Genomic DNA, 57,671 nt, shown 5'->3' on the forward strand with positions numbered 1-57,671 from the left:
GGGCAGGATCGTACCTTTGAATATGAGCAGTCAACAACTGCGGACTCTCAGGGCAGGTATGAACTTACAGTGCCTTATTCAACCGACGGGCCTATTGCAGGCGAAACTCAGTTCGATACTGCACCTGCACGCCCCTATGTGTTAAACTACGGAGACACGACAAAAGAAGTAAGAGTAAATGAAGAAGCTGTGTTAAATGGAGAAGAGATAAAGGTCTAAAAAAGTATGGAGCGTGCTATTGCTCACCCTCCTGCACCTTTCTCTTCTTTTTCATATGCCTTCTTTCCGGGTTCTTTGTTGCCAACCTTATTTTTGAGCCAGATTTGCAGAATCTTTACTTCGTTTTCCCGCTATCTAGATATACCATTAAAAAAACCTACTTCGCAGGTGAAGTGTGATGGAAAACCCTATAATAGGCCGAGTCTGGAAATTCGGAGACGATATCGATACCGATGTGATCATTCCCGGAAAATACCTGCGGACCAAGGATATGCAGGTTTTTGCAGCTCACGCAATGGAAGGCATTGATCCAGAGTTTGCAAAGAAGGTAAAACCAGGGGATATTATTGTAGCAGGCAGCAATTTCGGCTGCGGCTCCTCAAGGGAACAGGCTCCCCTCGCTTTAAAACACGCAGGCGTAGCCTGTGTTGTCGCAAAGTCTTTTGCAAGGATCTTTTTCCGAAATGCAATCAATGTAGGGCTGCCTCTTATGGAAGCCTATATCGAGTGCCAGGAAGGCGACGAGATCAGGGTTGACCTGCTAAAAGGCGAGGTTACAGTTCCAGAAAAAGGCACGTTCAGGGGAAATAAATTGCCGGATTTCCTGCTCCATATGCTTGCTGACGGCGGGCTTGTAGCTCACAGGAAGAAAATCCAGAGCGAGCAAAAGTAATAACCTGATCCGATAGCTCCCGAAGATAAATTTAAAATTCGAGATTACCCAAAATAATAGACCATCCAAAACAATCGATACCCATGATTTTTCCTGATGAATATAAACATGTGGGCGTGACAAAGTCCTTCTGCCCGGACATTGAAGAGCCGATCTATTTCCTTACTTACTACCTGATTGCTGAAGCGGAAGATCCTCAGACAGGGGGTTCCGAATATGCAGTCTACTATGTGAAAAAAAACGGAGAGGGATTGCTACGTAAAGTCGAAGCGCTTGAAACAATAGCCTCAGCAGAAGAGGTGGTAAAGTATGATCGGGAACTGAACATAAAAGACCGCGCACTCCTGATCGAGATTGCAGAAAAACTTTGTACTGGTACAGTGAACACGGTAATTTTTACAGGCGTGGACAGGCACGTCACTTTTGTCCATAAGCCTGACCTTTCAGACATTCTTGAGCTCGAGATCCTTGATGTTGCCCCTCCTTATCCTTCCTGGCTTTCCCTGGTTGTGAGAAGGCTTGAAGCCAGCGGAATTTTCGGGGATCTGCAGGTCAGGTTTACTGAGAAAGTGATTGACCTGAGGCGTTTCGAAGGTAAAAACACCGTTTTTCCGTGCAGCGCGTCGGGACTGGAAGGAAAATGCCTGGATTCGGATGTACTCACGGAAAACGGACATTTGCTGGTAGGATGCGAAATTTCAAAGACCCTTTTTGAGATGCGTTTTCCTGAACTTGAGTATTCCTTTGTAAATATCTGTCCTTTCAAATCCGAAATAGTCGTACCCTCAAAATCTTTTATCACTCGCTGCTGCAGGTCTGAGAATTCAGGACTTGTAAAAATCTCGGGTTTTGATGGAGCCGTAGTCCACTGGGGAGCATCGGAGTACCAGGTTGCCGAAGCTATTCGAAAACTTGTGAACAGCCTGAGGCGAAGTTCAGAAAATATCAACAGCCAGCCTTGAGAGTATGCGGTAATTTTTCTAACCGCTTTCAATATACATTAATTATACTGAAATTATGTCTCTCCAAACCGTTTACTCTAAACCCGTTAGAGTGCAAAAACAATAGTTGCAGGTGTCCAATAGAAACCTTCAGTTTAAACCTGTATTTATAGTTTCTCAGGTTTAATCGGTGTTCCACACGCGGCCCCGACAACCTTTTTACATAATTTCATTCATTTGCCATCTCTTCTATTCTTTTTACATCTCATGGGGACCTTTCCGAATTCCCAGGCGAATCTCCTCATTCAGCCAATCAGTTTCGAAGCTTCAGAACTCCGCCATCCTGTCCCTCACTGAATAAAACAGGACTGTGATTAATTCTATTGACCTTAATCCTGGTTATTCTAACCTTACTCTTACTCATTCTAAGCTCACTTCTGCGCATTCGGACCAGCTTCCAATACATGACCCTCAAGGTTCAAGTAACAATCCATTTTAGCATATAATTCCTAACTTAAAACTAAAAAGAAAAGTTTTAAAATAAATTAGAAAACTCTATTATCCATTAGAGCATATTTCTTAAGGATCATTTTCTCAGGGGTCAATTCACTGTGACGCTCACAGATATGGGTTAATGGGGAAGTTAAAGATTTAAGGGAATTCGCGTAATCGCAGACGGGAGACGAATCATAAAAATAAATTGAAGTTTTGGGGGGGTCTGGTAGTATATTTTTGCTCACGCTGGCGTGGCTTGTTGGTTTCATCCTGGTGGTTTTCTTTCTTAAAGTCCTGTTTGTAATGATCGCAGTGCAGGCTTCGCGTGCTTATAACGCAATACTCGGACGTAATGTTCAGGCGAAGTATCAACAGGTGAACACGATACCTGATTGGGTTAAAACTCTCGCGGAGGACAGTATATACCAGCGCTATTCGATTGATCCGCCACGTATTGTAGCATATCCAGCATTTTACCGAAATGGCTTCAAGTTTTTTGATAGAGGTCACGACAAATATGCTGTTTCTTATGATGGCACCGGTAAGTACACCGTCTATAAAATATCGAGGTCAGAAGCATCAGCCAATCAAAAGAAATCAGTTGTTGAAGGAAAATCTAAAACTAAGGTATGAAGGTTTAATCTAAAACTAAGGTATAAGCGGAGTGAAATAAGTATAGATAATTTTGAAACTTCTGGAAAAATATGTGCGAATATAAGTATTTGCATCAGATGTTCTCTGAATTCTATTTTTTCCTTTTTCCGTAGAATTTAAAAACCTGAATTAGATAGTCAATGCAGTAATTAATTCAAATATTCTTACTTCTACTCTTGCTAAACAGACTATTCAGTCCGGGTCTATATGCAGTTTTGAGCAGGTCCGGTTATCCATATCTCTACTCTAGAAGCTGTTTTTGTCAGTGACCTTTTCCTAAGGCATAGTTTTAAATCTGATTGCGGGTTTATTGAGTCATTAAAAAGGCGATAATCACGACACATAAACGTTATGGGGGTTTCAATTCTCAAACATCCTCATTTGCTAAAGATCCCGTGATCTCGAAAAATCTTATCTATAAAACGAAATTGGAGTAATCACTTAATGTCTTTCCTGACTAATTTTTTTTTAGGGCTTGGACTTGCAATGGATGCATTTGCAGTTTCCATGTCAAGCGGCACCACGATAAGGCCTTTCCGGCTCAACTACGCCCTTAAACTGGCTTTCTTTTTTGGAGGGTTTCAGGCTTTGATGCCTATTTTGGGCTGGCTTGGAGGGAGCGCGGTAAGCGGCTTTGTGTCGGACTATGCCCCCTGGATTGCTTTTGGGCTTCTGGCCTTCATCGGAGGCAAAATGATTTATGAAGCTCTTTACGGAGGCTCGGAAGGAAAGGTGAACTCCCTCAATTATTCGGTGCTTCTGGTGCTCGCAATCGCTACAAGTATAGATGCCCTTGCTGTGGGGATTAGTTTTGCATTTCTCAATACGCCTATTCTTGAGCCTGTAATTATAATAGGCTGTGTGACCTTTTTCATGTCCTTCTGCGGAGCGATTCTGGGATACAGGATCGGTCATTTCTTTGAGCACGAAGTCGAGATTATCGGAGGCCTGATCCTTATCGGGATCGGCGGAAAAATCCTTGCCGAACACCTGCTCTTGATCTAAGAAAGCTTCAAAATCTGAAAAACTTACGCCAGATTCATATACCCCAAACTATAGATGCACTTAGCATGAAACTGGCTGTAATCGAGGGTGATGGGATCGGCAGGGAAGTAATCCCTGCGGCTGTCATAGTCCTTGATGCTTTCGGGCTTGAGTTTGAGAAAGTGCCCCTGGAACTCGGCTATACCCGGTGGGAAAGAACAGGGACTGCAATGTCGAGTGCGGATCTGGAAACCATAAAGGGGTGCGATGCAGTCCTTTTTGGGGCAGTTACCACTGTGCCGGACCCAAATTACAAAAGCGTGCTCCTTACCATCCGAAAGAAACTGGACCTCTATGCCAATATCAGGCCTGTAAAACCTCTTCCCGGAATAACCGGGATTACCGGGAGAAACGATTTTGATTTTATTATCGTGAGGGAAAACACTGAGGGGCTGTATTCGGGGATTGAGGAAATAGGGCCCGAACTTTCCTGGACAAAACGCATCATCACCCAGAAAGGTTCCGAGCGAATTGCCGAATATGCCTGTAAGCTTGCAAAGAAAAGGAAGAATAAACTGACCATTGTCCATAAATCCAATGTCCTGAAATCCGACAAGCTTTTCCTCGATGTCTGCAGGCGGACTGCAAGTGTTAATGGCGTAGAGTACGGGGATATGCTGGTTGACTCTATGGCTTACAGCCTTATGATGCATCCTGAAAGATATGACGTTGTGGTTACAACGAATCTTTTCGGAGATATCTTGAGTGATATGTGTGCAGCCCTTGTCGGAAGCCTTGGCCTTGTACCGAGCGCCAATATAGGGGATAAATACGCTTTTTTCGAGCCTGTACACGGGAGCGCACCCGACATTGCCGGAAAAGGCATTGCCAACCCTCTTGCTGCAATTCTCTGCGTAAAGATGCTGCTGGAATGGATGGGGGAGCCCAGGTCCCGGATTATAGACGAGGCAATAGCCCATGTGCTGGAAAGGAAAATTATCACTCCTGACCTCGGAGGTACAGCCAGCACAACAGAAGTCGGAAATGCAGTTGCGGAATACGTGATGAAAAACATATAAAAAGCTCAACCAGGCAGGCTGGATCTGCCTCCTGCCAGAGGAGAGCTTTTAATGTTTTAAACCCTTTTTATAGTAAGCGCAGTTACACTGTATAAAAAATAACTGCACTTAAAGTCTGATTTATCACTGATCAATGAATGGGGGTTTCATTCTGCGTCAATTTTTCGATATTTCGTTGCCTATTACGGAAGAAATGGTTATATATCCGGGAAAGCCGGGACCTTCTGTTCAGAGGTATGCCTCGGTCCCGAAGGATAAGGTAAATGAGTCTATCCTGACTCTGGGAAGCCATACAGGTACTCATGTAGAATCCAGACTGCATCTTCGGGATGGAAGAGAAGGAGCTGCTGATCTGCCTCTTGACCACTTTTACGGAAAATGCAGGGTTTTTGATCTTATCTATATAGAAGACGAGATTCACAGGCAGGATCTTGAAAGGTTTGAAGTACGGCCTGGAGACATAGTACTTCTCAAGACCAGAAACTCGGCCCTTGGCTATGTGAAATTCCTTGAGAACTATGTGCATCTTAAAATGGACGCAGCTGAATACCTCGTCAATGCCGGAATCAAAACTCTGGGCTTTGATTACCTGAGCGTTAAAAAGCCTGATGGGGATGATGAGGTCCGCGAACTGCTTATCAACAATACGACTTTGTTTTTAGGACTCAACCTTGCCGGCGTTCAGGAAGGGGAATACACATTCTTAGGTCTGCCTCTTCGTATAGACACGGACGGAGCACCGGCGAGAGTAATGCTGGTTAGAGAGTGACCTGCTTTATAAGCGGGACAAAGCCATAAATGGTAAATAACAAATTAACTCTGAAATAATTAAAATACACAGCTACAAAATAAATATAAAATACACTTCTATAAAATAAATATAAAATAAAATATTATAATATGAGTAGCTTAGAATAAAGAAGGTTAAAATATTAAAAATTATGAAAACTAGCAAGCTATTTAAATGCGACAGATATCAAAACAAATATCAAAATAAATATCAAAACAGATACTAAAAAAGGATTGGAAGGGCAACTTTCCCGTTTTAAGAAGCCCTTCCGGTTTGTATCTGCCGTCTGGTTCTGTTTTCTTTTATGTTTGATACTCAAGTCGTTTTCTGACTTCCTTATTAATTATATTCACTTCTTCCGGACTTGCTTTTCCCTGTCTGATTCCTCTGGAATGTTTGCTTATATTCCCTAAAAAGTTCGAACTGCTCATAGTAATGGGCTCTTTCGATTATCTCTTCAAAAAACTCGTCCATGTGGATTCCCCCTAACCCACATGATATTTCTCTCTCATACTTATAAATATTTGCCACTGAGGCGGCGGATTTTTTAAAAATCGTTATAAAATATTGACCTCAAAATTCACCATGTGGAAATGAGGCAGAACTTACAGGCTGAAATGGAACCGGTTGAGAAATAAGCTTCTCTCCGCCTTTAATTTCTCCATTATTTCTCTGCTATTCTTTCTTATTTCTCCGTTATTCCTGAGTATTCCTGATTTTTTTCTAACTTTTCTTGAAGTTTGATCCTAAACTACCTGTTCTTGAAACTTACTTCTCAATGTTCCAGTTCTTTAGAGATTTTGCAGCTTTTTAATTCGCAGCTTTTTTATTTGCAGCTTTTTATTATGTGGATCCGGTTACTCTCAGGCTGACAGTCAATAAATCCGGTCTCATATACTCATTGCTGGAGCCTTTAATTTAAGTGCAGGCATATCTCCGAAATTTCCGGAGAGATTCAGGTTCCTGTAGTTTTCAAACTGTTCATAATACTGCGCACGCTCGACCAATCCTTTGAATATTTCCTCCATTGTATTCACCTCTATTCCCAAAAACTACTTCAGTATTTATTAATCTCAGCCTAGCAGGGTGAAAGTATTTTTTGCAGGACTTCCGGCAAAGATTTCAGGCCCTGCTGCTATTAAGGCTGGAAATCTCTCCATAATATTTCCAAGAAATAGCGAATATTAAGAGGAAAGAAATGTTGGAAGGACATATTAGATAAAATAAACATTAAACTAAATATTAAAACAATAAATGAGATAAAATAAATTTAAAAAAAGAGTTGAGATAACTGGTATCATTGCTTTTTTGCGGCAGCTGCAAGCTGCTCTCCCAGCTTTCTGCATCTCACCAGTTCTTTTTCATATGGCCGGTACCTTACCTGCAGTCCGGGCTCAAAAACTTCGATTCCTGCGTTTTTCAGTTCCTGTTCTATGATTTTTACCGCTCCGCCTCCCCAGCCGTAGGACCCGAATGCCATAGCTTTCTTCTTCTGGGGACGCAGGCCTTTAAGGTATACCAGGAAGTCGCCGACTGTTGGAAATAGCCCATTATTAAGGGTCGGTGAACCTACTGCAAAAGCAGCTGCATCAAGCATCTCTTTCATGATATAACTCCTCGGGTTTTTCCGGAGATTAAGCAGTCTTACCTCCACACCGGCGGCCCGGACAGCTTCAGCAATCTCGTTTGCCATTATTTCTGTGCTGCCCCACATGGTATCATATATCACAAGCACTTTTTCTTTTACTTCCCCGCTGGCCCAGGATATGTAAGCCTCAAGGATCTTCGGCAGGTCCTGTTTCCATATAATTCCATGAGAAGGAGCTATTTGCAGGGGTTCTATTTCCAGCTCAGCCAGTACTTTCAGATATCGAAGAAGCGGCATATGGAAAGGCATGAGGATATTTGCATAGTATTCCGCGGCTTCAGAAAGCATATCCCCTGCTTCGAAATCATACCTTTTTGAGCTTGCTATATGCTGCCCGAAACCGTCATTTGAAAAGAGGATCCTGTCTTCTTTCAGGAAAGTCTCCATACTGTCAGGCCAGTGCAGCATTGTGGCTTCCAGGAACACAAGGGTTTTGCCACCCAGATCCAGCTGGTCGCCGGTCTTTACAACTCCAACATCCCAGTTCTCACTGCCCGAGTCCCTGAAGTAACCATTAAGGATATCGATGCCCCTTCTTGTAATGAGAATTTTAGCATCGGTTTGCTTTTTAAGCTCGGTCAGGGATCCGGAGTGGTCAGGCTCCATATGATTCATTATAATGTAGTCGAGTTTTGAAGGATCGATGAGCTGACCGATGCGCCTGAGCATCTCTCCTGCAAAAGGAGCCTTTACCGTATCTATGAGGGCAGTCTTTTCCCCTATAACCAGGTAGGAATTATAGGTCGTCCCTCCTGGAGTGGTAAACCCGTGAAAGTCTCTGCCGTTCCAGTCAATTGCTCCTACCCAGTAAACTCCGCTGGAGAGCTCGACGACTCCACCTGTTTCTTCCGTGTCCATATACTCACAGCTCGCCTGGCTTTTCAGGTTTGCATCCTGAATCTGGTAATCTCTTCAAGGAAGCCGTCAATCAACTCGTAATGGCCTCTTTCATAGCCTGCCAGCATCTCGAAGAATTTTCTCAGGCTTTCGTCTTCAACCTTTTTTGCGACTTCCGAATAGAAATCCTCGCTTTTTCTTTCGTGCCTCAGGGCTGCAACAAGGATACCCGTATCTCCAAGCGTGATCTCACCGCCTTTTGTGTGGCCTGTATCAAACTCAGGGGTGAAAGACTGACCACTCGGAATTTCCGTACTTGTCACGGGCAGCTCCCTCTTATCACGGTATCCTTCAAGATAGCCAAGATGCTTTACCTCTTCATTTGCCAGATGCTCATAGAGTTCCTTAAATTTCGGGTTGTCCATTGAAGCAGCCTTACTAAGGTAGAAGTTCCTTGCTTCTTTCTCCCTTTCGATTGCCAGAGCTACGGCTTCTTCAATTCCTTTAAGATTTTTTACTTCCTCTACTACATCTTGATATGCACTTCTCATACCTCTTACCCCCTGTGATAACTTATCTCTTCAGATTTCCCTATTTTTGAAGTTTTTATTTCCCGGCTTCTTTTTTAACTTTTGTCTTTTTTCGTTCTTTCACTTTAACGGTTATATCTTCAGACGGCCGCTCAATCCCGAAGATGTCATATATCTCATAGGGACTTGCAAGCACTGTGATATTTTCCATCTGTGCAAGTTTTTCCGAGTTTATAACATCTACTTCGCGCATATTAAGTTCAAAGGCTCTGCCGCTGGGTGCAGAGGTTTTTACACTCCCTCTTTTCTGGTCTACAGGCAGGATGAAAATAGGTGTTTCTCCTTTTGCAGTCTGAGAGACTGCGTTTGTAACCAGGGTGTCTGCAATCCCGTATACTATTTTTGCCACAGTATTGGCAGTTGCCGGGGCTATCAGCAGGAAATCATAGTATCCCATTTGCAGCGGGCCTGCAATGAACGGGGAGTTGGGGCCTGCATCGACTTTGAAATTAGGGAAATCATTCTGGATTTTATCCCATAGGTGATACCATTTCATTACGGTCTCGCCCTCTTTGGAGAGAAAAACCATTGTCTCAACGCCTGTTCGGTTCTTAATATCCACCAGAATGCTGTAGGTCTCAATCATCTGGTCTCCCGAACCTGTTATTCCCCATGCTATTCGTTTTACTTTCTTGTTTAACGATTCTACCAAAATAACTCCTCCTTAACTGGTTCTGTCAATTATGGACTTATTTCTCTTCCTGATTAACCTGATTTCTGAAAACCCCGTCCTTCCGGAATTTATGTTATTTGCCTTCCTCTTTTGGCGTTTCAGATGGCTGGGGCTCTAATTCTTTTTCTGAAGAAGCTCTTCTTACAAGCTGGGTTGTCTGGACAAGCTTTTTCAGGGTTCTTCTAAGGCTTCTCATGCCTTCGGAATCTTCGGATACTCCTTCCGCCCCTTTGTCCTTTGACCAGAATGTTCCCCCCAGGTTAGCTCCGAAAGAGCCTCCTCCCACAGGTATCATCTCATTGATCACATAAAAGTTCAGGATAGCCTGGATTGCCGGTTCCTGTCCTCCTACCCTGTCTCCTCCGTCTGCAATGCCCATCCCTACTTTATTCAAAAAAACCTTGGGATTTTTGGCAACTACGGCTCTGCATCTATCCATTATTGTTTTGGTTTGAGCACTCAATGTTCCCTGATAAACCGGAGTTCCGATAATCCAGGCATCTGCCCAGATCATTTTGTCATAGAGCTCGGCTGAGATGTCATCCTTGTGAATGCAGCCTTCCTTTGTTCTTATACAGAAGTCGCAGTGGATGCAAAAGTTCAGCCTTTTTCCTTTGGCGGAAAAGTAATCGGTTTCCGCGCCATATTTCTCCTCTGCAATCTTCAGCGCTTCCCGGACCAGAAAATCGGTCGCCATATTCCTGGGACTTCCGGATATTCCGAGAATCCTTATCGGTTTGGCTTCGGTTTCTTGCATGTCCCCTCCGAATTACATATAAAAATTACGTATATAACTGGATATATCTCTATGCTGGTATGCCTTTCGGACAAATAATTTTATGCCTGAATATCTTTATGCTCTGGTTTTCTAATTTCTGGCTTCTACTTCTTAAGCCCTCTGTAAACGCTATCTGGAGAGAGCAATAAATGTATTGATTCAGTCTGGAGGTATATTTCTTTCCTTTTGAGGATAAATGGCCATTCAATCAAAGATACGTTGAAGTTTCCTTCACCGAAAAGTTAATCTATATGTTCCTAAAAGGCCGACCCGATGTAATTTCCAGAAGCTGAAAAAGTCTGAGATTTCTGAGATTGGTTCTGAAGCCGCAATGAACATCAGAGAATAAGAACCGGTATTATGTGGTTTAAAACAGGATACTTAGTTTACAACAGAACGTTATTTGAAGCAAAAATATGGTTTGGAACAAAAAGGATCATAACAGAAAAGCTGTAATCAATATTTAAAAAAGCCAGTATTCTTTGGTGTAAAAATTGTAGAAACTTAAAACGCAAAGAAGGCAATTTTTAAGTCCTGATCTTATATTTTTTTCAGAAAATAAATTGGATTGAACCTCAGTTAGTGAACTGAGAGTTTTTCCAATTAATAAATTCTTTATCCACAATTTACAATTCTATTATTGTTAATGTTTACATTAGTTTCTTTTGTGTTTAAGTGTACTACTGCAGGGGCATCCAGGTCGTGGAAATAGTTGCCAGAGGCTTCTATGTTTTTAAGAGTTCCCTGTAATTCCAAACCTGCGTATCCACCACCAGATGTAGTACATTCATTGTTTTTCATGACTCCATCGGTAACGGAATCGAGCCGGACGGACGAATTAGTTCGGTTAATAAATTTAGAGTTCTTAACTGTAATGCCATTTACGTGATAGGCATATACACCATCGTGACCACACTTGTTGACAGTTACTGTATCAATCATGACGTTACTGGATTTTGAAATAAGCATGGCATCGTTACATCCGTTCTGGAATGTCATACTCTGAATTGTTAATCCATTAACGCCTATGAGTGTTGCCATATTATAGGAGGAAGTTCCAAGCCTGATGTTAGGATAATAGTCTGACTGACTTCCATCAACAGTAAAGCCTTTAATTGTAACATCACTTGCAGAACTGCCTCTAATCATAAGCATGGCTTTCTTTTCTGCAATGCTGCTCTCGCGACTTCCCCATAGAGGTAATCCTTTGGCGAGCTTAATTACTACACTGGAATCTCCTTCCAGGGTGGTACCACTGCCGATTCTGAGAGAATCGCTTATATCATATGTGAATGGACCTTTAAGGTGGACAGTTGTACCAGGGTTGTTTGCAGCAAATTCAAGTGCTTGATTAATTTCGACGTCATCGGCTTTTCCATCAGCATTATAGTCTCCACTTCCGTCTCCTGCAACAGTTACTACCTTTGAACTCTGTGTACTCGGGGCGCCTAACGCAGCCGGTACGGTTGTTAAAATAAGGCATGTTACCAGGAATAGGGTTCCTAGTTGTCTTTTAAGCATCGTATCACCTTTGGGTTGGATTTTTATAGGGATTTAAGTGAGATTAAAATCTATACAGTAAGCTACTTTTTTCCCAAATATTTCTCAAAATGCCATATTACGTACTCGTAATACTTTCTTTTCCGAACTAATCTAATCAGGTAGGGATTTTCGAATCCTTCATCAGAATTCCCTGATCAGGTCGGCTCTATACGGGTATGATTCCGATTACGTCTGCGTAATATTTTTCGAACCTATCCAATTCGGTTCTCTGCGATTTAGTGAGGCGAACACGTTGCACACAGAGTCTCCACTCTCCAATCACTTATAGGGATTAGTCACTGGAGGTGGCCGGAAACTAGAAGTTTTGGCTTTTACACATCAAAACTTGCTACTGACCACAGGAAGCATCCTTCTGGTCAATACCTTCTGTTTACTTAATCACGGCCTTTAGCCACAGGTCAACTCTACTTTTAAAAAGCTGTCATTCACAATTGTTGAATTCCTGAGTTGACACACTGAGTTGACACACTTGGTTACGTGATCCTATTATAAAATATTTTTGGTATTTTATCAAACAAATTTACACAGTGTGCCGTTATTTCAGGTCTTTACAGGCCTTTTTTTGGGGAGTGAAAGTAGAATTTTGCCAGGAAAACCTAATTGATTGCCTTATTGGATCCATAAATACAATTAAAGGGTAGAAATTAAGTATAAGACGAAAAAAGATATATGTGGCCTACAAATGATCAAAAATGTGAATATGATATAACCTTATAATTGCATTAGACTACCTAAAAACGCATTTGGTGGTAGGTCTACAACTCTTAAAATAATAAAATCTAGATATTTTTCCGTAATTTTTGGCTCTCTCTACTTATGCTGCAACAATACAATTAAATATTTTAAATAAGTGACAACAAAAACTTTTCAAAAGAATTCCTTTAATATGTTGCGTGTTTGAGTGATAAGTTCCAAGTAAATATAAAGAGTTTGTTGAGTCCAAATAATTTGCTAAAATTCGAATGAAAACCGTTAGAAAACAGCGTAAAAAGGCATTTAACGGTTGAGATGATCAGGCTTTGAGGATAAATTTTCCAGCTAAATATTTTTATTGTTTAATTATTAAGAGAGCCTGCTAAGGTTCAGAAAGATATCACTCGATCATAAGGACGTTTATTATTATGTTCAGGGTAAGCTGAAGCTGTACCCTCAGTTCCAGTATACTAACTTTTCTCTGACTCAGTCATTTGACTCTTGCTTTAGTGTTCGTTTTGATGCTGATTTTCTATTGATATGGTTTGCCGGTTTTATTTTTGTACTTCACCTAAGACATGATCGATGTGAGGTGCGGCATGAGGGCCATGGGCACAGGCCGCTTTCTCCGAGTATCTCTGTGATGGCTGTTTTTTTCTGTGCCTTCAAAAGCATAGCCGTGGTAAAGATCATACTTACTCTTATCTTTCCGGCATGGGATCAGGATATTTTACCCCAGTCCAGCTATCAGGGGTAAGGCTATTTTCAGAAGGGTATAGTAGAGTTACGGTAACTAGAGATTAAAAGACAGGTAACCTGGTCCTACTCTTCCTGAAAAACAGATACAGGTGCCAAATTGGTTTTTCAGCCAATGAACATTGATATGCAGCTAAAATTAGAATATATTTTACTTCTATAATTATATATTACGGAGTAGTCCTATTAATATAATAACTAACATTATAAGTCAATAAGTAGATTAAATTCTTACAAATAAATTAAAATTATATGATTTGTGTTGTTATTATAAAGTCAGAAAAGATTCAGACTTTATTAACGGCATATGGTGGGGAAAAAATGAAAGGCAGATTATTTTCGATATCATTAGTTCTTGCATTTTTTATTCTGGTATCGACAGTGGCTTCAGCTGCACAATATACAAAAATTGGCAGTGGGGATGAGCCTGCTATTGATGCTGGTAAAGTAGCGTGGATAAATGATGGTACTGTTCATGTTTATGACCTGGTAACCAAAAAAGAAACTGCAGTTGACTCCTCCGGAGCGTCTCATCCAGCTATTTCAGGCAACAAGCTGGTATGGCATGACGAGAGTAGTGGGGTTCCGAGGCTCACTGTATATGATCTAGATACAGGGGCCAGGACTCATATTACAAAAGATGTGGATAGCGACAGCATTCCTGCTATTTACGGTAGCAGGATAGTATGGAGCGCTGATTCATCTGTTTACATGCGTGACATATCTATATCCAGGCAGACTAAAATAGCAAATGGAAGCAATCCTGACGTTTGTGACGACAGAATCTCATATGAAGCATATGCTGATGATGATACTCCGCAGATTTACGTATATGATGTTACCGCTAAAACAACAGTAGATGTCAGTGAGTATGGAGATAACATATTTTCACACATTGATGGCGATAAGGTCATATGGTCGGATTTCTACACCAGGCTGGGCAATATTCGCATGTGTGATCTTGTTACCCTGGAGCAGATAGAAATCACAACAGGAGATGGTGTGACCGGTTATGATACTGGCGGCTCGTCTGACATAAGCGGCAACAAACTTGTTTATTTAAAGCACAATGATATTTCGAGTATGGACTCCGGCGATCTATACGTATACGATATAGATACCGGAAATAGCAAGCAGTTAACCGTCGGCAACACAGCACAGACACCGGTTATATCCGGCAATATGATAGTGTGGTCCGATTCCGGCAGTATCTATATGTTAAACTACTGACATGAAAGTTACTGATAAGAGTAGGGCGTAAAAGCAGATTCCTGCTACCGGGATTTCGGTGATGGGATTAACTTCTAAAAATGCAGTTGTTTCGAATCACACCTTTCACAAGGTTGGAAACATACGGTTGACTAACTGTAAAAAATGCAGCAGGAATCAGCACTGAAAGGAAGAGTAAATGTATCACAGTGGAGTAGAGTAACGAAATCGTTACTTTATACTTTTAAAAGTTATAAGTGCAAAAACAAAATCATCTCTTCTTCAGCGCCTTTTATGGAAAGCCGTCTCTTCCTCAGGCCTTCCTTTACTTCTTGCGCTAAATTGAACCTGGCAAGTACACTCATGCTGCTCTTTCGTATTTTATTTTCATTTTTATTTGAGCCTATCCCAAAAGCCACTTTTACTCCTATATTGGAGGTACCCATAACTATTTTCCGGATCAGTAGTTCGATTGTTTATCTCAAAACAAAATTCAAAGAAGCAGTTTTTGAGTTTTGGGATCAGCTCTTTCATTTTTATTTTTGTTTTCATTTTTGTTTTATTTCGGTTTTATTTCCGTTTTCATCATATTGTCCCATAATTGCAGGTGATATTAACCGCAAATGTATGGAAATTTCGGCACCTGCCGTTTTCTAATATAAATCTTTTGCCAGCTTTGGAGAATTTTTTTTCAAAAAAAGCTTCTTTTCTCTCTGATGTTCCAGGAAGGTATTGTTTGAAACTGAGGTCGCGAGTGCAGTTTCTGGAAAAGGTTTTTAAGGTTTGATTATCTTTCTTCAGTGGCCCAGGCTTGAGAAGACTCCAGTATTAGGGAAAATGAGAGAGTTCTTTTTATCAGGGAATTTATATACAATTCGTTTAATACAGTTAATTATATATAGATTCTTAAATACTGTTATGTGAATTCAGTTAAGGTTCATAATTAATATCTATTGTAATGGATATTAATTATTATTTAAAAATAATATTTTGGGGACAAAAAACGGACCCATTTAGCTAATAGACAGTAATCAGGAGTAATTTGAGATGAAGTTCGGAATTGAATTTGTGCCGAGCGATCCCGCCTTAAAGATCGCATATTACGCAAAGCTCTCAGAACAGCAGGGATTCGACTATGTCTGGATCACTGACCACTACAACAACCGTGACGTGTATTCCACTCTTACCGTTCTCGCTCTGAATACCAACAGTATCAAGATTGGTTCCGGTGTTACAAACTCCTATACCAGAAACCCTGCAATCACTGCATCCAGCATTGCCTCAATTGCCGAGATTTCAGGCGGCAGGGCAGTTCTCGGTCTCGGGCCCGGAGACAAGGCAACCTTCGATGCCATGGGCATTGCATGGGAAAAGCCTCTTGCAACCACCAAAGAAGCAATCCAGGCAATCAGAGGCTTCATCTCAGGCAAGAAGGTCTCTATGGATGGAGAAATGGTTAAGTTTGCAGGTGCCAAGCTGGCTTTCAATGCTGGAAACGTTCCTATCTACATGGGTGCCCAGGGCCCCAAGATGCTCGAACTTGCCGGTGAGATCGCAGATGGCGTCCTTATCAATGCTTCCCATCCAAAGGACTTCGAAGTTGCTGTCGAACAGATTAAAAAAGGAGCAGAAAAAGCCGGCCGTGACCCGAGCGAAGTCGATGTTACAGCGTACGCCTGCTTCTCAATTGACAAAGACCCGGTAAAGGCAGTCAATGCCGCAAAAGTAGTGGTTGCCTTCATCGTTGCAGGCTCCCCTGACCTTGTTCTCGAGCGTCATGGAATCCCGGTGGAAGCAAAGAGCCAGATCGGTGCATCCATTGCCAAGGGAGACTTCGGAGCTCTCATGGGCGGACTTGTTACCCCTCAGATGATCGAGGCCTTTGCTATTTGCGGAACTCCTGAGGACTGCATGAAGAGAATCAGAGACCTTGAGGCAATCGGAGTTACCCAGATTGTTGCCGGATCTCCGATCGGTCCTGACAAAGAAAAAGCAATAAAGCTTATAGGTAAAGAAATCATTGCAAAGATGTAATTTTATTACATCCTGCATAATATTTTTAATTTTTCTTTATTATAATATTTTTAAAAAACGTCTTGCTGTAGGGCAAGTAAATCAAAGCATTGGAGGTAACTAATTGCCACCAAAGATTGCAGAAGTCATTGAACATGACGTATGCGCAGCCTGCGGGGCATGCGAGGCCGTATGTCCCATAGGGGCTGTAACCGTAAAGAAGGCGGCAGAAATTCGTGATCCGAATGATCTGAGCCTGTATGAGAAAGGAGCGGGATATCTGGTTTGTGAAGGTTGTTTAACCTGCAGCAGAATCTGTCCGGTAGTCGACGGCTTCATCGAGAATGAACTTGCAAATGTACGCAAGTTCTTTGCCGCAAAGTCCAGGGACAGCGCAGGCAGCCAGGATGGAGGAGTGACTAGCGGTATCCTTAAAACCCTTTTCAGACAGGGCAAAATAGATTGTGCCGTCGGAATTACCCGAAACGAGAAATGGGAACCTGAAGTAGTTCTATTAACAAGTGCAGAAGACGTCGAGAGAACAAGAGGAACCAAGTATACCTCTGACCCGGTCGTTGCAGCTCTCAGGGAAGCCTTTGAAAAATATGACCGGATTGCAGTTGTCGGGGTGCCCTGCCAGGCTCATTCTGCAAAACTGATCCGCGATAACGTAAGCGAAAAAATTGTGCTTATTATCGGATTACTCTGTATGGAAAGTTTCCATCATGAAGTAATGCTTGAGAAGATAATCCCGGAGATCATGAAAGTAAAGGTCGAAGATGTCACGAAGATGGAATTCACCAAAGGTAAATTCTGGGTCTACACCAGTGACGGCGAGGTTCACTCCGTGCCTATCAAGGATATAGCCAAATACGCCCGGAACCCCTGCCATCACTGCTGTGACTACACTTCGGTCTTTGCCGACATTTCGGTAGGCTCCGTCGGAGCTCCGGATGGGTGGAACTCAGTCTTTATAAGGACAGAAATCGGAGAGGAATACTTCGATATGGTCCGTGATGAGATGGAAATTATGGAAGATCCCAAGCCGGGCCTCGAACTTGTCGGAAAGCTTATTGATATGAAGCGTAAAAACAATGCTGAACATTTTGCGGAAGTCTGTAAAGAGTTCAGCTTTGAGACAGGGATCCGTAACGAAATAGTCTGAAATCCGAATATATCGAGAAAATAACCAGAGTACGGTTGAAGGTTGGAATCCGGGATGATGCGAGCTTTTTATATTGGACGTTTTCAACCGTATCATTTCGGGCACCATGCCATAATTAAGCAGATTTCGGAAGAAGTTGACGAACTTGTCGTAGGCATAGGAAGTGCCCAGAAAAGCCATGAATCCACTGACCCGTTTACGGCAGGGGAAAGAGTGCTGATGCTGTACAATGCACTTGAAAATCTCCCTATCCGACACTATGTTCTCCCAATTGAAGATGTCAGGTACAACTCTATCTGGGTCCATCACGTCGCGTCCCGAACGCCCAATTTTGAAGTGGTGTACTCAAATAATCCGCTGGTTATTCAGCTCTTCCGGGAAGCGGGGTTTTGCGTAAAAGAATCTCCTCTTTACGTCCGGGAGAGATACTCAGGCACAGAAATCCGAAGACGGATGGTTGCAGGGGAAAAATGGGAGCATCTTGTTCCAAAGCCTATTGTTGAAGTGATCAGGGAAATAGACGGCGTAACCCGCCTCAAAAATGTTTCAGCTAGTGATACTAATTCTTCGCTATAAGCGTAGTTCTTTGTTCTAGCATTTTATTTAACAACTTAATTCTTCAATGTGTTTTTTGATAACTTTGCAGTCTTTTTTTCATCTCAATCTGGCTTTTCTTGACCTTTGGGTTTCTTTACTTTTACTTTCTTTATTTCCTTACTTACTTTATTTTCTTTCTTTTTTTCTACTCTTTGCTTTCCTTTACTCACCTATTCCTTTTACTTTTGATTTCTTATTCCGTTTCCATGCTTCTTCCTGTTCCTCTCTGCTTTTTAGCTTCTCAGTTTTCTGAAGTTAATACTTTAAGTGTCAGGTTTGACATTCTTAGAGGCATCTGTTATTGATAATACTTCTATATCTTCTAATAATCCCCATGTAATTATTTTTCCGGGTATGCGTTACTACAATCACTATATATTTTTTTAAGAAGTCTGATGAATACACACTTTAACATATGTTTAAGAGAAAATTTCTTATAAAAGAAAGTACTATTTCTATTTGTGTACTCTTAAAACTTTTTGATACAAATGCAGGGTCATTTTCTACGTGTCTTGTGATAATGCGTTCCAACTTTTAACCGTAATTTGACATACCAGGTTAACTGCTGCAATCGATATTGTAACTTAGCACGTTGATAAATGTCTGTATTTTCTAGAGGGGTTTAAGGTACATAATACTTCATAACAAGCTGTTAAAAATTTAACTGTTTGTTAAGACATAGCTAAGAAAGATCACTCAATCATATGAAAATATATCTCCCTGATAAATCGGGGGGTTTAATCCGGAAGAGTATATTTTCATTGCCAGTGAGAATCGGATTTAAAAGCCAATAGCTTTGAAATTTTTATGATTGAGTGTATACTATGGAGGACATATTATGAGAAGAACTATGTTCAAGACAATCTGTGTTTTCACGCTGGTTTTCTTTGTCATGTCTATGACAGGAGCAGCCGCGTGCAGTAGTGGTTCGTGCAGTAAAACCGTTGCAAAATGTAAAACCGATGCAAGAGACGATAGATTTAACGCTGACCTTTGTAAAAAATCTAACTGCTTTAGCGTACTGAAGAATGACAAGGGCTGCGGTCTCAAAGTCGTAAGCACCGGATATATTAAAACCTCGCAGGGCGGCAAAGTAAAGATGGAGAAGAACGGCAAATTCTGCTATGTAAAGCCAGTTTCCTGCTCTAAGAACACTGACAGCTTCACATACACTGCAGTAAACAAATATGGTCAGCGTGACACTGCAAAAGTTACCCTGAACTTTAAATGCACTGACTGCTCAAAGTCTTGCAAAAAGTGCACTTCCATCTGTGCAAAGAACCCCACTGGTTCAGCATGCAAAAGTTGCAAGTGCTAAGCACATTTAAGGGAAAAGGAAGTGTTAATCTTCCGGGGTTTTAATCCCCATATCCCTTACTACTTTTCTTTAAAACAAAACTTTTTAGGAAATAGTTTTATCAAAAAGGTAATTTTTTAAATCAAGGGACTGCGTCTATCCAGTTAATTGATCCGGGTTCATACTCCGACAACTCTTGTTCTTTGCCGCTTAAAATATGGTCTATGATGGTTTCTATATCCTTTCCTGTTTCTTCAAGGCTCTTTCCTGTAGTATTGATTTCAAAAACCTTCTCACACCATTCAAAGGCTTCAACCAGAATCACATCGAGAGCTTCGGCCTCGAGATTTTCTCTTATTTTCTCTTCCGAGTAACCGCGTGCTTTCAGCCTTATTTTTAGTTCAGGCGGGTATGCCCTGAGTATAATTACAGTATCCGCAATATAATGGGCAAGATGACTCTCAAGAATTATTATCTCATTTTCCTTTCCACTAACAATCTCTGCAAGGCGCTGCCTGACAAGTTCCATATCCGCGATGACTGCATCCCTCTCCTCATCAATTTCGGTGTAAAGGTGCTCTTCTTTGATGAGGTCGTTAAGGTGGATTACTTTCCAGTGCCTTTTTCTTTCAAGAAACTTACTTACTGAGGTTTTTCCAGTACCCGGTGTACCGGTGAGTCCTATTAACATGGAGAAAAGAATGAATTTATATCAATTATACTTAATGCAGCCCTGAGAGAATTGTTTGAGAAAACTATTACTGATTTTACTCAGGCCTTTTGCCTTTTGATTTCTCAAGCCTGGAAGTCTAACCTTGATTTTCCTACTGGCCTGCCATTTTTCCACTGGCTTTCCTACAGTTTGGTAAATAATAAAAAGGAGCGTTTTTAAAGATGGCCTTTTAAACTTTTTCGGTTTCTCTGTCGTGATCACTTGTCAGAAAGTGAACTCAACTTCCTGAAAATAAGACGATGAGGCAAGAAAAACCTCAGACCGAACTTCGTAACATGCAGTTCTACATAATGTCGGCAAATAATCACGACAACAGGTTTTCATATTCTGATATATTTGTGGCAGTCGAAACCAATTCATTCTTTCAAAGTTCCGATAACAGGGATATCTTTAAATATCTCAGGCCCATGAGGCGCCTCGTCCATTTCTTCAGTAAGGTCCTTTCCTGAATCATGAAGTCCCTGGTGGGCACCACCCTCCCATAGATAACTGTCTGATACATCATAGACCTGTCCTTCATAGGCAATATACATCTTGCCATTTTTGCCATTGTACTCTGCAAGTTCTTCGATTGTGTATTCTTTCATTTTCCATATCTCCATTCCAATTTTATTAATTCACCTGACCGCAGCCTTCATTTGAACTGCAGTCATACATTTAACATTCTTAACATCTCATCGACCTCAGTAGTTGGAAGCTGGCATTCATAATTCTGGCAGACGTATGCAGTAGCTTTTCCCTCTATAGGAACCTGCTCTTTCGTATATGTTGCCAGATTTGTGATTTCAGGATCCTTTCCTCCGGGCCTAAAAACCAGCACTTTATTAGGGATGAAATAAGCCCAGAGTTCTTCGAGCATGTGTCCTGTATCCGGAGAGTCGCGCTTTCCGGCAATTACGACCTGATATGTCGGACCCAAACCGAAGTCAAGCGCTGATAAAAACTGGGTATACCCTGATGGTATTTTCCTGATGAGTTTTGAAAATGCGCGTTCCAGCCCTTGAGCTCTATCTTCCAGTTCGGGATCTGCAGTCATTCTTGCAAGTCGAAGAAGATTTAGCATCTCAATAGAATTCCCGGATGGTATAGCTGCGTCCGTAAACTCTTTTTTCCTGAAAATAAGCGATTCGCTGACGTCAGCAGTAAAGAAGAGCCCACCCTGAACGGGATCCCAGAAATGCTCAAGAAACTCCTTATTAAGGCAAAGGGCTGCTTTAAGATAGCGCAGTTCAAATCCTGCCTCGTAAAGCTCGAGGAGTCCGTTAATCAGGAAGGCGTAGTCATCGGCAGTCCCTGAAATCCCGGCTTCTCCTTCTCTATATCGGTGAAGCAGTCGTTTATCGGGATTGTAAAGTCTTTTGAGAATGAAGTCTGCAGCTCTTGCGGCAGCTTTCAGATATTTCTCTTCTCCAAAGGTCTGGAAACCTTTTGCAAAAGCTGTAATCATAAGCCCATTCCAATCGGTCAGAACTTTGTCGTCTTTTGCAGGTCTTTTACGTTCGTTCCGGGCTGCCAGGAGTTTTCCTTTAGCCAGTTTTACCTGGCTATCAACTTCGCCAGCGGGAACTCCCAGTTCGGCAGCAAGGGTTTCCACAGAACGGGATAAATGAAGAATATTGGTTCCGGTTTTTTTACCCCTTATTTCCTCTTCAAAGTTACCTCCTTCGTTGAGATTGAAGACTTTCGTAATCAGTTTGGACTCTTCAGGGCTAAGAACACTCTTGATTTCTTCTAAAGTCCAGAGATAGTACTTTCCTTCCTCCCCTTCGACATCTGCATCTTCCCCACAGTAAAACCCACCCTGCGGAGATGTCAGATCTCTTAACACATAATCAAAAACTCCCTCTGCTGCTTCTTTATACAGGCTCTTTCCGGTAACCTGATAGGCTTCTGTATATGCAGTTGCAATAAGGGCCTGGTCGTACAGCATCTTTTCAAAATGGGGGACAATCCACATATTGTCTGTAGAGTAACGGTGGAAACCCGAACCCAGGTGATCGTGAATTCCTCCTCTGTACATATTTTCCAGAGTGTATTCGACCATATGAAGAGCTTCAGGATTCCCGCTGCGTCTCCAGTAGCGGAGCAAAAAGAAGATTTTGTGCGGAGTAGGGAATTTGGGGGCCCTTTCAAAACCGCCATATTCGTTGTCAAAAGAACTCAACAGCTCTTCATAAGCCTCCTCTATTATTGATTCCCCTATACCCTCTCCTGCTGACTCTGAGATCATATTCTGGATCGTAGATGTAATCTTTTCAGCCGAATCAAGCACCTCTTCATGCTGCCTGTTCCAGATCTCCTCTATTCTGGGCACGAGTTCGAGCATACCTGTCTGGCTAAAGCGGGATTTTTTGGGGATATAGGTTCCTGCAAAAAAAGGTTTCATATTCGGAGTCATGATAATATTAAGCGGCCAGCCACCTCTTCCAAGGATAATCTGGCAGACTGTCATGTAAATATTATCAATATCCGGCCGTTCTTCCCGGTCTACTTTTATGCAAACAAAAGCCCTGTTCATGAGTCTTGCTACCTCTTCATTCTCAAAAGACTCATGTGCCATTACATGACACCAGTGGCAGGTGGAGTAACCTATTGACAGAAAAATAGGTTTATTTTCTTTTCTGGCTTTGTCAAAAGCCTCTTCTCCCCAGGGATACCAGTCCACAGGATTATAGGCGTGCTGGAGGAGATAGGGGCTCTTTTCATTTATCAGGCGGTTAGGTTTTCCGTATTCTTTTCCCAGTAAAATCCCTCCGGCTTTTCTTCAGGTTCCTTTTTCTTGCCAGGCAAGCATTCTATCTTTAAGGGCTCTGGCTTTCCCTATACCTACCCTGGCCAGTACCCTGGCAGCTATCATTGCCTGCACGCCTGAAGGACATGCAGATGAAATTTCTCTGTCTTTCACGCTTTTAATTTCAAGTAATTTTAAACGACACTGAAAATGGTCTTGCACCAATATCACAGGTGTGATGCCTTCCGATTCCCCATCCCTCTGAAAGTAGGCCCTGCAGGGACGCGGATTTAACTCGCTAATACTGTCCATTCTAACTCCTCTGGTCTAACTGATCTCCAAAGATTTCATTCTAAAAGAATGACCAGCTCTGGAGCAAATTAGCTTATCCCCATATAATGATAATCTTTCTCAAGCTTCTTGTAAGCCTGTAAACTGAAAAATTAGGTACAGCCAAATTTCCCCACTTTAAATATTCGTCCCCTGAATATCAATATATCGGTATTCTGGGAGATTGTTTTTCTAATATATTGAAAAGTTAGACCGGCTGTTTTAGAAGCGATATGAGCAGGAGACTTCCTAAACATGCATTTTCTTTTCAAGTTATGGTTCCCGCACTCCATTAGAAAAACTAATTTATCTTAGACACGGCACTATTTAATATTGCTTTCAATATAGTATAATTTGCAGAATATCTCAGGAAATCCCTTGCTTTTTTACTGGCTGAAGCTGTCCAATCTCTTCGAGTTTTTCCCCATGGTTTCCTATTTCCAGGAAATTCACAACTTTTGAAACTCGATATGATTGTTCCTGCTTTTTTTCGGCTTTTCTGGCCTGATATACTCTGATAGAACGAAGAAGGTCGATTTTTCGGAATTCTGGCCAGAAAGGAGCACAGAAGTAAGTTGCACATTCACTTCCATTAGCCTGCCAGGGAAGGAAATTTGAAACCCTTTCATCGCCCCCGGTGCGGATGACAAGATCAACGTTCGGAACAGAAACTCCCGGGGCAGGGTAGAGATGTTTTGAAATGAGATTCTCATCTACTTCTTCAAGGAAAAGTTTTCCGCTGGAAACACAGCCTGCAATATCACGGACTGCCTGAATTATATCTTGCCTGCCTCCATAAGCAATGGCAACGTTCAGGTGAAATTTCCTGTAGTTTTCCGTAGATTTTTCTATCTTCTCAATTGACTCTTTAAGAAAAGCAGGTAATTTTGACCTGTCTCCTATGATGCGGACCTGCATCTCTTTTTCGTGCGTCCTCGGATCAGAGTAGATTTTCAGGAACTTTTCGTTGATAAGATTAAAGAGACCGTCAACTTCCTCTTCCGAGCGCTGAAAATTTTCCGTAGAAAATGCATAAAGAGTAAGCTGTTTTACCCCGATCTCATAGCACCACTCAATCACCTTTTCGGTAACTTCTGCTCCCATTGCATGTCCGAAACTTCGAGCTTTCCCCAGCTGCCCCGCGTACCTGCGGTTCCCATCCATGATCACGGCTATATGATGCGGAATTTCTGAATTCAGAATCTCTATCTCGAGTCTTCTCTCATACTCAAGATAAAACATGCTGAAGATGCGGGTTTTCAAAAAACGAAGTCCCGCTCGGAAGATTCCCCAGTTCCAGGGCATCTTTTCTAAATTCTTTATGCGCTTTCCTCCTGAGATATTCAGATCTGAGAAATACCCGCTTAGATTTCTCTCCTTATGGAACGTAATACCTTCTCTTGTTCAAGATATTTATATCTCTTTTGCTTAAAAACACTCTTTATCTGAAAAATTATTTATGTATATCCTATCCAGTTGCAGATATTCTTTTGACATATTTTACATTGGTGCGGTAGCGATAGACCTATGTATTATAGAGAGTTATTCAAAGGGCTTGATTAAAATTTGAAAGGAGAGTACAGGATTCTTTACTTTAAGAGAAATCTCTAAAGGCTAATAGCTGAAATCTGGCATAAAAATTCTCATTTTGGCTGTGTAAAAATATGCAAAAAGTTTATTAATCAGATAATCTATCTATTAGTTGGGTAATGGGATTAATCAGTGTTAATACTTAACAACCTCGATTTCATTATTGGTAAATTTATTCAAGAATGCCTTCCAGTATCAGAATATGCACATTTATCACGATGGATGAGTATGTGACTGCAGGCGATAAGTTTCCCGCACGTTTTGTGTTGATGCACTATAATTTAATAAACCGATCCGGAGTCCGAATGTCAGGGGCGACTTGGAAAAAATATAATAACTGCTAAAGAAAACTTGATTCACCTCGTTTATAGTGAATTTGTGGAAATTATGCGGCTAAAGGGGGGAATACCATGAGTTTGAATAGGAGTTTGTTCATTCTTGCACATCAAATTGGAGATAGAAAATTTTATCCTGTATATCAGAGCCTGCGCCAATCCCAATGGAAACCTTACTATGATCAAAAAGAGCTTCAAGAAAAACAGCTTAGAAACATGATCAACTTTGCATATGAGACAGTTCCTTACTATCATAAATTGTTCAAGCAATTAAAACTTGAACCCTCGGACATAAAGAAAGTTGAAGATCTTGAAAAGCTTCCCATCCTGACCAAAGATATTATTAAAAAAAATTGGGAAGATTTTAAACCAGTTAATCTGGATTCAATGAAATACTCTGTATTTCCAACAGGTGGATCCACGGGCGCACCCTTCCGATTCCGACTGTTGAGGTATGATCGTTTCCTCGCTGGAGCCATGCTATATCGCGGATGGGGATACGCAGATTATGGACTTGGAGATAGGATGGTATTACTGGGAGGTGCCTCTCTGGATGTGGGAATTGATTCTTTTATAATCACTGGAGCTCATGAGATGTCAAGGAATATTCGGAAGCTATCTTCCTTTGATATGAGTACTGAGGATATGCGGCGATATGCAAAGGTGATTAACTCTTTCAAACCTAGATTCATAAGAGGATATGCTTCTTCCATTAATTTCTTTTCAAGTTTCGTTGATCAGGAAAAAGTTGAGATCAATGCTCCCAGGGCAATTTTTACTACTGCCGAAAAACTGATGCCACATATGAGGAAAAATATTGAAGATGTCTTTGGGCCTGAAGTCTATGATACCTATGGAATGAATGATGGCGGTATTAGTGCTTTCGAGTGTTCAGAGCATAACGGTCTGCATATTGACACTGAAAGAAGTATCATGGAAGTGGTGGACAATAGTAATTTACAAATGGAGACTGGAGTTGGAGGAATACTTGCAACCAGCCTTCATAATTACGCAATGCCTTTCATCAGATATGATACAGGAGATATCGGACATATTATCAATGATACCTGTGGGTGTGGACGCAGTTCCAAGCTGTTAAAGGAAGTCATTGGAAGGCAGCAAGAAATGTTGCAAACTCCGGAAGGGAAGTTTGTGCATGGGGAGTTTTTTGTATACATTTTTAAGAAAATTAACGGAGTTACGGAATTTCAGGTCATACAAAAGAAATTGGAAAATATAACTATAAACATGGTACTTGAAACAGATTTTGATGAGAATCAGCTGGATACTATCAGGGAAATAGTTAAAAGGAAGTCCGATGGGTGGGAGGTAGAATTCAAGTACGTTGATAAAATTGAAAGGACTGGTTATGCTGGAAAATACAAGTTTGTAAAAAGTGAGTTATAATTATGAAATTTAGAAATTTACTGATTATCTCCAACAATTTTCCAAATAAGGATGGAACATTTGTTGGAGGAAATTTCGTGAAAGAACAGGTAAAATATCTTAAAGAATATTTTGAGAATATATACGTAGTATCTCCAGTGGCCGTCGGAATGGAGCTTTTGAGGAAGACCCATCACGAGAATTATACATTCGATAATGTTCATGTCTATTTTCCTAAATACCTTAACTGCCCCTTGTTTTATAAATATGGTCGCGATATCTGGATATATTTCGAAGAAAAAGCCATAAGAAAATTAATTGAAGATGAAGGTTTACGATTTGATTTAATTCATGCTCACTTTACATGGCGTGCAGGAGCAGTCGCCGTCAGGCTAAAGGAAAAATATAATGTTCCTGTGGTGATTACCGAACATGCTTCCCGAACATTCATTAAAGCTATAGAAAAAAAAGAATCTCAATATGTTCAATCCTGGAGTTCATGTGATGCAATAATTCGTGTTAAGAAAGGTGATATTTCACTATTCAAAAGTGTTGGAATTCCTCTGGATAAAGTGCACTATATTCCAAATGCTTACAATGATGAAGCTTTTCTGGAATCCGATTCAAAAAGCTGCAGAAAACAGTTAGGATTGCCTCTGGACAAAAAAATAATACTGAATGTCGGAAATTTATACGGTGAAGTAAAAGGACACAAGTATCTCATAGAAGCTATGAATAAAGTTGTAGAGAAGAGAAAAGATGTGCTGTGTCTCATAGTAGGAGGGGGAAAGTTAGAGAGCAGGTTAAAAAAGCAAATTAGCTCTGCAGGTTTGGGGGATTATATAAAGCTCGTTGGTAGTAAGCCGTATGCTGAAATCCCTTTGTGGATGAATGCTTGCGATCTGTTTGTCTTACCGAGTTTAAGAGAAAGTTTCGGGGTTGTTCAGATAGAAGCAATGGGTTGTGGGAAACCGGTTATTGCAACTTATAATGGGGGAAGTGAAGAAATTGTAACATCTGAAGAGTACGGATTATTATGCGAACCCGGTAATTCTAACCAGTTGGCAGCGAATATTTTGTCTGCGTTGGATGTTTCCTGGGATACTAAAAGAATTAAAGACTATTCTATTAAGTTTACCTGGAATTCTGTCTCTAAAGAAATAATGAAGACTTATTCTAGAATCTGCTCTATCAATATTCATTAAATGTATGTAATTTCTATAAAATCGTGGCTCTGTATAATCTTCAATAATGTAAATTATTTATATGACTTATTTGTTATTTTGGTAAACGAACTGTTTAAATTTTTGTCTTCACGTTTCAAGGGCATAACCATGTTCAATTTGAAATCCAGTAAACATACACAAAATATTCAATGGTCACTCCTCAGTCTTGCTACGTCCTCCCTTGCACACCTGCTACTTCGAATCGTGCTGGGTAAGGAGCTGGGACCCTCAGGACTTGGCCTGTACACTCTGGTTTTCACAATTTATCTTTTTGGTATGCAGTTCGGAACATTCGGAATCAGTGCAGCTCTGACAAACTATGTAGCCGAGTATTATGACAATCTTCCCAGGTTAAAAGAACTCATCTCATCTGGTATTCTTGGGTCCGTTCTAAGCGGGTCTATACTGGGGCTGCTCCTGTACCTGTTTTCCAGTGTTATCTCGATCCAGCTTTTCCACAATCCTGAGATGACAAACCTCTTATGGGTCACAGCGTTATGTTTCCCGTTCATCGCCATGCAAAAAGCTGTCATTGGGGCTCTGAATGGCTTGAGGGAAATGAAATGGTATGCTGTCGTTAACACTGCTCAGAACATACTGGTCATGATAGTATCTTTTGCTCTGGTACGGCTCCTGAAAATGGATGTGATGGGAGCTGTACTTGGATTTGTTATTCCAACAATAACGGTAGGTCTGCTCTCTCTTACATTCACCAGGAACTTTTTCATACTACCATCAAAAACTATGAAAAAGGTTTTTAAAGAGATTTCAAGGTTTGGATTTTATATTGTTCTTGCAAACTCTATCGGGATGGTCAATACACAGATAGGCAGCCTGGTGATAGGCTATTTTATGAACGAGACTGAAGTAGGGTACTATGCGGTTGCGACCCTCTTTCTGCAAGGAGTCACTTTATTGCCGCAAGCAGTGCAGGCAGTAACAACACCCACAATTGCAGCCTATTACAGAAAAGGAGATTTTCACAACATCCAAAACCTTGTCAAAAATACCATGTTCAAGATATCGGCAGTCATATTATGCATCTCACTCCTGCTTGCAATTTTCGGCAAATTTCTAATCACCTTTTTATTTACAGAAGAGTTTCTGCCTGCTTATTTACCAATGCTGATATTATTAGTTGGGTATTTCATACATTCAGTGTATGCATCTATAGGGGGCTGCCTTTCCAGTGTCGGTAAAGTTCATATTCTGTTCAAGATCGATATGATATGCGCTGGGTTGAACTTACTATTAAATGTCTTACTGATACCGCAATTCGGACTCATTGGAGCTGCAAGCGCCACATCCCTATCTATGACTTTTACCACCTTAGTTAAGCTATCCTGTACAAAGCTGTATACACAGGAAAAACAAATCAAATCAATTAATTTTTTTAATGCTATAAAATAATATTATTAAATAGTGAAATTTAATCAACTATAATAACTTAGTATTATTAAACAGTGGAATTTAATCAACTATATTGAATATTTGAATTAAAAGACTATCCAGGATCGGTTAATAACATGCAAATCCGGAATTTCCAGTCAGGTTCATTAACATCTTTCAAAAAATATTTTGAACACATAAAAGTTATGAAACCATCAAGCTCCTTTATCAAGTAAATGCTGATTCACACCAGAGCCCATCATGCATTGAAACATAAACGCTACTGTAACTGTTCATAGGGGGAACGCCCATTGAGAAACGCAATAAAGATCCTGCTATTACTGTTGTTTGTAGGGCTGCTCTCATACATTGCAATCCTTTATAATTTCGTACCCACAGGTAATTTATCTTTCTCGCCGCACAAAATAGAGTATGATGTCAGTATCTCAAAGCAGTCCGGAAATATTGTCGCAGAAGACTATAATGGGAAAACAATAGCATCAGGGATATCCAATCTTGATGACGCCTCCGTTATTCAAAAAGCATTTGATTCAATTACTGATGAGGGTACAATCTATTTTGATGATAGCGAATATAGCATATCAATGCCTATAACCTCAACTGGTAAGAATCTCATAATACAGGGAGACGATACAAAGTTCAATATTAACACAGGAAGTCATAAGCCTGGATTTACTTTTAGCGGTGAATTAATTAAAATTACCCCGGTTTTGCATGATGCAAGTGAAGGAAATAATGTGATAAGCTTGAATGATACTTCAGGTGTAATTGAAGGAGACTTAATCACAATTTATAATGACAAGTTATGGTGTCCAAAGGTTTACCCAACTCTAAAAACCGGAGAGACATACACAGTCAAAGATATATCAGAAAACCATGTGAAACTAAATTCTAACCTGCTGAGGGATTATACTACTAAATTTAACTCAGAGGCACGAATTTATAGGCCAATAAATGTAGTAATTGATGGTTGTACTTTTCTGGGTACGGGTTCACAGGAAGGAGTGAGAGCTGCAAAGTTAGATTTTTGTAAAAACTCAAAAGTATCAAATTGCTATTTTGATAACAATGGGCTGGCTGCAATATCTCTTAATACGTGTTACGGTGTTGACATCACTGACAATCTAATTTTAAATTCCAATTTGCCAGGTTATGGGTATGGTGTTTCGATTGCTAATGCCTGTACGGATATAAATGTTCAGGATAACAATATACAGATATGCAGACATTGTATAACTTCTGGCGGTTCAGATGACTATGGGGAAAATATGAATGTCTACATATCAAACAATACTTTACGTAATGGTATCAGCGCTGTTATAGACTCCCATGCATCAACGATAAATTACGAAGTTACAAATAACGAAATATACTGCGGCTCCAAGTGTGCATTCAATGATGGCACTGCATACTCCTTATTTGCAAACAACAAAATTTATGAAGCCTATGGTGAAAGTGCTATTGCTAAAAGGGGCCAGGTTGCTGATACTAAGAGAAAAATAACTGGAAATTATGTAGAATGTGCTTCTCTAATTGATGTTGACAATGGAAATCTAAGTGAATTAATCGTCTCAAATAATAATATTGTAAGTACGAAGACGGCTGATGTAATTTTACTTTTTAACATGAGTATTGAAAGAGTTACTATCAATAGCAATTCAATAACTTCTGGAAAATCAGGGATATTCATTACCGGAGGTAACATAGCAAACATCAGTATCTCAGACAACACTATTGAAAACACACAGAGATCAGGAGTCTTGATTGATACAGCTGATACTGTTTTAAATATTTATAACAACACAATAAGCAATGCAAGCAGAGAAGAGACAGGTTATAGCGCTATTGATCTCTATAACGTAAAACATGCAATTATTTATGATAATAAAATATCCGACAGCTATGGTCAAACAAAGTACGGAATATGCGAAGATGCAGAATGTGATTATAACTCCATCTATGGTAATCGGATAGAAAGTATGAATTCAGGTGTTGTTTTCATTCAGGGGACTAACTCAACCGAGGAAAACAATGGGATCGGAAGCAGTTAATTACTTCTTCCTTATTTCTCTGAGATGTTGCCGTTGGTGGGACAGGACCTGATCCTGACAAAACGTTCCTTACTGGTTTGAGGGTGCATTTGTCCTGAGTCCCTTTCCTTTCTTCTCTTTAGTCTGTTTGTCAGGAAGAACTATAAATCTGATTCTATCTTGAGAAGAACTTCCCTACTTTTGATCTTTTCACAGGATTTTTGCTAAATTTTTAAGTCTTTCTCTTTTGTCTCTTCTTTCTATTTCTTCTACTTTCTGAAATAAAGCTTTGATTCTCTTATTGTGCTGTTACTCTCGTACCTGTGCATTAGTTGTAAATTGAACCAGCTACTGTTCTTTCGGGTCTTGTTAATGTTTTTAATCAAAAGCAGTTATCCGACCTGGTTATAGTTATCTTGATTCCCTGATAATGGATATCGGCTTAAAGGAATTGCAGATCGTTCTGAAAGAAGCTCAACGCATAATTAAAAAAAGCTCAATGGGCAAATTTATTAATAAAGTGACACATTTAGTGTATAAAATAATTTATTGCAAGGGACTTTTTCATTTATTTAAGTCCACTAGAAATATAAGTGGGGTAGTGCCTGATAAGTCAGTTGATATTCTGTATAAAGTACTTTGTTCACATGTACCCGTCTTACAGGTCTGAATTATATACGGAGTACATAACTGGAGAATTAAAGCAGATGCGAGTATGCAAGTTGTATGGAAAAATATTAGCCTGTTAATAATGGACTATTTAAGGGGAGCATTTGATGTTATTTAAAGAAATAGCACCTATAATCATATTACTAACTTTGGTCGTTTCGGTGCTACTTGCTGTAAAAATCAAACGTTCTAACATTTTCACTATTGATGGGGCATTTTCAATTCTTGGGATGATTCTCGGATTATTAATATCCTTTTTGAACTTGATATACAGTAATAATTATCTTATCTCACTGGGACCTCTCCTTACAATTGCATCCCTGGTGTACTTGAAATTCAGAAATAAATTACTGGCAGAGGATATAGACCTGAACCTTAACCTTAGTAGCCGGGCACTAAAAATTATTCAAATTATTTACTGGATTTGCATTTTAGTAGCATTGATAAGTTATTATCAGGCAGACCCATACTCCCGCCCTGTAATATTCTTTGTCAGTATATCAATAGCTGTAGGTACTCTGGGCCTGGAGATTTTATCTTACACCTATGAAAAAAATATCCGACTCTACACTCTATTTTTTAAGATACTGATGTTATCCCTTATCTTGAGATTAAGTGCTTATTTTATATCTCCCTACCCTGTTGGCGTAGATCCGTGGGGGCATGCCAACCTGATAACAGACATTTCCATATACGGAACCAGTTATTTGACCAAACATTCATATTACAGCAATTATCCTTTGATGCATATCTATGCATCCACTCCAATTCTCCTGGGTAACTTGACAACAAAAAGTGCAATGTCTGTTGTAGGAATGGTACTTGCATTTAGTACTATTTTTGTATACGTGGCTGTAAAAAAGATTACAAACAGTACTCAACTTGCATTATTCTCTATGTTACTTTTAAGCTTTTCAGATTTCCATGTTCAATGGAGTGTTCAATTAATTGCAATGACTTTTGGAATCTCCATCTACACGATGATTTTCTATCTTTTAATTGAGCAAAATGAGAAAATAAACAATCTTTTCGGAATATTATTAGCGGTAGCTATATTCGTTATCACATGGACTCATACAATATCAACATTTATCTATCTAGTGTCATTAATTTCACTATATGTCGGATCTCACATATATGAACGGATATATACAACTAAAAATAACTCAGCTAAATTAAGAACAAATATTTTTCTTTGTATACTTTCTGTATTAATATTGATCTACCACTGGACGGACCCAAGATATCCCTTCGCTGAAACAATAATTAATGGGCTGGGAAATTCAGTATCTTCCGAGGCAAAGTTCTTAGGAAGAAGCACAGCTTCGAACTCAGGTGATTCTTTTTCCTCTATTCTTGATATTCTTGGGTTTCTTATTTTTATTTTTTTTGGAGTAGTTGGAAGCCTCCACAGTTTATCAAAAGAAAATCAAACCAGAACTAAAGTGTCCCTGATCTTTATGCTTGTGGTATTATTCGGAATCTTTTTTACTTTTCCTGTAATGGGAATCCGAAATATTGTGCCATTCCGATGGCCGGCATTTATATACACAACTTTTGTATTGTTTTTTGGAACTGGAGTTTTCAAAATAACCGGCATTATCAATGGCAGACTTTGCAAAACTACTTTTATCTCTATATTACTGATAACATTTTCATTTTTTATGATAACAAATTCTATGGCAAATACCGATTCTCCGATTTATGGAAAATCTCTCAGTCAAAAGCTATTCTCGACTGAGTCTGAAGTTGAAATGTGTATATATCTTAATAATTCTTATGACAATCTTATTATAACAGATGGCACGACAGGCCACAATATATTCGAAACATACTTATCTAGAGATAGAGTAGCATCACGGTATGCAGTTACTCCGGAAGGGAATTTAGATTGGGAACGTATGGGAAAAAGAATGCTAACCTGGAGTAAAATGAGGCATGAACTTATTATTAAACAAGAGATCGACAACAACTGTCATGCGATATATGACAGTGGCGTTGCAAAGGCATACCTGGGGGCTAAAAGAGTATGAATTTTAAATTATAGCTGGAACAGAGCCCGATTTCGCAGGGGACTGAATTCATTTTTTGACGCTCCACTGGTTTGTATGGGTTGAAAATATTTGTCCAGTCAGGGCACAGCTATAAACAAATAGTAGATGCGTGTCAAACAGTTTAAATAAATAAAGAGACTTATCTAGTAATAACTAATAAAGTGCAGGCAATTTTCTGTTAAAAATCCATAAAAATATAAAAACTGTAGTTATTCTGAATTGGGACTTATCCACTGCATTGCAGCAAACTAGTTAATTTAAATTTTTTATATGGTAAACAGCTGTAAAAGAAGTAAAATTATGTCTACACTCCTGTCCAAATGCATTGACTTGATTATATCAATCTCTTTATCACTATATATAACGCTTTTAGTTATAAGAGCTGTTGAGCTTTTTTAGTGCTAGAATTACAAAGCTCAGAAAGGAATAACCTGACTTGAAATGAAAAAGAAAATGAATGAAGTGGCAGGGACAGCATATTTATGCAAGACAAGATGCAACTCAAACTTAGTTAGATATTACAGATACGAGAAAAGATAGTAAGTTAAACATCTATTGCGTAAATTCGATAAATATCAGGTAAGGAATCAATAAAATGTGCCCAATTATTAGGAATGTGAGTACAGAAAAATTTTTACAATTTGAACTGGATAAGGTAAAAATATATTAAAGAAGTTAATGGTTTATGAAGAGGAAAAAGTTTGCTTAATTTAACCGAGCACCAGGAAGCTTTTAGCAAGCAGGTACCTAAGAACCTGTTTGCTAACATTCTATATTTCGCATTAAATGTCTTAATCGGTCTATTTCTGGCACCGTTTTTCATAGATTCTCTTGGCGTATCAAGTTATGCGCTCGTTCCTTTAGCTACTTCTCTGACAGGTTATGTGAACCTAGTCGTACAGTCATTTAATACATCTGTATCCAGACACTTAACTATAGATTTGCAAAAGAAGGAGTTTGATAAAGCCAATGTAACATTTAATACTGCTCTTTTTGCAACGCTTGGAATTATACTATTAATGCTTCCTTTTGTAGTCTTAATTTCATACTATTTACCTTTATTCTTTGAAATTCCTGCTAGCCAGGAAAATGCTGCAAGAATTCTTTTTCTCGGAGTACTGAGCTCAGTTCTACTGCGGGCATGGGGTAGCAATTTTGGAGTTTCTCTCTTTGCCTACAATCGACTTGACCTCCAGAACTTAGTTTACGCCGTAAATCTCCTTGTTCAGGTAGGCCTAATTATATTATTATTCAGGCTTTATTCTCCAAATCTAGTTTATATAGGAATAGCTTATTTCATCGGGGCATTAAGTTCTGTAATTATTACGATAATATTTTCAAGAAAGCTCAACCCTTATTTAAAAATAAACGTTAAAGACTTCCGTAGATCAATGGTAAAAGAGATTACAGGAACTAGTGCATGGGTGATTCTCGATCAGATAGGTGCACTGCTGTTCCTTCAGATAGATCTAATAGTAGTAAATAAACTATTTGGCACCGCTGCCGGCGGAGAGTATTCGCTTGTATTAACCTGGAGTATGTTTTTGCGCTCTACTGCAGGTACATTAGTAGGCATACTAACTCCGGTAATAATAACATACTATGCAAAGGGAAAGTTAGAGGAGATGGTAGCTTTATCCAAAAATGCCATGAAACTGACAGGTTTAGCAATGGCTTTACCAATAGGCTACATATGTGGTTTTGCTCCCCAGTTACTCTATCTATGGGTAGGTCCGGAGTATGTGAAACTTTCACCTTTGATGATTTTAATGCTCTCTCATCTTGTATTTAATTTACCCGTAAGACCACTCTTTACAATCAATATATCATATAATAAAGTACGGATTCCCGGAATCGTAACATTTTTTACGGGAATAGCGAATTTTTTACTTGCAGTACTAATTCCATACCTAACCGGGTGGGGATACTATGGTGTTGCAGTTGCAGGAGCTATTACGTTAACGTTTAAAAATGCTCTTTTTACGCCCTGGTATGCCACAAAAATCCTTGGGGTTTCTAAAACTACATTTATAAGTTCCCTCTTTCCTGGAGTCTTTGCAATGCTTATGACTGCAGGAGCATCTTATCTAATGATGGAGAGTCTGCATATTTCGGGCTTTGTATCTTTAATTGTTTCCGGGATATTTTTGACTTCAATATATCTAGCAGTTGCGTGGGTTTTTGGCCTTAATCAAAAGGAAAGATTAACTTTTGGAAGTATTTTATCAACCAAATTATTGGGAAAGAGAGAATCTTAAAATAATGATCGTAAAGGAAGTTGAGAAGTCGTCTTCGATCTGGATTAGTTCGGGGATCTAAAATATGGGGCTTAAGTAGTTCCCATTCTTTACCGGATAAATCACTGGGATAATAAAATATTATTAAATCGTTTTGATACTAACAAACAATCGGGTTACACGTATTATTTAATCTTAACACAGCTTCTTAAGGTGTCCGTATAAAATTTGATGTCACCTTTTTTTAAGTTACTGACGTTATTCATACAGTAAACATAAGCTTCAATAAGATATTTTATCTGTGAAATGTTATTTGTAGAAGGATGTAAAACAAAGATACCTATTTTTTTAATTATTAACCCAATACGGCTCCATATAAAAATCAGTTTATTTCTCAAGTTTTGATCAACGTTTTTGAAAAATAGATAAGTATGATAAACTTGACCAGTAGTAACTACTTCTTTTGAATGAGGTCTGCCTTTATCTGAGATTTTATGAATCAGTGTTGCATAAGGTGTTTGATATAAAGATTGAGGATATGTTTTGTAAATCCGGTAAGATATGTCTGCGTCATCTCCTGAACAATACTTATAAAGATTATTGTCGAATTTAAAATCATCGAAAATTAATTTTCTATAGCAAGTACAACCTGCCATCAACCATTGACATCTAATAACCTCGGTTAACGGGTATGCATGAACATCTTGCATTGAGGGAAGGAGTTTATTATGGTTTTTCAATGAGTGATTCAAGAAGAACAATTTTTGAATTAAATTTGTTAACTGAGAAGTCATTCGATTCTTAATATATCCCTGTACACCTGCTGCTTGAGGATGTTGTTGAAAAACGTTAATGATTTCTTCAATAAAGTTTGGGTCCAAAACAACATCATCATCTAAAAATAGTAAAAGATCTCCTGCCGAATTATCTGCTCCAATGTTACGTGCGATATTAGCACTGTTTAATTTTCCATTTTTAATATATTTTACAGGGATTTTGTTATTACTACAATATTTTCCATTAATTAATTTCTCTGTTTCTAAATTGTCGGCATTATCAATAACTATAATTTCAAAAGGCAATACCGTTTGAGTGAATAAAGAGTCAAGGCAATCTTCTAAATCTTTTGCCCTATTATATGTAGGAATTATTGTAGAGATTTTCGTTCTAACACGTCCTGATAAACATTTTAATTCTCCTGGAAACATTACCCCGTTTAGAGATGTTTGTGCAATTTTGGATCTCAGCAAGGTCTAGTTTGTCATCAGGTGCTAACGAAATACTTTCTGCTAAATCTCTGGAACTTACGGGTTCAACCAGTATCCACAGTCTTTAGAAACTATGATTTCTTCAGGCACCGATCTATCGAAATTTTTCAAGAAAAATTTTTGTACTGCTGCCCTTGTAAGTTTTTCCTAGAGGCTGTTAAAAATAATATTATTTTTATTTGTAACTCTAAATTAATCACTATAAATCTAGTTGCAGTAGTCCCCAATTAATGATTACATTTAACAATTATACTTTATAAATTTTTGTATCTTTGCGCGTATAAAGACTTCATTTAAAATAGAAAGAATAGAAGGAAAACATTTAAAAAAACTCTGAAAATTGTATACTTTATTACCATATATGCTAGAGATAATAAAGGCAATTTTTTGATAAGTATGGTTACGTTGTAGCATCATTCAATGTAATAATTGACAATAATACACCCTAAATTTATGGTCAAACTATAATATGGACAAGGAGCAGGTGAGGAAGATCTGGGGGAAGATCACAATATCTAACAACAGTGAGAGCAGATCCCACAATTCAAAACTTGATTTTTTGGATCTCGTATTTTAAGTGACCAATCGAGCTTTTTATCATAAAACAATCCTATGACTCTAACAATTAAGACTAAAAATGGGTTTTATGATCAGCTCTTTTAGTAAAAATCTGTATCAATGAAAAACCTGCGGTACGTTATAGCTTGTCTTGTCGAATTAAATTTTGGAGCCTCCAGATTTTCAATCTCTCCAATTTTTATTTCAAGCTAATCCGAGTATCCTGAAGCGAGATTCAAAACCTGCAGTCAGTCCATATATTTCGTTGTTTCAGCAAAATAGATAAGCGATTCGAAATTTTCACCTAAAAACAGATAGCAATAAAAGTGGCTCAGTAGTTTTCAAGCACGGAGCCGACAATGTTTTTATAACTTTCTTTCAGGGAATATACGTTGTGATCCCCGGTGACATTTATGCTCAGGATCCCGAGCCTTGTGTTCATAAGCCCGACCATAGCCGACACTCCCCGGTAGCTTACCTCAAAGTTTCCTTTATCCAGGTAATCGTAAACTTCACCGGTGGTGAACTTGTCTCCGGTCAGGAAGAGATTGAGCACAACCTTGCGTATCCCGTTTTCATCCCTGCCGAGATACTTAATCAATCTCGCTCTTACTCTTTCTTCCGCAGTTTGCAGTTTCGGACACCTCAGTTAATGATTGAGTTATATTGATTTATACTACTCACTATTCTTCAACTTATAAAAATGTGCGACCTCCGAGTAGGGGCGCTAAGAAACGAATACCCTATATCCTTATCGTTTATATATTTTAGGATTGCTTTTTTGAATTATTTATATAAAGTATAAATTTAATACCAATACAAGAGTTTCAGCATACTGCCTGCGGCGGTAAATAATCCACGTTTTTTGCAGATTAAAATCCTCTTATCTCAATGCTTAAGAAAGTTCGAGAATTGTAAAGTATGTTGAAGAAGTAAGAATTATTTATATGAAATTTAGATTCATATATTTGAGCATAAACGACAAAGGTATATCATATAGGAAGCGAGAATACAATAACTGGGCTATATCGCAGTACTCCGGAGTCGTTTCCCCTGCCAATTGAGGTCGGGCAGGAGTTTTTTCCCTATCATGCCCTTGACCCCCCTATTCAACAAATTTCCTCTAAGTAAAGAATAAAAATTTACATACTATAATATCCGGATATAGGTGGGCTGTATGCTCAATGAGAATTTGAAATTACCATTCCCTATTTCTCTCGAACATATAGCTTACCTGTGGCAACATAGTGATGTTCTTATTTTTCTTGTAGATCTGGATGATTATAATACATTCAATACATGTTACCTCAACAGGATAGAACTGGAATCTCTCGAGAGGTTACAGACCAGTCATTTTAAGAAAAGGTATATTATCTCCAGAACGGTTTTAAAACACATTCTATGCAATGTTACTGGTGAACGGTCCGTCTCCGGGATATCCACATACAAGGACAGGCATGGGAAAGTCTGCATCCGTAATCACAATGAACTGTACATTTGCATATCATATACCGAAAGTCTTGCAGCCCTTGCAATCTCAAAAGTCGAGGTAGGCATTGATATCGAGCTTGGGAAAAAATTGTCTCTTAAAAGTAATTTGAAAAATCTGTGTACGAAATCTTCATGCACGGATGAACCCGCAAGTGAAACCGACCTTTTAAAAACATGGACTTTGAAAGAAGCCTATTCAAAGTTTTCAAATAAAAACATGCATCTAATTTTTAATAAAGAACTGGATCTCAGCAATGTCAGCCATTCAACTTTTGTTTTAGACAACAAATATATATTCTCTGTTATAACCCACTCGGACTCGCATATTATCAATATAAATCGTCTTCATAAAATCCACTGTAACTGGGACTGAATATTTTCGATAAAATCTAAAGCTTAAAATTCTGCATCCTGTACTATCTTTTTTCGGTCTGATCTGTGGCATGTGAATACCCGGATTATATTGATGGATAAATCTACCATGCTATTTTTTCATGAGGTAGCCAAATCGTATCACCAGGATGCATCCGGGTGCATTAAATTGGTTTACTTAAATTTTCAGCTTTCGCCAGGGCTTTTGTTAACGGGGAGTGGTTCAAATTATTTATATAGTTGTATTACGTAATTACCAGTGGGGATTCACGTTATTATGGACTTAATTGTGTGTTATTCACAATCGTTGGTCCGCTAAACGAAAACAAAGGGGATAATAATACATGGAACAGATAAAGAATGATATAGTCGATTACTTGAAGGCTAATTCTTTTATGGACAACAACAGCAGCTTGAAAGATGGTGATTCTCTCACTCAGAACGGCATTATAGATTCAATTGGTCTGCTTGAACTTATGGACTATATCTGTGAGAAATATTCTATCGAGATTCCTGAAGAGATGCTCACACCGGAAAATTTTGATTCGTTGCAGGGAATCACTAATATGATAACCAAGCTGGCGAAGTGAAGAAGCATGCAAATTGATGCGTATATCACTGAGTACGCCAGAAAAACTCCTCAAAATATTGCCCTGGAAGAGGGCAAAAGCTCAATTTCCTATAGCTGCCTTGACAATGATATAAATGCCATTGCTTCACTTCTGATGGATTTTAATCATTGTCGATTTGCAATACTGGCAGAGTCAGGCGTGCAGTATATAAAGGTGCTCATGGCGGTATGTCGATCAGCTAACATCGCAATTCCTCTGCCAATAGAGTTTCCTAAATTCAGTCTTGAAAAAATACTTGATGCTGCCCATGTCAATAATATCATCGCAACCGATACGCAGTACTCAAGATTTGGAGAGCACTTTTTTGAGCGTTTTGGAACTATAATAGTTATTTCCAGTGATACTTCCGGAAAGATTTTGCGTAAGAAGCTTGAAACCGAAACGAATGATCCGGAACTGCGGCTGGTCCTTTACACTTCAGGCACGACAGGCACTCCAAAGGGGGTCATGTTAAGTGACAGAAACCTGGCAGCAAATGCCGAATCGATAATAAAGGTACTTCGGATAACCTCCAGAGATAAAGGGGCACTGGTAATATCCCCACATCACGCTTTTGGGAACTCTATAATTAACTCCCACCTGACAGCTGGCGGTTCCGTCAGGGTTGGAAATATGAACTTTATAGGCTCGGTTTTCAACCTCATAGGGTCAGGTGTATCCATATTCTATGGAGTGCCCAGTACTTACCGTATACTCCTCAGGTATCCTGATAGATTCAAAAGAGCTTTTGCAAACGTTAGAACCGCTGCCTCGGCAGGTGGTGGAATGGATCGGACTATTGTAAAAGACATAAAGGAGCTAGCTCCTGATCTGGAGATTCTACCGATGTACGGACAGACTGAAGCTACGGCAAGGCTTGCGTACCTGCCAGCAGAAGACGTGGATGAGTTCGTTGACACGATAGGAAAAGCAATTCCAGGAGTCATACTGGATGTCTTTGATTCCGAGTACAGGTCAGCAGGCCCCAATATAACGGGCGAACTGGTTGCCACGGGAGATAACATTATGCTGGGTTATCTGGACGATGAAATCGCCACTGAAAAGAGAATTATAAATGGATGGCTACATACTGGCGACCTGGCACGGAAATTGCCCAATGGGTATGTCAGACTCCTTGGACGCAAGGATGACCTGATTAAAATCGGCGATCATCGTGTTAACCCAAGAGAAATTGAGAGGAACATAGAGGAAAACAACGAAGTTTCCAGGGTTTTTGTCGTACCTGTATACCATGAGCTTATGGGGACTGCAATCAGCCTCATGGTCATACCTGCAGAAGGGACTGAAATCGAAAAGCTATTTTCATTCTGCCGAAAAAGCCTGCCAGGCTACCTGTGTCCAAGAGAAATACTATTCATTGATCATCTCCCCTTGAGCGAAAACGGGAAAATATCCAATCGATCCATCATAGAGGAATACCAACATGTCAAAGCTAGTATGTAAAAAGTGTATTCTGGATTCCGATATTCCAGGGATACAAATCAACGAGGACAGTGGTCTCTGCCACTTCTGTGAGACATATACTCCCCTTACTCCACAGGAAAAGGATGAGTATCTGGCTAGAATTGAAGAACTTTTTGAACAATATGGGGGAAAGGGCGACTACGATGTAATTTATGCACTTTCCGGTGGGAAAGACTCGTCGTACACGCTTTACAAGCTCAAAAAAGACTATCCTTTCCTCAAGATACTGGCTGTGCAGTTCGATAATGGGTTCACTTCCGAAGGTGCAATTAAAAACGCAAAAAAAATGTGTGAGATTACAGGCTGTGATTATTTCCAATTGACAATGGAAAAGGAAATACTCTACGATATATTCAAAAAAGCAGCAGTATCCTGCGATGCGTTTCCGAAGTTTGCCAAATATCGAGCCAGTGATATATGCAACGTTTGCATCACTATCATCAAACAAAAGTTAATAGAGCAGGCCATTATTAAAAAAGCACCTTTTATTGTATTTGCTTTTACAGCCGGACAGTCTCCTAATCCCATAATTAATCTATCAGCCAATTTTATCCATTGGTCCAGAAACTTATTTGAGAAACAGCTTCAAAAAATAGGCATCGACGATAAAGATGAACTCTTCCTCCTGAAAAAAGAGGTTCTTACAAATATAGGTGAGAATGTTCCGAGTATCCTGCATCCTCTGTGCCTGTGGGATTATAGTGAAGGTAAAATACTTGAGACCCTGCTGGAAATCGGGTGGGAGCCTCCAGGAATCAATGACAGTAACTCAACCAACTGTACATTAAATTCCTTTGCCTGTTACAACCATCTGGAAAAGTACGGCTTCCACCCTTATGCCTTCGATGTGGCAGGGCTTGTTCGAAGCGGGGAGATGCCGAGGGACGAAGGCTTTGAAAAAATTAACCCGGAACTGTCACAACCATTGATAGACGAAGCTGCAAGAAAGCTTAAACTGGAATTAAAAAGCTCACAAAAAATACCTGTTAAAATCTGAGATAGGCAGTCTAATTACAACAATCAGGTTACAACAGTCTAATTATTCCAGGGGGAAATACTATGCAGATAGCAGAAGAACTGAGTGTAAATATAATAGAAGAACTCAATGGAGACATTGGAAATATAGCTTTAAAGCTCAGGAGTTTTATTAGAGATCAAATAACGGGTTTTAAGAAAAAAGGAGTGGTTATAGGGGTTTCAGGGGGAATTGACTCCGCGGTAGCACTCACCCTGTGCGTACAGGAGCTTGGAAAAGAAAACATATATGGTCTTCTCCTTCCTGAAGAAGAATCTGCCCCTTCCAGCAAGACCCTGGGGGCAGAAATCTGTGAGAGCCTTGGCGTGTCTTATGAGGAGGTGCCCATCTCTCCGATCCTGAAATCCCTTAATATCTATGATCAGAAGGAACAGATTATAAAGAAAACCTGCCCTGAGTACGATCCCGGCATACATAAGACATCACTGGTGCTGCCTGATTTTCTCAACCAGGGGCTGTTAAATGTTCCTTACATTCGGCTGATAAAAGATGGAGAAACAGTTGCTAGGCACAGGTTGAAAGCAAACGACTATCTGGAGCTCATAGGGCTGCAGAATGTCAAGCAAAGATCCAGAATGATAGTTCAGTATATGTATGCTGAAAAACTGAACTATGCAGTTTGTGGCACAACCAACAAGACAGAACTGGCTCTTGGCCAGTTTGTGAAATATGGGGACGGGGGTGTAGATCTTGAGCCTCTGGCAGACTGCTATAAAGTACAGGTCTATGCTCTGGGGAAGCTGCTCAATGTCAACGAAGAGATCATAAAACGCCCTCCAAGTGCTGACACATGGAGCCATTACACAACTGACGAAGAATTCTACTGGCGCATGCCGATTCAGATCATGGACCAGTTGCTGTATGCTCAGGAACACCAGCTGCCCCTGCAGGTAATTGAAAAGAACACAGGGCTGTCCAGAGATACTATAGAGAAAGCCCGGAGGCATATCAGTAGAGTAAAAGATACCACGGAATATGTGCGAACCGTGCCGCCGGTTTGCTATATCAACCGGTAAACTGCGACAGTGCCTGGAGGCAAAGTTATACGGGATAAAACACCGGCTAGAAACCGAAGTTGTAGGGCTTTACCTCCAGGAAAACCTGATTCTAAATTGCAGAAATCTTTCTGGCAGGCTGCTGTCACATAATGTCATCGTAATAATTATATCGTCATCGCAATAAGTATAAACTTAATCACTAACCCGAAAGTGTGATTATGAATACCAAAGTCTCAATTGCTCGGTGCCAGGATTATTCGAATGCGAAAGATGCGATCAGAGAGGCGCTGAACCTGATCGGTGGGCTTGAGAAAATTATAGTACCTGGTAACCGAGTGCTTCTCAAACCCAATGTGCTTGCTATCCGATCTCCAGAGGATGCCGTCACAACCCATCCTGCAGTAGTATCCGCAATGTGTGAACTGGTTCTGGAAGTAGGAGGTATTCCGGTTATAGGTGACGGTTCAGGCATTGTAAAACCCGGGTCTACCACCACTGCACAGGCACTTAAAGCTTCAGGCATTGAAAGTGTTGCCTCCGCTTACGGGGTGGAGCTTATCAATTTTGAGACTTCGGATTTTGTTGAGGTTGATATTCCGGGTGCCAGGCAGTTCTCACACATGCACATCTCAAGAGCTGTACTCGAAGCAGATGTAGTAATCTCGCTTCCAAAGCTCAAGACCCATGAACTCACATTGTATACCGGGGCGGTCAAAAATTTCTTTGGCACAATTCCTCAGAAAAACCGAAAGCAAGCTCATTTTTTGGAAGATCGCCGTCGTTTTGGGGAAGCAATTGTCGATATATATTCTGTTGTCAAACCCCAGCTTGCAGTTATGGACGGTGTGGTCGGAATGGAAGGAAATGGCCCGGCCAATGGTACGCCTGTCTTTGCAGGCGTGATTATGGCAAGTTACGACTGCGTAGCCCTGGATATTGTAGCTTCTGAGCTTATAGGCATCGATCCTTTGAAGGTCCCTACGAATAAAGCTGCACTCGCAAGAGGATTTGGTACCAAACATCCGGACATCGTGGGGACGCCTCTGGAGAAAGTAAAGGTCGGGTTCAAAAAACCGGAAGGTGGAATCACTGCTTACATACCATCTTTTGTTATGAGAATCCTTCGAAGGCAGTTAGCTGTAAAACCCATTATTAATACTTCAAACTGTGTCCTTTGCAAAGCCTGTGTCTCGAACTGCTCGGCACATGCAATTGAAGAATCAGGCAAGGTACTCAAAATTAACGACGAAAAATGCATTCAATGTTACTGCTGCCGGGAGCTTTGCCCTAACAATGCGGTAGAAATAAAAAAATCACTGCTTCTAAAGCTTGTAACCCGAAGTAAAAGTTAAAAGAAGAGTCTTTTGGAAGTTAGTATATTTAACATACTGAAAGTTAGTATATTCAGCACACTGGAATCATGATTATTAGTTTGTTCAACAGACTATCAGTATCAGGATTAATTAAAGCATAAACTATCGGAATATATTTATCCATTAAAGCGCAATGGAAAATGAGTATAAATAATTTGAAGAAGAATGGGGGGTATTAGCATGACTACTGTAGTATCTAAAAGAGACCAAGTAACCTTTGGCGAAATTGCGGACCATTATCACAGTAATAAACTCCTGTTTGGCATGAAATATTTTAAAAACTGGATTCTGGAACAGCTTGCCTCAAGCATACCTGTTCCCTCCTGGAGGGCAAAATTGCACAGGATGCGGGGTGTAAATCTTGGGGAGAACGTATATGTCGGCTATAACGTGCTTTTTGATAGGATTCATCCCGAATTAATTACGGTGGGGGATTATGCTGAAATCGGCGATCGGTGCATACTATCTGCACATTCGAGAGGGAGTTTGACTACGAGACAGGCATATCCCAGAACTATGGCTCCCATAAACATCGGACGCGGAGTTTGTTTAAATCCTGGATGCATAATCACACAGGGTGTCGAAATCGGGGAAAACTCAATAATAGGTATCGGATCCGTAGTCAACCGCGATATCTCTCCAAATAGTCTTGCTCTGGGGTATCCTGCCAGGGTAGTCAAAAAACTTGAAGGCGTAGGTGAACTTAAAACCTGATTTTAATACCTTCAATTTTTAATTTCTTTAATTTCCAATTTCTTTACTTTTTTATTTTTCTGCTCTGTATTTTAGCTCAAAACCGTATTCACTCAGGACAAAGAGTGCCATCATTATTACGGAGCAAATTAATAAAACTGATACAAAAGACGTCATAAGGTATTGAAAGATCCCGGTTCCCCGAAAACTTACATCCATCATTGAAAATACACTGATATCTTTCTCATATAACGGGTAAAGGTACTCGCAGCCTCCTTCACTGATATCATCCAGCAATAGGTGCGAAGCAAAGGCAGCTTCAGCAAAAAGGCCAAGATACATTGCCCTGCCAGGCTCCCTGTATATAACATATCCTGTAACTATCCCGAACAGGACTGCAGGAAGGCTGAACAGAAGCGAATGTGTCGGAATCGGGCCGGCCCAGCAATGTTCCATAGTACCGTTTACGAGAAAGCTGTGAATAATCATAATATCCGGGAATAAGGAACATATACTGCCTACGAACAGCAGCGGTAGTAAATGCTTTAAGTTCTTAAGAGAAAGTTCCCCTCGAAAAAACGATCTGACAGTAGCGTAAACTGCTACCGCACTGATACAGAGTACGAAGAATAACACGTGTACGACCGGGTAGGGCATAAAAAAACACTTACTATTTTCTAAGGGTAAAGAATTTTGGATTTCAAAAATAAAATTGTTTCCATACTATTTAAAATTTTTTACAGCCCTCTCTAAGAGACACATTACCTCACATAAAAGAAATGTTATATGAAAGATTTTGATAAAATTCAAAAACGCCTTATAAACTCGCAATGGATTTCCCTTGCCCGCTCATTTGCCAGGGGACTGCTTTAAAGAGGAATTAACTCGACAAGCGGGCCGCCTTCGAATGGGTATCTTTCAATAATGATAAGCCTGGACCCGGAAGGCTCTATTTCTTCTTTAATGCTCTCTCTCAACTCTTCAAGTACCCACCAGGCTATTTCGATTTTTCCGTCTTTTATTTCAAACAATTCTGATGGGATTCCCATGCTCTGCAGGGTTTCTTCTGCAAGTTCCTGATTTCCTCCTTCAATTACCCCATATACCAGAGTGCCATCTTCCGTGATTTCGTCAAACTCTCTTGCAGTGTTCTTTGCGATTCGCTTAAACCTGTTGCGGAGCTGGACTGCATCCTTATAGGTTGAGGAACAAAAGTGAACTTTTCTACATGCCGGGAAGGCAGCCCCGGCATATTTACAGGATCCGGCAGCTGCGCTGGATGTGTCGGACTCAAGGCAAAAGCCGTTTTTCAGGAGGGCTTCGGAGTTATTATCGGAGAATTCCAGTTCATTCAGGTTAAGGAAAACTCCCATTTCTTCTGCAAAAGCTGCGACTTTTTCCGCTCCTTCAAGGGCAGGAATCTCAACTCCGGCTTCGATTCCGAGTTCCTTTGCATTTTGCAGGGCAGCTGCATACGGACTGTTTTTGAGATCTTCCCAGCATTCCTGCGGCGGGTGTAAACGGATTTCATCAAGGCCCGCATCTGCGAGCTTTTCAAGGGTCTGCCTTCCAGGAGCAAGGGAAGTATATAGATGGATATGATGCTCTTTTCCAAAAGAAGCCTTGAGCATCCGGATGTAGTGCAGGACCCTTTCGGTTTTCAGCAGGGGCTCTCCGCCTGTAATCCCTGTCCCGAGAGCACTCATAAGCTCAGCTTCTTTCAGTAAATCCTCATCATTTCTTATAGACCTTTCATTTGCAAAAACAAGGTCTTTTCCGCTCCTTTCGTCGGAAAGCGGGCAGTAAAAGCAGCTCTTAGGGCAAAGGCCTGTTACAAAGAGTACCATTTTGGCGCCTTTCTGGCAGAGCCTGCACCCTTCAGAAAGATAACTGTAAAAAGAGCCCGTTTCGTCTTCAATGAACTTTTCCATACCTGAACCTGCATATTCTTTTTTTATATATAAGGCTTGTTTTTGGGTCTTCATACTTTCAACATGAAAATAACTTTATGAAGCCGGGGTTTTCCTCAGAAACTGATATATCCATAAGGTACCAAAGATTCATTGATGACAGAAAAAACCGGGTACGTCGTGGTTTTCGGCTGTAAAAGGTGCGGAAAATGCAAAGATGTCTGTCCTGTGGGCGCAATTTACGAGGAGAACGAGCTTTCAAAGATCGACCAGGAAAAATGTAACCTTTGCATGAAATGCATAGATGAGTGCACGAACAGGTCCATTATCTATATGGAATAAGGTGTTAATATGGAAAAGGTCCCGGTTGATGTGGAAGGGCTTCCTGTTAGCATGGAAGAAACTCAGTTTGGTCTGGAAAAAATCCCGGCTCATGGGAAAATTATAGACATTACAACTCCGATCTCGCCTTTTACACGGATTTTCCCAGGAGACCCGGTACCTGCAATTGAGAGGGTCTGTACTCTTGAAAAAGAAGGCTGTGCTGTATCAAGGGTAGGTTTTGGAAGCCATACGGGCACCCATGTTGACGCCCCTTCTCACGTCCTGGAAAATGGCCTGACTGTTGACAAACTGGAGCTCAAAAGCCTGATGGGCACGGCTCTTATTCTCGATTTTTCTTCACTATCAGGTGAACTGACTGCCGATATTCTTGAAAATGCCTTAAAGAACACGGCAGCTCCTGGAAATCTACCGATTCTCCTTCTGAAAACCGACGCTTTCTCCCGAAAACAGAGAAACGCAGGTGAGATTAGTCCCCCTGGTGAAGAGTCAGGTTCTCAGAGTATGGAATCCGGGAAGGAAGAATTTGACTCTGCATACCTTGAAGAAAGCGGAGCGGCCTGGATTGTAGAAAAAGGTTTCAGGACGATTGGGATTGATGGCTTTTCCGTGGATAACCTTAGTTCTGAAACTCTACCTGCTCACCATATACTTCTTTCAGGTAACGTGAACATAGTAGAATGCCTTGAACTCGGCTCCGTAGAAGCAGGAATCTACTTCTTCCTCTGCCTTCCCCTGAAAATTGAGAGATGTGACGGCTCACCTGCAAGAGCCTTATTAATTTCCTACTTTTGATTCCTCATTTTTAATCTCCGGTTTCTGAACTCTCTGGCATCCTTCAAAAATGGGACATGGTATACCTTATCCCGTCTTGCGTGACCAGCTCGAAAAGAAACTCTCCTGAGACCGGATACTCAATTATCACTCCCTTTTTCTCAGGAGATAACGGCGTCTGAATATTTTCCTGACTTTTCGCAGGTATCCATATTCCTTCCGAATTCCGCTCCCCCTTTACAAAATGCACCGGCTTTCCTTCAAGAAATAATCTTTTTTTAACCCCATTTTTATATTGATAGATAATCGTATTGTTTTCAGGAGCCCATTCCGAGTCGCTCAATTGCCCATTGCATTCGGGATCAGGATCTACCCCGAAGCTAATGTACCTGACCGAAGCAGGGAAGGAAAATTCGAGGGTACAGATTGTTCCTTCAGGACTATGACTTTCGGCAGAGTCCCGGGCATATCCTTCCTGAATTGAAATGATTGACAGGGAGGCAGCCTCGGCCTGAGCTTTAATTTGCGCATCTTCCATAATCGGACTGGCGGTCTGCCAGGCATGGGCTACCAGGATTAGCACTGCCGCAAGCAGCCCTAGATATACTACGAGTTTAAGCGGGATAGTATCTGCAGCCGTGGTGTCGGAGGCGAGATTTCTCATACTAGAGTTAACATGCTGAAAATAATAAAAATTTTACTTAAATTTTCGACAGATTACCTTTGGACAATTACCTTTGATTAAAACCTTTAGTCAGCAGATAACCTTTGACGAACAGATTACTCTGATTAACAGATGCCCTCGGGTTAAACATATCTTCGATTAATAGACAATTTTCGAGTAGTAACTAAAAGGAAAATTTGAAGTCTAAAGAATAGACTAAAGGATAAAAATAGAAAAGATAAAGAATAGATTAGGTTAAAGGATAAACAATAGTAGTACTGAAGGATAAACGATATATAAATTGAAGGAAAGCTGAAATATATTTCAAGATCTAAATTAATAGACAAGTAAGCCAAAAGATACATAATATACTGGAGAATACTGGAGGGTTTAAAATCGAAAAAGAGGGTAATGAAAGTCTGCTCTGTATATGTTTTTCGGAAGAGCAGCTTGGCGAGATAAAGAAGTATGCAAGCATGAGTGGTATGGAAGTTGAAGAATTCATAAAGAGCGTTTGCCTGACTCACTGTCTCCAGCAAATGGAATGCCTTTACGGGCAGAAGCCAGAAGCGCCTGAAGCCGAAGAAGGCACTGGAAAACCTGAAAGCGGGATAGAAATAGAGCCAAGAAAAGTTGAATTTAAAGGCAAGAAGCCAGGCTCAACATCAAAAGATCTGCTTGATGGGCCGCTAGTTCTGGATCAGCAGTGTATTATGGATTTATTTGCAATCAAAAGAGAATTTGGTAATATTTCTAATAATAGAATCATCACTATCGCCCTGAAACTGGGTCTGAACCAGCTCAGTGTAGCCCTTGGTTTACTTAAAAGTAAACTGAAAGAATAATAAGCGCGGGAAAAGGAGGAAGGATTTGTATAATAATCCTTTCCGCGAAGCTTTTCTGAACTTACGGTTTTGTTTTACTTTCAGTTTTTACTTTCGGGTTTTACTTTCAGTTTTTACTTTCGGATTTTACTTTCAAACCTTGCTGTCAAACCTTACTGTCAGGGCTTTCAAGTTTACCCTTAAACCATTCCAGAAAGCTGTCAATGGCCCTGCGCCGGTGAGAAATCTGATTCTTTTCGGCGTCTCCGAGTTCTCCGAAGGTCGTGCCCTGGTACTCGAAAATAGGGTCGTACCCAAAACCGCCTGTGCCTCTCTCTTCGTACGCGATTTTCCCTTCAACAATACCGGGGAAAACCAGGGGTTCTTTTCCGGGCTCGCAATATCCGATAACGGTCTTAAAATAAGCTGTCCTGTCGGTTTCCCCTTCCATGAGTTTGAGCACTTTCGGGTTTCCGAGTCTATCCTCCACAAACCGAGAGTAAGGACCTGGAAAGCCGTTTAAGGTTTTTATGAAAATTCCGGAATCATCTACCATTACAGGCATGTTAAGTTTATCTGCAACATACTGAGCCCCATAGGCTGCAATGGGTTCAAGTTCATCCTCCTGAAGTTCGGGGTAGCCGTTTTTATCCTGAATTACTTCAATTCCGAAAGTCTTGAGGATATCCCTTACCTCGGCAAACTTGCCTTTATTTCCTGTAACAAATACGATCTTATGCATAGCGAGCTCTCTTTTTTATTTCTTCAACGCGCTTGAGTACATCTTCCGAATCTATAAAAGTGCTCTGGTATCCTTTTTTGAAAGCTTCGATCAGGGACTGATGGTTGCGATGTGTACTCTCAAAGGTCTGGAAAAGCACGTGGACATCTACCCCTCTGGCCTCGAGACCTTTGTCGAAATACGCAAGCCCGAAATCAAGAAGATAAAGTTTTTCGCCCGCAAGCAGGAGATTTGAGGTTGTCAGGTCCCCATGTACTATACCCGCGCTGTGAAGTTTTCCTACAAGTTCTCCCACCTTTTCGGAAAGCTCAGGAGTAATCAGGTATTTTATGGGAACCCCATCAATGTACTGCATCTTAAGCTTGAAGTCTTCCACGTCATAAATGATCGGCGTAGAAACCCCGCTGCGTCGGGCTTCAGACATCAGCCTGGCTTCCGTTCGGTTTCTTTCGGTCCTGATTCTTTCATCAATCTCTTTATGCCTGTAAGCCTTCGGGACTCTTTCTTTAATAAGTACTTTCTTTCCTTCAGGCCCGTCTTCCAGATAAACAACAGCTTCGGCCCCGTTATCCAGCATCTCTCCAATCCTGAATGAAGTTCCAGGTAAAATCTCAGGGACCTTTTTCATCTCTTCTTCCCTGATCCAGGTCACTTCCACATCATCAGTCCTGAAACTCGGGTTTACGCGGGATTCTTCAAGGGAAATAATGTTTCCTGATTTATACATCAGAAGCCCGGTATATGCGATCATTGTCCCGTTATCTCCCATGAAACGTTTTTCGGGCACATAGAACTTCGCACCTCTGGCTTCGCACATATCGTTTAGCATCTCCCGAAGCCTTGTATTTGCCCCGACTCCTCCTGCAAGCAAAACTTCTTTCTTTCCGGTGTGGGCAAGGGCTCGCTCTGCAACCTCAACAACCATTGCAAAAGCCGTTTCCTGGTAAGAGTAGCAGACATCTTCAAGGGGCGCTTTTTTAAGGGCTTCGCTGGCTGCCGTGGAAAGCCCGGAAAAGGAAAGGTCCATGCCTTTTATCACATAAGGAAGCGGGATATACCGGTTTGCGCTCTTTGCGTATGCCTCGATCTTTGGCCCGCCTGGGTGCGGCAGTCCAGCGCCCCTTGCAAACTTATCAAGGGCATTTCCAAGCCCTATATCCAGGGTCTCCCCAAAGACTCTGTACCGCCCTCCCATATAGGAAATAACCTGGGAATTGGCCCCGCTTACGTAAAGCACGACAGGATCCTTTGCAGGCGTTCTCCAGATCCCGATTTCGATATGGGCAATGCAGTGGTTGACCCCTATCAGGGGAACGCTCAGGGATATGGAAAGCATTCTGGCTGCCGTTGCAACTGTTCTCAGGCACGGCCCAAGCCCGGGCCCCTGGGAAAAAGCTATTCTGTCAAGCTCGGAAGGCTCGACTCCCTTTTCTTTTGCCTCGGCAAGCAGTCTTTTTATGACGCTGGCTGCATACTTTGCATGGTGCTGGGCGGCTTCCCTGGGGTGGATCCCTCCGGTTTCGGGTTTGTAGGTCTCTGTGACCTCGGCAATAATCTCGGTCTCGGTCACGATTGCGGCACTCAGGTTCCAGGCAGTGCCCTCGATTCCAAGGATGAACGTGTTTTTCAAGGCTTACGGTCTCCTTCCAGTCCTTTTTGCTGTCACTGCCTCCGATAATACAGGAGAGAACTTATATACATTTGCTTTCCGGAATACCGAATGGATTTTTCAAACTTTTCTTTCTCAGGCCTTAAAAATTTCCAAGGTTTCGCACGCTTTCTTCCATGGGTTCGGGAGAGAACAGGTTTCTTTCAAGCCTCTCACCAAACTCCTCAAGTATGGATGCAGGAATATCGACATCAGGAGGTGGAGGAGTAAGAGTTTCAAGTTCAGGCTCTTCTTTAGGCCTGCCATGCCTGAATCCGGGAAGGAACACGACAGAAACCAGGAACAGGATAAAGGCTGCGTACTCTCTTCCGTAAATTGGCCATGAAACATAACCTGTGAGATAAAAAATATAATTTACATAGGATGCGGGCCAGGAGATAATTGGAAGGGATGACGCTGCCGGATGGGACAGCAGAAGGCTGAATATAAAAAGGAAAATGAGCCCGAAACTCATCTTTTTGAGCAGGCTGTTTGTCTTCGCATCGAGCCACCATTCCCACAAGGCAGGTTTCAGGGGGCCGGCACGAATATTTTTAAGGAGCAGGGCTGCAGGCTTTTTTACCTCAGCCTGGGTTTCAAGTCTCAGGCATTCCTCAAGCCTATCGGCAGCTTTCTGGAAGTAACGGGCCCTGCAGTAAAAAAGGCCCAGGAAATAAAGGGCATAAGCTTTCAGTTCATTATCTTCGGATCTCTGCCAGATAGCTTCTTTTTCAAGCTTTCCTGCGGCTGCAAGGAGCATGTATCTGAAACGTGCACTATTTTCCTCAAGAGAGGCTTCTGCATACATATACCTCGCGTACGCATCCCAGAGCAGCAATCTCCGATCTTCCGTATCCAGGGCGAGGGCACGCCTGAATGACTCAAGTGCGTCCTCACATGCCTGTTCCTCAAGCTCTACTCTCCCTTTCAGGTTCCTTGAGAATGCGTTATCAGGGGCTTCTGATATCGAGGCTTCGAGCTCTTTTAATGCACCTCTGCTGTTCCCAAGCCTGAAATAAAGCTCTGCAAGCCCGTTTCTAGCGTGAAAATTTTTCGGGTTTGAATCGATTGCTTTCCTGTATGCCTTGAGAGCTCTTTCGAAATCTTCCAGCCTGAAACAGGCGAAACCCAGCAGGCAGGCAGGCAAATCCGAGTTTATTTCATCTACTGTTAGCTTTTCGAGAACTGCAACAGCTTTCTCAAAATCCTGCAGCCTTATGAGGACAAAAGCTTTCATGACTGAAGCCCGGGTATTTTGGGGGTCGAGGGTAAGGATTTCATCAAAAGCTTTCAGGGCTTTCCCCCATTCTCCGCAATGCGCAAAAACAAGGCCTTCTCCGGAACATGCAATTTTCTCATCTTCTGAAAGCTTCCTTGCGCTCTCGAAAGCATCTAAGGCATCCTGATACCTGCCAAGGGCATCCAGAGCAAGCCCTTTACCACTCCTGAGAATCCCCAGCCTGGGGTTTTTTCCAGCAAGGTTGAAAATTCCGGAGTCTTTGTCCTTCTTTGTGGATTTTTCTGTCCCTGAAGCCGTATTAACAGCCTCTTCTGCATCCTCGAGAGTTTCCAGGGCCTCTTCATATTTTCTCAGGCAGATGAGAGTAATTCCTTTACAAATCTGCGGAAAAGAGCTTTCAGAGTCCCTTTTCGCGGCATTGTCAAAAGCTTTAAAGGCTTCCTTATACTCTCCAAGCTCGGCAAAAGCAAACCCCCGGTATTTCCAGTTCTCATCCCCGATTTCTCCTTCAGGAAATCCCCCTGATAGTTCCAGATATTTTTTAAAAGCTGTCTGGAGCTGGCTTTCAAGAATCTCTTCAAAGTCTTTTTCCTGATTTTTGAGCCGGGAAAGCGCAACTCCCCGGTTATAGCGGGCAGGCAGGCTTTCATAGTCAAGTTCAAGGAGCGTCTCATAAGCCTCGAGCGCTTCCCTGTATTTTCCAAGTTTACAGAGCGCGTTTCCCTTTCCGTTCCACGCAAAAAGGTTTTCGGGATCAAACCTGAGAGCTTCCCCGAAGATCTCAAGAGCCCTGGAATACTCTTCAAGCTTATAATATACTTCTCCAAGCCCGCTTAAAATACTGCTATTTTCAGCTCCGAAAGAAAGGGCCCTTTCGTAAGCCTGAAAAGCTTCGTAAGTTTTCCCCAGGGCCAGTAGACAGTTGCCTGCCCCTCCCAATCCCTCCGGACTTGAAGGGTCGGCTTCGATAGCTTCCTTGAAAGTGCCAAGGGACTCCTGATATCTTCCAAGAGTCAATAGAGCTTTTCCTTTGCCTATTTTTGCTTCTATAAGAGAGTTGTCCAGTTCAAGTGCACTTTCAAATGCCTCAAGAGCTTCCCGGCACCTGTCCAGTCCTCCTAGAAGCCTGCCTCTTTCGAGCCTATTTTTTGCGTTTCCGGGCTCAAGGATAAGGCTTTTTTCAAAAGCGGAAAGAGCCTCCTCCTTCCTTCCCATGCCTTCAAGAATTCTGCCCTGGATTTCCCAGCCAGCAGCAGATGCAGGTTCGAGTTCCAGAGCTTTCTCGCACGCTCTCAAAGCTTCCCTCCTTCTCCCCAGGGCAAGGTATGCTTTTGCCTCACCTTCCCATGCCCCCGAATGCGAAGGTTCCAGCACCAGGGTTTTTCCGTAAGCCTCAAGAGCCTCCTCATTTTTCCCAAGTACAGACAGGGCTGTTCCCCTGTAATACCAGGCCTTCAGGTTTTCGGGATTGAACTCGGCAGCTCTGGTAAAAGCCTGCAGGGCTTCTTCGTTTCGTGAGAGCTGTTTTAAAGCAAGTCCGCTGTAATACAGCGCACCTGCGTGCTCCTCATCTCTTGCAAGCACGCGCTCAAAAGCCTCAAGTGCCTGTTCAGGCAGGTTCAGGTATCCGAAGGTAAGTCCCTTAAGGTAACGGGCAGGCACATTATCAGGGTCGAAATCAAGAGCCCTGTCAAAAGCCTGCAGAGCCTCTTCCGGCCGGTCCAGGTAACGAAGTATATTTCCCCTGTACTGCCACGCAATACTATCCTCTGGGTTTATCTCAAGTACGGCATTGAAAGCCTCAAGCGCCCTTTCAAAATTTTTCTCTGACCCTATCTGGTTTTTCAGGTTCAAAAGAGCAAGGGCTTTACTGTACCAGGCTCTGGCATAAAGAGAATTCATAGGCCCTCGGAGATCTTTAGATAAAATTTAGTTAATTTAAAATTCATTTAATTATATATGATGCCTATTATAAATACGGGCACAGAAGATAGTTACTGATTTAACTTTCAGATTGCCGGCTCCTTTAAAATCAAGTGCTGGCAGTTTATAGTGAAAAAGGACTTTAATGGAATAAAAAAGAAATGGAAAGTTGAGAACAGATAGAAAACTAAAATTAAGTAGAAAATTAAAGGACGGGTGAAAAATAAGAACAAGCAGAAATTAAAGCAAATTAAAAAATTTATAATTCTTTCTTTTCCGTCGGCAACCTGATAATTAATCTGACATTTTTTAAGTTCAGGTTCCTGATGATAAAAGGTTTTTGCCTGAATCCTTCTATTTCCAGGCTTTCTATGTGCGCGTCCTTTATTGTGATAATCAATGTTCTCTCGTTTTCTTCAGGTGGCATGTTTTACTCCTCTTCTTGCCAGAATGTATTTCCTCATATTTCGGTTTTTAACCCGGACTACAGTTTCGAACAGGTACTTCCGTAGCTCTCACTTATTTTATCGTTTAACCGCCGCTATCACGGAAAAGTTCACTGAAGGTTTTATAGTAACGGAAAATACTGAAAGCACGTAACAATTATTCCGTTTTCTCCTTTCCTCCGCGTCTTCCGCGCTTTCAGTAGTTTAACTTTTCACCTGAGATTCGTAAAGAAGACAACGGAATTCATTATAAATATAATATTCTGGAAATAAACTGTTTTCTGTCTGATAATCCAGTTCTGAGAACCAGGCTTTTGTTTTTCCTGTTTTTCTCGGCCCCTGTGATTTAAAAGATTTATGGAAAACTTTAGTGAGATAATAATGAGAGAAGGGCTATAGTTTATTCTAAAACTACAAAAAAGCTTGAAAACTCTTTATCCGAAAGAAAAAGTGTCAAAGGGATAGAAAGTAGCGAAAGAAATAGCGATTGAAAGTAGTGAAAGAAACAAAGATTTAGTGAAAGAAATAGCGATTGAAAGTAATGAAAGAAACAAAGATTTAGTGAAAGGAATGGGAAGTAAGTTTAAATGAACCACAGGAAACTTCCTGCGGTTCGGGTTGAAAAAGAGTCAGATCAATTCTTGAAGCGGATTACTTCTTGAACTCGGTGTAGCCGCACTTTCCGCAGGCGAGACGGTTTCTGTGATCGGCGAGGAATGTACCTGGTCCGCATCTGGGACAGAACTGTTTGAGTCTGGTTACGGAGTCGCCCTGGACTTTATAATAATCTTTTACTGTCATTTGTATACACCTCGCTTAAGCCTCTTCTCCCTCGGTCTCGGTTCCCGGGATAGCGTTTCTCTTCAGGACATAGCCCAGTTCTACCTG

The 57,671-nt window shown here is 40.8% G+C and carries 52 protein-coding genes (1 of these 52 running past the window's edge); 28 read left to right on the forward strand and 24 right to left on the reverse strand.

Translation table 11 applies throughout. The features are described 5' to 3' along the window. The 7 genes from ACPK8D_RS07575 to ACPK8D_RS07605 form a co-directional block, all read left to right on the forward strand. Positions 1-219 (forward strand): hypothetical protein (locus ACPK8D_RS07575; RefSeq protein WP_424717247.1); only part of this gene is annotated, 219 nt, incomplete at its 5' end. Positions 220-397: 178 nt separating this feature from the next. Further along, positions 398-892, forward strand: a complete 495-nt coding sequence (hacB, locus tag ACPK8D_RS07580) for a homoaconitase small subunit (protein WP_424717248.1) — start codon at positions 398-400, stop codon at positions 890-892. Between the two features lie 83 nt (positions 893-975). Then, on the forward strand, positions 976-1,854 hold the full coding sequence (locus ACPK8D_RS07585; RefSeq protein WP_424717249.1) for a DUF7714 family protein: 879 nt from the start codon (positions 976-978) through the stop codon (positions 1,852-1,854). A gap of 711 nt (positions 1,855-2,565) precedes the next feature. After that, positions 2,566-2,961: a hypothetical protein gene (locus tag ACPK8D_RS07590; RefSeq protein WP_424717250.1), complete on the forward strand. Its 396-nt coding sequence runs from the start codon at positions 2,566-2,568 to the stop codon at positions 2,959-2,961. Positions 2,962-3,426: 465 nt separating this feature from the next. Beyond that, positions 3,427-3,987: a manganese efflux pump MntP family protein gene (locus ACPK8D_RS07595; RefSeq protein ID WP_424717251.1), complete on the forward strand. Its 561-nt coding sequence runs from the start codon at positions 3,427-3,429 to the stop codon at positions 3,985-3,987. A 65-nt stretch (positions 3,988-4,052) separates the two neighbouring features. Then, a complete protein-coding gene (locus ACPK8D_RS07600; RefSeq protein WP_424717252.1) occupies positions 4,053-5,045 on the forward strand; it encodes an isocitrate/isopropylmalate dehydrogenase family protein in 993 nt (330 codons plus the stop codon). A gap of 193 nt (positions 5,046-5,238) precedes the next feature. Continuing rightward, positions 5,239-5,814 (forward strand): cyclase family protein, encoded by a 576-nt coding sequence (locus ACPK8D_RS07605; RefSeq protein ID WP_424717253.1) that lies wholly within the window; start codon positions 5,239-5,241, stop codon positions 5,812-5,814. A gap of 360 nt (positions 5,815-6,174) precedes the next feature. Here ACPK8D_RS07605 and ACPK8D_RS07610 read toward each other — a convergent pair whose 3' ends face one another. From ACPK8D_RS07610 to ACPK8D_RS07640, 7 genes are all read right to left on the reverse strand, one after another. Continuing rightward, positions 6,175-6,309 carry a hypothetical protein gene (locus ACPK8D_RS07610; protein ID WP_424717254.1) on the reverse strand — a complete coding sequence of 45 codons (135 nt, stop codon included), beginning with the start codon at positions 6,307-6,309 and terminating at the stop codon, positions 6,175-6,177. Between the two features lie 416 nt (positions 6,310-6,725). Then, on the reverse strand, positions 6,726-6,863 hold the full coding sequence (locus ACPK8D_RS07615; RefSeq protein WP_424717255.1) for a hypothetical protein: 138 nt from the start codon (positions 6,861-6,863) through the stop codon (positions 6,726-6,728). 269 nt (positions 6,864-7,132) lie between these two features. Next, positions 7,133-8,341, reverse strand: coding sequence for an FprA family A-type flavoprotein (locus ACPK8D_RS07620; protein WP_424717256.1), 1,209 nt, complete (start codon positions 8,339-8,341; stop codon positions 7,133-7,135). Positions 8,342-8,364: 23 nt separating this feature from the next. After that, positions 8,365-8,871, reverse strand: coding sequence for a ferritin family protein (locus ACPK8D_RS07625; protein WP_424717257.1), 507 nt, complete (start codon positions 8,869-8,871; stop codon positions 8,365-8,367). A 55-nt stretch (positions 8,872-8,926) separates the two neighbouring features. Next, on the reverse strand, positions 8,927-9,562 hold the full coding sequence (afpA, locus tag ACPK8D_RS07630) for an archaeoflavoprotein AfpA (RefSeq protein ID WP_424717258.1): 636 nt from the start codon (positions 9,560-9,562) through the stop codon (positions 8,927-8,929). 94 nt (positions 9,563-9,656) lie between these two features. Beyond that, a complete protein-coding gene (locus tag ACPK8D_RS07635) occupies positions 9,657-10,340 on the reverse strand; it encodes a flavodoxin family protein (protein WP_424717259.1) in 684 nt (227 codons plus the stop codon). A 636-nt stretch (positions 10,341-10,976) separates the two neighbouring features. Continuing rightward, positions 10,977-11,882, reverse strand: coding sequence for a right-handed parallel beta-helix repeat-containing protein (locus tag ACPK8D_RS07640; protein WP_424717260.1), 906 nt, complete (start codon positions 11,880-11,882; stop codon positions 10,977-10,979). A gap of 1,812 nt (positions 11,883-13,694) precedes the next feature. On the opposite strand from ACPK8D_RS07640, the gene ACPK8D_RS07645 reads away from it, so the two are divergent. Next, positions 13,695-14,603 carry a TolB family protein gene (locus ACPK8D_RS07645; RefSeq protein ID WP_424717261.1) on the forward strand — a complete coding sequence of 303 codons (909 nt, stop codon included), beginning with the start codon at positions 13,695-13,697 and terminating at the stop codon, positions 14,601-14,603. A 230-nt stretch (positions 14,604-14,833) separates the two neighbouring features. Here the strand turns inward: ACPK8D_RS07645 and ACPK8D_RS07650 are convergent, their stop codons facing one another. Beyond that, positions 14,834-15,028, reverse strand: a complete 195-nt coding sequence (locus ACPK8D_RS07650) for a hypothetical protein (protein ID WP_424717262.1) — start codon at positions 15,026-15,028, stop codon at positions 14,834-14,836. Between the two features lie 601 nt (positions 15,029-15,629). Here ACPK8D_RS07650 and mer point away from each other — a divergent pair. From mer to ACPK8D_RS07670, 4 genes are all read left to right on the forward strand, one after another. Next, positions 15,630-16,616, forward strand: coding sequence for a 5,10-methylenetetrahydromethanopterin reductase (gene mer / locus ACPK8D_RS07655; RefSeq protein WP_424717263.1), 987 nt, complete (start codon positions 15,630-15,632; stop codon positions 16,614-16,616). 103 nt (positions 16,617-16,719) lie between these two features. After that, the gene (fpoF, locus tag ACPK8D_RS07660) at positions 16,720-17,760 is read left to right on the forward strand and encodes a F420H2 dehydrogenase subunit FpoF (RefSeq protein WP_424717264.1); all 1,041 of its coding nucleotides are present in this window, start codon (positions 16,720-16,722) and stop codon (positions 17,758-17,760) included. A gap of 54 nt (positions 17,761-17,814) precedes the next feature. Then, positions 17,815-18,336, forward strand: a complete 522-nt coding sequence (locus ACPK8D_RS07665; protein ID WP_424717265.1) for a nicotinamide-nucleotide adenylyltransferase — start codon at positions 17,815-17,817, stop codon at positions 18,334-18,336. Between the two features lie 859 nt (positions 18,337-19,195). Next, positions 19,196-19,675, forward strand: a complete 480-nt coding sequence (locus ACPK8D_RS07670; RefSeq protein WP_424717266.1) for an Ig-like domain-containing protein — start codon at positions 19,196-19,198, stop codon at positions 19,673-19,675. Positions 19,676-19,796: 121 nt separating this feature from the next. Here ACPK8D_RS07670 and ACPK8D_RS07675 read toward each other — a convergent pair whose 3' ends face one another. From ACPK8D_RS07675 to uppS, 5 genes are all read right to left on the reverse strand, one after another. Then, the gene (locus tag ACPK8D_RS07675) at positions 19,797-20,345 is read right to left on the reverse strand and encodes an adenylate kinase family protein (RefSeq protein ID WP_424717267.1); all 549 of its coding nucleotides are present in this window, start codon (positions 20,343-20,345) and stop codon (positions 19,797-19,799) included. A gap of 398 nt (positions 20,346-20,743) precedes the next feature. Continuing rightward, entirely contained in the window at positions 20,744-20,974 is a 231-nt protein-coding gene (locus ACPK8D_RS07680) for a cytochrome b5 domain-containing protein (RefSeq protein ID WP_424717268.1), read from the reverse strand. Between the two features lie 62 nt (positions 20,975-21,036). Further along, entirely contained in the window at positions 21,037-23,130 is a 2,094-nt protein-coding gene (locus ACPK8D_RS07685; protein WP_424717308.1) for a thioredoxin domain-containing protein, read from the reverse strand. A 21-nt stretch (positions 23,131-23,151) separates the two neighbouring features. Next, on the reverse strand, positions 23,152-23,430 hold the full coding sequence (locus tag ACPK8D_RS07690) for a hypothetical protein (protein ID WP_424717269.1): 279 nt from the start codon (positions 23,428-23,430) through the stop codon (positions 23,152-23,154). Between the two features lie 384 nt (positions 23,431-23,814). Then, the gene (gene uppS, locus ACPK8D_RS07695) at positions 23,815-24,753 is read right to left on the reverse strand and encodes a polyprenyl diphosphate synthase (protein ID WP_424717270.1); all 939 of its coding nucleotides are present in this window, start codon (positions 24,751-24,753) and stop codon (positions 23,815-23,817) included. A gap of 695 nt (positions 24,754-25,448) precedes the next feature. On the opposite strand from uppS, the gene ACPK8D_RS07700 reads away from it, so the two are divergent. From ACPK8D_RS07700 to ACPK8D_RS07725, 6 genes are all read left to right on the forward strand, one after another. After that, on the forward strand, positions 25,449-26,780 hold the full coding sequence (locus ACPK8D_RS07700) for a phenylacetate--CoA ligase family protein (protein ID WP_424717271.1): 1,332 nt from the start codon (positions 25,449-25,451) through the stop codon (positions 26,778-26,780). 77 nt (positions 26,781-26,857) lie between these two features. Further along, on the forward strand, positions 26,858-27,964 hold the full coding sequence (locus ACPK8D_RS07705; protein ID WP_424717272.1) for a glycosyltransferase family 4 protein: 1,107 nt from the start codon (positions 26,858-26,860) through the stop codon (positions 27,962-27,964). 129 nt (positions 27,965-28,093) lie between these two features. Continuing rightward, entirely contained in the window at positions 28,094-29,395 is a 1,302-nt protein-coding gene (locus ACPK8D_RS07710) for a flippase (protein ID WP_424717273.1), read from the forward strand. 290 nt (positions 29,396-29,685) lie between these two features. Further along, a complete protein-coding gene (locus ACPK8D_RS07715) occupies positions 29,686-31,446 on the forward strand; it encodes a right-handed parallel beta-helix repeat-containing protein (RefSeq protein ID WP_424717274.1) in 1,761 nt (586 codons plus the stop codon). A gap of 755 nt (positions 31,447-32,201) precedes the next feature. After that, positions 32,202-34,127, forward strand: coding sequence for a hypothetical protein (locus ACPK8D_RS07720; RefSeq protein ID WP_424717275.1), 1,926 nt, complete (start codon positions 32,202-32,204; stop codon positions 34,125-34,127). A gap of 722 nt (positions 34,128-34,849) precedes the next feature. Beyond that, complete coding sequence (locus ACPK8D_RS07725) at positions 34,850-36,406, forward strand: lipopolysaccharide biosynthesis protein (protein WP_424717276.1); 1,557 nt, start codon at positions 34,850-34,852, stop codon at positions 36,404-36,406. Between the two features lie 164 nt (positions 36,407-36,570). On the opposite strand, the gene ACPK8D_RS07730 is transcribed toward ACPK8D_RS07725, so the two are convergent. Then, positions 36,571-37,593 carry a glycosyltransferase family 2 protein gene (locus ACPK8D_RS07730; protein ID WP_424717277.1) on the reverse strand — a complete coding sequence of 341 codons (1,023 nt, stop codon included), beginning with the start codon at positions 37,591-37,593 and terminating at the stop codon, positions 36,571-36,573. Positions 37,594-38,542: 949 nt separating this feature from the next. Next, complete coding sequence (locus tag ACPK8D_RS07735) at positions 38,543-38,812, reverse strand: DUF2551 domain-containing protein (RefSeq protein WP_048109002.1); 270 nt, start codon at positions 38,810-38,812, stop codon at positions 38,543-38,545. Between the two features lie 576 nt (positions 38,813-39,388). Between ACPK8D_RS07735 and ACPK8D_RS07740 the strand changes: the two genes are divergently transcribed. The 7 genes from ACPK8D_RS07740 to ACPK8D_RS07770 all read left to right on the forward strand — a co-directional run bounded on the left by ACPK8D_RS07740 (position 39,389) and on the right by ACPK8D_RS07770 (position 46,291). Next, entirely contained in the window at positions 39,389-40,075 is a 687-nt protein-coding gene (locus ACPK8D_RS07740) for a 4'-phosphopantetheinyl transferase family protein (RefSeq protein ID WP_424717278.1), read from the forward strand. 343 nt (positions 40,076-40,418) lie between these two features. Next, complete coding sequence (locus tag ACPK8D_RS07745; protein ID WP_424717279.1) at positions 40,419-40,664, forward strand: acyl carrier protein; 246 nt, start codon at positions 40,419-40,421, stop codon at positions 40,662-40,664. A gap of 6 nt (positions 40,665-40,670) precedes the next feature. Beyond that, positions 40,671-42,149 carry a class I adenylate-forming enzyme family protein gene (locus ACPK8D_RS07750; protein ID WP_424717280.1) on the forward strand — a complete coding sequence of 493 codons (1,479 nt, stop codon included), beginning with the start codon at positions 40,671-40,673 and terminating at the stop codon, positions 42,147-42,149. Continuing rightward, entirely contained in the window at positions 42,130-43,167 is a 1,038-nt protein-coding gene (locus ACPK8D_RS07755) for a hypothetical protein (RefSeq protein WP_424717281.1), read from the forward strand. The genes ACPK8D_RS07750 and ACPK8D_RS07755 overlap by 20 nt, the downstream gene beginning before the upstream one ends. A gap of 62 nt (positions 43,168-43,229) precedes the next feature. Continuing rightward, entirely contained in the window at positions 43,230-44,222 is a 993-nt protein-coding gene (nadE, locus tag ACPK8D_RS07760; RefSeq protein ID WP_424717282.1) for an NAD(+) synthase, read from the forward strand. A gap of 200 nt (positions 44,223-44,422) precedes the next feature. Next, positions 44,423-45,556 (forward strand): DUF362 domain-containing protein, encoded by a 1,134-nt coding sequence (locus tag ACPK8D_RS07765; protein WP_424717283.1) that lies wholly within the window; start codon positions 44,423-44,425, stop codon positions 45,554-45,556. Between the two features lie 201 nt (positions 45,557-45,757). Next, positions 45,758-46,291: an acyltransferase gene (locus tag ACPK8D_RS07770; RefSeq protein WP_424717284.1), complete on the forward strand. Its 534-nt coding sequence runs from the start codon at positions 45,758-45,760 to the stop codon at positions 46,289-46,291. A gap of 51 nt (positions 46,292-46,342) precedes the next feature. On the opposite strand, the gene ACPK8D_RS07775 is transcribed toward ACPK8D_RS07770, so the two are convergent. Together ACPK8D_RS07775 and ACPK8D_RS07780 are read right to left on the reverse strand one after the other, a co-directional pair. Then, positions 46,343-46,927: a metal-dependent hydrolase gene (locus tag ACPK8D_RS07775; RefSeq protein ID WP_424717285.1), complete on the reverse strand. Its 585-nt coding sequence runs from the start codon at positions 46,925-46,927 to the stop codon at positions 46,343-46,345. Between the two features lie 212 nt (positions 46,928-47,139). Next, positions 47,140-48,201, reverse strand: a complete 1,062-nt coding sequence (locus ACPK8D_RS07780; protein WP_424717286.1) for a radical SAM protein — start codon at positions 48,199-48,201, stop codon at positions 47,140-47,142. Positions 48,202-48,336: 135 nt separating this feature from the next. Between ACPK8D_RS07780 and ACPK8D_RS07785 the strand changes: the two genes are divergently transcribed. Next, the gene (locus ACPK8D_RS07785) at positions 48,337-48,522 is read left to right on the forward strand and encodes a DUF362 domain-containing protein (protein WP_424717287.1); all 186 of its coding nucleotides are present in this window, start codon (positions 48,337-48,339) and stop codon (positions 48,520-48,522) included. Positions 48,523-48,531: 9 nt separating this feature from the next. After that, complete coding sequence (locus ACPK8D_RS07790) at positions 48,532-49,317, forward strand: cyclase family protein (RefSeq protein WP_424717288.1); 786 nt, start codon at positions 48,532-48,534, stop codon at positions 49,315-49,317. 43 nt (positions 49,318-49,360) lie between these two features. Here the strand turns inward: ACPK8D_RS07790 and ACPK8D_RS07795 are convergent, their stop codons facing one another. After that, positions 49,361-49,960, reverse strand: coding sequence for a hypothetical protein (locus ACPK8D_RS07795; RefSeq protein ID WP_424717289.1), 600 nt, complete (start codon positions 49,958-49,960; stop codon positions 49,361-49,363). Between the two features lie 476 nt (positions 49,961-50,436). Here ACPK8D_RS07795 and ACPK8D_RS07800 point away from each other — a divergent pair, with 476 nt between their 5' ends. Next, positions 50,437-50,805 (forward strand): hypothetical protein, encoded by a 369-nt coding sequence (locus tag ACPK8D_RS07800; RefSeq protein WP_424717290.1) that lies wholly within the window; start codon positions 50,437-50,439, stop codon positions 50,803-50,805. Between the two features lie 145 nt (positions 50,806-50,950). Here ACPK8D_RS07800 and ACPK8D_RS07805 read toward each other — a convergent pair whose 3' ends face one another. From ACPK8D_RS07805 to ACPK8D_RS07830, 6 genes are all read right to left on the reverse strand, one after another. After that, the gene (locus ACPK8D_RS07805; RefSeq protein WP_424717291.1) at positions 50,951-51,526 is read right to left on the reverse strand and encodes an XTP/dITP diphosphatase; all 576 of its coding nucleotides are present in this window, start codon (positions 51,524-51,526) and stop codon (positions 50,951-50,953) included. Next, positions 51,519-53,156 (reverse strand): bifunctional N(6)-L-threonylcarbamoyladenine synthase/serine/threonine protein kinase, encoded by a 1,638-nt coding sequence (locus ACPK8D_RS07810; RefSeq protein WP_424717292.1) that lies wholly within the window; start codon positions 53,154-53,156, stop codon positions 51,519-51,521. Before ACPK8D_RS07810 ends, ACPK8D_RS07805 begins: the two co-directional genes overlap by 8 nt. Positions 53,157-53,277: 121 nt before the next feature. Next, positions 53,278-56,316: a tetratricopeptide repeat protein gene (locus tag ACPK8D_RS07815; RefSeq protein WP_424717293.1), complete on the reverse strand. Its 3,039-nt coding sequence runs from the start codon at positions 56,314-56,316 to the stop codon at positions 53,278-53,280. Between the two features lie 280 nt (positions 56,317-56,596). After that, on the reverse strand, positions 56,597-56,764 hold the full coding sequence (locus ACPK8D_RS07820; RefSeq protein WP_424717294.1) for a hypothetical protein: 168 nt from the start codon (positions 56,762-56,764) through the stop codon (positions 56,597-56,599). Positions 56,765-57,434: 670 nt separating this feature from the next. After that, on the reverse strand, positions 57,435-57,584 hold the full coding sequence (locus ACPK8D_RS07825; RefSeq protein ID WP_424717295.1) for a 30S ribosomal protein S27ae: 150 nt from the start codon (positions 57,582-57,584) through the stop codon (positions 57,435-57,437). Positions 57,585-57,599: 15 nt separating this feature from the next. Next, positions 57,600-57,671: the 3' end of a 30S ribosomal protein S24e gene (locus ACPK8D_RS07830; RefSeq protein ID WP_424717296.1), read on the reverse strand. The gene runs 234 nt beyond the window's last position; 72 of the gene's 306 nt are visible here — the last part of the coding sequence; the start codon falls outside the window, past its right edge; its stop codon occupies positions 57,600-57,602.

The organism is Methanosarcina sp., from assembly GCF_049706645.1.
In the GTDB taxonomy this organism is placed as follows: domain Archaea; phylum Halobacteriota; class Methanosarcinia; order Methanosarcinales; family Methanosarcinaceae; genus Methanosarcina.

What these genes read in the sequence shown, in the direction of transcription:
- hacB (WP_424717248.1), top strand. Translation starts at nt 398, where the DNA reads ATGGAAAACCCTATAATAGGCCGAGTCTGGAAATTCGGAGACGATATC.
- ACPK8D_RS07585 (WP_424717249.1), top strand. Translation starts at nt 976, where the DNA reads ATGATTTTTCCTGATGAATATAAACATGTGGGCGTGACAAAGTCCTTC.
- ACPK8D_RS07595 (WP_424717251.1), top strand. Translation starts at nt 3,427, where the DNA reads ATGTCTTTCCTGACTAATTTTTTTTTAGGGCTTGGACTTGCAATGGAT.
- ACPK8D_RS07600 (WP_424717252.1), top strand. Translation starts at nt 4,053, where the DNA reads ATGAAACTGGCTGTAATCGAGGGTGATGGGATCGGCAGGGAAGTAATC.
- ACPK8D_RS07605 (WP_424717253.1), top strand. Translation starts at nt 5,239, where the DNA reads ATGGTTATATATCCGGGAAAGCCGGGACCTTCTGTTCAGAGGTATGCC.
- ACPK8D_RS07610 (WP_424717254.1), bottom strand. Translation starts at nt 6,309, where the DNA reads ATGGACGAGTTTTTTGAAGAGATAATCGAAAGAGCCCATTACTATGAG.
- ACPK8D_RS07615 (WP_424717255.1), bottom strand. Translation starts at nt 6,863, where the DNA reads ATGGAGGAAATATTCAAAGGATTGGTCGAGCGTGCGCAGTATTATGAA.
- ACPK8D_RS07620 (WP_424717256.1), bottom strand. Translation starts at nt 8,341, where the DNA reads ATGGACACGGAAGAAACAGGTGGAGTCGTCGAGCTCTCCAGCGGAGTT.
- ACPK8D_RS07625 (WP_424717257.1), bottom strand. Translation starts at nt 8,871, where the DNA reads ATGAGAAGTGCATATCAAGATGTAGTAGAGGAAGTAAAAAATCTTAAA.
- ACPK8D_RS07635 (WP_424717259.1), bottom strand. Translation starts at nt 10,340, where the DNA reads ATGCAAGAAACCGAAGCCAAACCGATAAGGATTCTCGGAATATCCGGA.
- ACPK8D_RS07640 (WP_424717260.1), bottom strand. Translation starts at nt 11,882, where the DNA reads ATGCTTAAAAGACAACTAGGAACCCTATTCCTGGTAACATGCCTTATT.
- ACPK8D_RS07645 (WP_424717261.1), top strand. Translation starts at nt 13,695, where the DNA reads ATGAAAGGCAGATTATTTTCGATATCATTAGTTCTTGCATTTTTTATT.
- ACPK8D_RS07650 (WP_424717262.1), bottom strand. Translation starts at nt 15,028, where the DNA reads ATGGGTACCTCCAATATAGGAGTAAAAGTGGCTTTTGGGATAGGCTCA.
- mer (WP_424717263.1), top strand. Translation starts at nt 15,630, where the DNA reads ATGAAGTTCGGAATTGAATTTGTGCCGAGCGATCCCGCCTTAAAGATC.
- ACPK8D_RS07665 (WP_424717265.1), top strand. Translation starts at nt 17,815, where the DNA reads ATGATGCGAGCTTTTTATATTGGACGTTTTCAACCGTATCATTTCGGG.
- ACPK8D_RS07670 (WP_424717266.1), top strand. Translation starts at nt 19,196, where the DNA reads ATGAGAAGAACTATGTTCAAGACAATCTGTGTTTTCACGCTGGTTTTC.
- ACPK8D_RS07675 (WP_424717267.1), bottom strand. Translation starts at nt 20,345, where the DNA reads ATGTTAATAGGACTCACCGGTACACCGGGTACTGGAAAAACCTCAGTA.
- ACPK8D_RS07680 (WP_424717268.1), bottom strand. Translation starts at nt 20,974, where the DNA reads ATGAAAGAATACACAATCGAAGAACTTGCAGAGTACAATGGCAAAAAT.
- ACPK8D_RS07690 (WP_424717269.1), bottom strand. Translation starts at nt 23,430, where the DNA reads ATGGACAGTATTAGCGAGTTAAATCCGCGTCCCTGCAGGGCCTACTTT.
- uppS (WP_424717270.1), bottom strand. Translation starts at nt 24,753, where the DNA reads ATGCCCTGGAACTGGGGAATCTTCCGAGCGGGACTTCGTTTTTTGAAA.
- ACPK8D_RS07700 (WP_424717271.1), top strand. Translation starts at nt 25,449, where the DNA reads ATGAGTTTGAATAGGAGTTTGTTCATTCTTGCACATCAAATTGGAGAT.
- ACPK8D_RS07710 (WP_424717273.1), top strand. Translation starts at nt 28,094, where the DNA reads ATGTTCAATTTGAAATCCAGTAAACATACACAAAATATTCAATGGTCA.
- ACPK8D_RS07720 (WP_424717275.1), top strand. Translation starts at nt 32,202, where the DNA reads ATGTTATTTAAAGAAATAGCACCTATAATCATATTACTAACTTTGGTC.
- ACPK8D_RS07730 (WP_424717277.1), bottom strand. Translation starts at nt 37,593, where the DNA reads ATGTTTCCAGGAGAATTAAAATGTTTATCAGGACGTGTTAGAACGAAA.
- ACPK8D_RS07740 (WP_424717278.1), top strand. Translation starts at nt 39,389, where the DNA reads ATGCTCAATGAGAATTTGAAATTACCATTCCCTATTTCTCTCGAACAT.
- ACPK8D_RS07745 (WP_424717279.1), top strand. Translation starts at nt 40,419, where the DNA reads ATGGAACAGATAAAGAATGATATAGTCGATTACTTGAAGGCTAATTCT.
- ACPK8D_RS07750 (WP_424717280.1), top strand. Translation starts at nt 40,671, where the DNA reads ATGCAAATTGATGCGTATATCACTGAGTACGCCAGAAAAACTCCTCAA.
- ACPK8D_RS07755 (WP_424717281.1), top strand. Translation starts at nt 42,130, where the DNA reads ATGTCAAAGCTAGTATGTAAAAAGTGTATTCTGGATTCCGATATTCCA.
- nadE (WP_424717282.1), top strand. Translation starts at nt 43,230, where the DNA reads ATGCAGATAGCAGAAGAACTGAGTGTAAATATAATAGAAGAACTCAAT.
- ACPK8D_RS07765 (WP_424717283.1), top strand. Translation starts at nt 44,423, where the DNA reads ATGAATACCAAAGTCTCAATTGCTCGGTGCCAGGATTATTCGAATGCG.
- ACPK8D_RS07770 (WP_424717284.1), top strand. Translation starts at nt 45,758, where the DNA reads ATGACTACTGTAGTATCTAAAAGAGACCAAGTAACCTTTGGCGAAATT.
- ACPK8D_RS07775 (WP_424717285.1), bottom strand. Translation starts at nt 46,927, where the DNA reads ATGCCCTACCCGGTCGTACACGTGTTATTCTTCGTACTCTGTATCAGT.
- ACPK8D_RS07780 (WP_424717286.1), bottom strand. Translation starts at nt 48,201, where the DNA reads ATGGAAAAGTTCATTGAAGACGAAACGGGCTCTTTTTACAGTTATCTT.
- ACPK8D_RS07785 (WP_424717287.1), top strand. Translation starts at nt 48,337, where the DNA reads ATGACAGAAAAAACCGGGTACGTCGTGGTTTTCGGCTGTAAAAGGTGC.
- ACPK8D_RS07790 (WP_424717288.1), top strand. Translation starts at nt 48,532, where the DNA reads ATGGAAAAGGTCCCGGTTGATGTGGAAGGGCTTCCTGTTAGCATGGAA.
- ACPK8D_RS07795 (WP_424717289.1), bottom strand. Translation starts at nt 49,960, where the DNA reads ATGAGAAATCTCGCCTCCGACACCACGGCTGCAGATACTATCCCGCTT.
- ACPK8D_RS07800 (WP_424717290.1), top strand. Translation starts at nt 50,437, where the DNA reads ATGAGTGGTATGGAAGTTGAAGAATTCATAAAGAGCGTTTGCCTGACT.
- ACPK8D_RS07805 (WP_424717291.1), bottom strand. Translation starts at nt 51,526, where the DNA reads ATGCATAAGATCGTATTTGTTACAGGAAATAAAGGCAAGTTTGCCGAG.
- ACPK8D_RS07815 (WP_424717293.1), bottom strand. Translation starts at nt 56,316, where the DNA reads ATGAATTCTCTTTATGCCAGAGCCTGGTACAGTAAAGCCCTTGCTCTT.
- ACPK8D_RS07820 (WP_424717294.1), bottom strand. Translation starts at nt 56,764, where the DNA reads ATGCCACCTGAAGAAAACGAGAGAACATTGATTATCACAATAAAGGAC.
- ACPK8D_RS07825 (WP_424717295.1), bottom strand. Translation starts at nt 57,584, where the DNA reads ATGACAGTAAAAGATTATTATAAAGTCCAGGGCGACTCCGTAACCAGA.